Source organism: Nocardia sp. N2S4-5 (assembly GCF_044628355.1).
GTDB classification, from domain to species: domain Bacteria; phylum Actinomycetota; class Actinomycetes; order Mycobacteriales; family Mycobacteriaceae; genus Nocardia; species Nocardia wallacei_B.
The window spans coordinates 6991998-7048739 of record NZ_JBIUPM010000001.1 but is presented as its reverse complement, the minus strand read 5'-3'; the positions used below and the strand labels follow the sequence as shown (position 1 = coordinate 7048739).

The following is a 56742-nucleotide window of genomic DNA, read 5'->3' as shown; positions in this document are numbered from 1 at the left end:
CAGCGCCAGCCGACGGTCGTCCACGCGACCCGCGGGGCTGCGTCGGTTGATCAATGTGGACCAGCGGAAGCGTGTTTCGGCGACGGTGTGGAACACCCGCATCGCCCGATCCGCCCGGCGGCGACCGTACAGATCGGCCGGTGGCTGGTCCGGCGCGGGGCGGTGCGTCGTCACGACGACAGTGCCTGTGCCGCAGGAGATTTCGCCAAGTACGCCACGGCCTGCGCGGTGGACCCGACCGAGGCCGGGGTGTAACCGGGCTGGAACACCGACAGCGCGCTCCACAGCAGCGACGGCACACCCGGCAGCGCGCCGCGCCACATCGCGCCGAAGATCTTCAGCGTCAGCCGCGGATAGCGCATATCGGGCAGCGAGTCATCCTGTTGCACAAGGTATTTCGTGCCACGCAGCAGCAACGAGATGAAGATCGGGAACGTGATGAGCATCAGCGCGCAGCGCCGCAGATAGCCGATATCGAAGTACTCGGCGACCTCGTGCGCGACGAAGCGGTGCTCCACCTCCTCCGCCCCGTGCCAGCGGAACAGGTCCAGCACGTTCGGGTCGGCGCCGAACCGCTCGAGGTCGGCGTTGAGCACCCAGTCGCCGAGGAAGGCGAAGAAGTGTTCGAGGGTGGCGATGAAGCCGAGGCGCTCGACCAGCGCCTGGAATTCCGCGCGGGCGGTCCGGCCGGCGCGGGGGCCGAGGGTCGTGCGAAACAGGAATTCCATCTGGCGCACATACGGTTCGACATCGATCCCGTGCGCCGCGAACACCTCGTCGAGCACGCCGTTGTGGGTTTCGGCGTGCATGGACTCCTGACCGATGAACCCGAGCATCTGCTCACGCAGCTTCTCGTCCTTGACCAGCGGCAGCGCCTCGGAGAACGTCCGGCAGAACATCCGCTCGCCCTCGGGCAGCAGCAGGTTCAGCGCGTTGATCAAATGCGAGCCGATCGGCTCGGCGGGCATCCAGTGCAACGGGGTGTCGCGCCAGTCGAAGTGCACATTCCGGGCCTGCAGAGCCACCTCGCCCGGATCGATCGTCGCGCGACCTGCCCGAAGAGGAAGTAACTTCATCGGTACTCCTGGTGTTCCGGTCACAGCGGCCGGTGTCGGCCGTTGCTTCATGACCGTAGCAACAGTGTACCTATATCCGCTACCGGGAGTTACACCTAGAGTTACGCTCCGCGAACCCGCCGGTCAGCGGCGCGTCATCGGGCTGGTCAGCGTTTTGCCGTTCGGGTCGGTGGTGGTGGCGGTCGTGAAGACGTGCCCCGGTTCGACCAGGTCGGACAGCACGATGTGGACCGGTTCGCTGACGAAGTTTCCGGCCGCGCAGTTGGGATCGCAGGTGTTGAAGTGCTGCACGCCGTCACCCTCGGCCCGGTCCGGGCCCCAGGACTTCCAGTCGATCTGCTCGACCCGCAGTCCGAGATCCGCACACGCCATGATGACATTCGGCGGACGGACGGCGGGCTTGCTGAACGAACAGTCGATCACTTCCGGCACCGAGTTCGCCGCCGGCGACTGACCCGCCGCGGCGCCGGGGTCTTCCCCGCCACAGCCGGCCAGCGCGAGCGCCGCCGACACCGCCGCCGCGACGGCCAGCCGACGACGGTGACCTGCCGGGAAACCGATCTTCCGCACCGTCATCTCCATCCCACTGTGTACCGGCGTGCCGCGCACGCCGCCCCTGACCGGATCATGGCCCATCCGGGCCGCCTTCGCACGCGGCACGCGCAAATTACCGCGCCGCACCCGGGTGGTCGTCGCTCCAGCGCCGCGACCAGTCCCAGAGCGGTTGCAGCGCGACGCCGAGTTCCCGGCCGATCGGGGTGGGCTCGTAGGCCTTGTCCGCGCGCTTCACGACCAGTCCCGCGCTCTGCAGGTGCTGCAGGCGCACCGAGAGCATGCTCGACGAGCAATTGCCCATCCGGCGCCGCAGTTCCAGGAAACCGATCGGACCGGGCTCCAACTCCCACAGCACGCGCAGCATCCAGCGCTGGCCCAGCAATTCCATGGCCGCGTGTATCGGCGCCGGATCGCGCCGTCTTGCACTTCTCATTTCGAACTACCATAGTGATTCTGAAATAGAAGCGATCGAGTGGGAGTGCATGGTGGGTTCGCAGCGAATCGTGGTGGTGACCGGGGCATCGCGCGGCATCGGGGCGCAGACGGCGCGGATCATGGCGGCCCGCGGCGACCACGTGGTGCTCAACTACCGCGAAAAGCGCAAGCGCGCACAGCAACTCGCCGACGAGATCGCGCAGGCCGGCGGGAGCGCGTCGGTCGCCGGGGCGGATCTGTCGGACGAGAGCGCGGCGCGGGCGCTGGTCGAGGAGGTGACCGGCCGGTTCGGTCGCCTGGATATGCTGGTACTCAACGCCTCCGGCGGTCTCGAGCACGGCGCTCCCCCGGACTACGCGATGGTGATCAACCGCGACGCGCAGCTGCGCCTGGTCCGATTCGCGTTGCCGCACATGCCTTCCGGTGGCCGCATCGTGTTCGTCACCAGCCATCAGGCGCACTTCCACGGCCGCAAGCCGGTCCCGGACGCCTATCGGCCGATCGCGGCGAGCAAGCGCGCCGGTGAGGACGCGCTACGGGCGATGATTCCCGAATTCACCGCGCGCGGTATCGGTTTCACGGTGGTGTCGGGTGACATGATCGACGGCACCATCATCGTGCGGCTGCTGCAGCGCCGCGATCCGGCGGCCGTCGCCGCCCGCACCGAGCACGGCGAGTTGCCGACGGTGGCGGAGTTCGCGACCGCGGTCGCCGATGCCGCCGACACCGCGGCCGAACCGGGCCACACCGTGTACGTCGGCGGCGCGGACTATCTGTCACACCACTGACCAGGTTCAGTCCGGCCACACCGGTTCGCGCTTCTCCAGGAACGCGGCCATTCCCTCACGGGCGCCGGGCAATTGGGACGCGGCCGCCATGACTTCCAGGGCGATGGCGTAACCGTCGGCCTCGGGACGATCCAGCTGGGCGTAGAGGGTGCGCTTGCCGAGGGCCTTGCTCGCGCGGCTGCCGCGGGTGGCGCGGGCCATCAGCTCGGCGACCGCGGTGTCCAGGTCGGCGTCGGGGACCACGCGGTTGATCAATCCCCACTCCTCGGCCGTGTGCGCATCGATCGGGTCGCCGGTCAGGGCCAGCTCCATCAGCCGCTTGCGCCCGATCGCGCGGGCCACCGGCACGGCCGGCGTGTGACAGAACCAGCCGCCCTTGCCGCCGGGGAGCGCGAACCCGGCCGAGCGGCCCGCGACGGCCAGGTCGCAGGAGGCCACCAGCTGACATCCGGCGGCGGTCGCCAGCCCGTGCACGCGGGCGATCACCACCTGCGGCACCGATTCGATGGTGGACATGAGCTCGGTGCACAGCGTGAGGAGTTCACGCACCTCGAGCAGGTACCGCGCGGCCACATCGGCGAAATCGTGCCCCGCGGAGAAGACCGGGCCGTTGGCGGCCAGCACGATACCGGTGGCGCTGCTGTCGCCCGCGGCGCGGAAGGCGGCCAGCAGCTCGGTGAGGTGTTCGGCGGACAGGGCATTGCGCCGCTCCGGCCGGTTCATGGTGATCCGGACGGTGCCGCCCTCCCGTGCGACGAGCAGGTGCTGATAGTCCTCTGCGGTCATGGCCTCCACCGTAATGCCGGGACCACCGATGCCCGATCGTCACCGGTAGCTGCGGCCAATCCGCGCCGACGCGGTCATGGCTCACGCTATGGTCCCGGATGTGGCGGATTGGGTGCGGATGCGGTTGCGGGTCGACGAATTCGACGACACCGAGTTCGTACCGTACCTCGAACGCGCGGCCGCCGCCGGGATCTCCTTCACGACACTGGCCGAACTCGGCGAGACCGAGCACAATCGCCACGCGGTGTACGAACTCAACCGGACCTTCGCGGCCGATATCCCCCGGCGCGGTGAGTTCTTCACCTATTCGGAGTATGTCGCACAACGATTCGAGGCGCCGGGATACGACCCCCGCGGAGCGCTCCTGGCGATACGCGCGGGCGAGCCGGTCGGGCTGAGCATGGTGTCGCTGCACCCCGACCGCGGCGTCGCGTTCAGTGAGATGACCGGCGTGCTGAGACCCTTTCGCGGGCACGGACTTTCACTGGCCCTGAAACTGCTGGCGATCAGCTTCGCACGGTCCGCCGGTGCGCGCTGGATGACGACCTTCCACCACCCGGACAACGCCGCCGCCATCGCGATGAACCAGCGCCTCGGCTTTCACACGTATATCGAAGAACAGCAGGCAGATTCGCCCTGATCGGCGCGGCAATACCCGCCGGGGAATTGTCCGGCGCACGCCCGCGGCGAATGCTCGGGGCGTGAACGACATTCGATACGGACTGCTGTTGCCCGCCGGACAGGCTCAACTGTCCGCCGGGGGTTCGGCGCGGGGGCTGCTGGATCTGGTGGTGCGGGCGGAACGCCTGGGCTTCGACTCGGCGTGGGTGGGCGATTCGCTGTTGCGCGCCCGGGTCGAACCGCTGACCCTGCTCGCCGCCGCGGCTTCGGCGACCGAGCGCATCATCCTGGGGACGGCCGCGCTGATACCCGCGTATCGCCATCCCGTGCAGGCGGCATCGACCCTGGCGTCACTGGATCTGCTGTCGGAGGGACGGCTGATCCTCGGTGTCGGAGGCGGGTTCCCGGGTCTCAGCGAACCGGAATTCGAACTGTCCGGGGTGCGGTTCAAGACGCGGTTCTCGCATCTGGACGACACGGTGCGGCTGTGGCGGCAACTGTGGGCGGGTAACTCGGAACCGTTCCACGGCAAGGTGCTTCGATACGACTGGCTGCCCGAGGTGCCGCGCCCGCACCGGCCCGGTGGCCCGCCGATCTGGCTGGCCGGGATCACCCCTGCCGCGCTCGCCCGCACCGGGCGGCTCTACGACGGCTGGCTCCCCTACCCGCCCGACGTCGCCGACTACGCATCGGGCCGGGAGGCGATCGCCGCGGCGAGTGCGGCCGCGGGACGGCCCGAGAACACGGTCACCCCAGCGCTTTTCGCCACCGTTCACATAGACGACGACGCGGAACGCGGCCGGGCCGCGCTGGAGGAGTATTGCCAGGCGACCTACCGCATGTCCCTGGACGCCGTCGGCGCCATCCAGGTGATGATCACCGGTTCGGCGGATCAGGTGGCCGCCGAACTGGATCGTTACGTCCGAGCCGGTGCGCGACACCTGCTGCTCCGCATCGCGGCCGTGTCGCACGAGTCCTTCGAGTCCCAGCTGGCTCGTGTCGTGGCCCTGCTGCCGCGCGCCGCGCTCGCGTAGCCCGATCGTGTGGGAGTGGAGGTAGCTACCGGCTCGCGCCCATCGGCGGCGGCCCCACCGCCTCCGGCGCGACGACGTGGTGGATGGGGCCGTCGGTCGCGGCCAGGGCGCGGCCGGAGCCGCCGCGGCGCACCGCGACGATCTCGGCGGCCACCGCTACGGCGGTCTCCTCCGGCGTGTGCCCACCGAGATCCAAGCCGATGGGCGAATGCAGCTGTGCCAGTGCCGCTTCGGTGAGACCCGCGGCGCGCAGCCGGGCCAGGCGGTCGCGGTGGGTGCGCCGCGAGCCCATGGCGCCCACATAGGCGGCGGGACCGCGCAGCGCCACCTCCAGCACCGGCACATCGAATTTCGCGTCGTGGGTGAGCACGCAGATCACCGTGCGCGCGTCGACCCCGGTGCGGGCCAGGTAGCGGTGCGGCCACTCCACCACCACCTCGTCGGCCTCGGGAAACCGTGCACGGGTGGCGAATACGGGCCGCGCGTCGCAGACGGTCACGTGATAGCCGAGAAACTTCCCGATGCGCGCGACCGCTCCCGCGAAGTCGATGGCACCGAACACGAGCATGCGGGGCGGCGGTACGAACGATTCCACGAAGACGGTGGTCGGGTTCGCCGAATCCCCTGAACCGCAACCGATCACGCGCATGCCCGTACCGCCCAGATCGAGCATCGCCCGGCCCTCGGCAATTACTCGAGGGTCGAATCGAGCGCCATATGCCCAGTCCGGGCCGAGCGCCAGCGCAGCGCCGCTGTCCATATCGCGGACCAAGGCCACCGGGCCGACCCTGGACAACGCCGTCTCGATTACCTGTTGTTCGCGTGGGCCGACCGGATGCACGAACACCTCGAGCGCACCGCCGCAGGTCAATCCGACCGCGAACGCGTCGGAGTCGCTGTAGCCGAACGTCTCCCGCCGGGGCTGCCCGGTGCGCAGCACCTCCCGGCACAGCTCGTAGACCGCGCCTTCCACACACCCGCCGGAGAGGCTGCCGACCACCGTGCCCGCCTCGTCCACGGCCAGCGCCGCGCCCACCGGCCGCGGCGCGCTGCCGGTGACGCCGATGATGCTGGCCACGGCGTACCGGGTACCGGCCGCATGCCATTGCCGCAGTCGCTCGATCAGTTCACGCACGATCATCACCCGCCCAGCAGGACTTCGATACCGGAGATGGCGAAGTAGCCCGCGAACACGACGCTGACCACCCATACCAGCCAGTGGATTTCGCGGAACTTGCCGCGCGCCGCCTTGATCACCGTGTACGCGATCAGGCCCGCGCCGACACCGTTGGTGATCGAGTAGGTGAACGGCATCGCGACGATGGTCAGGAAGGCGGGCACCGCGACCTCCAGATCGCCCCAGTCGATCTTGCGGGCCTGCGTCATCATCAGCGCACCCACCAGCACCAGCGCCGGTGCGGCCGCCTGGATCGGCACCACGCCCGCGATCGGCGTGAAAAAGATTGCCAGGCAGAACAATCCACCGGTCACCACGCTCGCCAAGCCGGTACGGGCGCCCTCACCGACACCCGTCGCCGACTCCACGTAGACCGTGCTGCCCGCGCCACCCGCGGCGCCGCCGATGACCTGAGCGACGCCGTCGGTGGTGAGCACCCGGCCCAGGCCCGGCATGGTGCCGCGCTCGTCCAGCAGTCCGGCCTCGTCACACACCCCGAAGATCGTGCCCATCGCGTCGAAGAAGCCGGTCAGTACCAGCGTGAACAGCACCACGCCGGCGGTCACGGCCCCGGCCCGGGCGAAGCCGCCGAGTGGATCGATATGCAGCGCGAGGCCGAAATCCGGTGCGGCGAACAGTTTGTCGGGCAACTCCGGGACGACCGTGCCCCACGCGCCCGCGTCGATGTCCGCCACCGCGTTGACGAGGATCGCCAGGGCCGTGGCGATCGCGATGCTGATCAGGATGGCGCCCGGCACCTTTCGGATGTAGAGCGCCAGCATCACCAGCAGGCCGACCCCGAACACCAGCACCGGCCAGCCCTGCAGGTGCCCGTCCGGGCCCAGCCCCACCGGCGGCCCGGTCGGCGAACCGTGCCCGACCACCCCCGCCGACACCAGCCCGATCATGGCGATGAACATGCCGATTCCGACCCCGATCGCGTTCTTCAACGCCAGCGGGATGGCGTTGATGATCATCGTCCGCAGGCCGGTCGCCGCCATGATCACGATGATGACGCCCATGAGCGCCACCAGGCCCATGGTCTGCGGCCAGGTCATGTGCGGCGCGGCCTGGAAGGCCACCACCGGCACCACGCCCAGCCCCGCCGCCAGCGCCAGCGGCACATTGCCGACCAGCCCCATCAAGACGGTGGACAGCCCGGCGGAAAACGCTGTGGCGGTGGTGAGCTGGGCGATGTCGAGGTGGCGGCCGTCGATGTCGGTGGCGCCGCCGAGGATCAGCGGGACGAGCAGGATCACGTAGGCCATCGCGACGAAAGTCGTGATGCCGCCGCGGATTTCACGCGAGACGGTGGTGCGCCGCACGCTGAGACGGAACAGCCGGTCGAAGGCGGACCGAGCGGCCGCGGGACTGGTACGGATCTGTACTTGGGTCATTGGCGGATGCCCTCCCAGGGCAGTGCCGACCTGCGGTCCGTGCCGTCTTACGGACCTCGGGTGCGGGCGGTTGGTCAGCAGCTTCGGATGATGTCCTCCGGGCGGACCGGCACCCGGGTCAGGTGGCCGGTGCCGCCGGCGGCCCGGCAGGCCTGGCGAATCGCCGAGACGATGGCCGGGGTGGAGGAGAGCGTCGGGGGCTCGCCGGCGCCGCGCAGCCCGTACGGGGCGTGCGGGTCGGCGTTCTCGAGGATCTCCAGCCGCTGCGACGGAGTGTCGAGAATGGTCGGGATGAGATAGTCCGTGAACGAGGGGTTGCGCACCTTTCCGTCGGTTACCTGAATTTCCTCCATGACCGCCAGGCCGAGTCCCTGCACGGACCCGCCGTGGATCTGACCCTCCAGCGACAGCCGGTTCATGATCTTGCCGACGTCCTGGACCGCGTCCAGGGCGACGACCTTGACCAGCCCCAGCTCGGTGTCGACGTCCACCACGGCGCGGTGCACGCAGACGGCGAGCTGGGTATGGCTGTCACCCTGGCCGGTGACCGGGTCCATGCCGGTGGTCGGCCGATGCTGGTACACGCGGGTCTCTTCGACGACCCCCTCATCGAGCACGTCGACGAGCGCCGCGAGCACCGCACCGTTGCGGGCGATCACCTTGCCGCCCACCAGATTCGCCGCGTCGGCGTGACCCTGCGCGACGGCCAGTTCCAACACCCGGGCCCGGACCGCCTCGCAGGCGGTCTTGACCGCGCCACCGGTCATGTAGGTCTGCCGGGAGGCCGAGGAGGAACCGGCATCCCCGACGCCGTTGTCGGCCGGATGGATCGTCACCCGGTCGACGCCGAGTTCGGTCCGGGCGATCTGCGCCTCGACCGTCACCAGCCCCTGACCCACCTCGGCCGCCGCGGTGTGGACGAGCGCGACCGGTTCGCCCGCAACGACTTCCAGCCGCACCCGGGCCGTGGAGTAGTCGTCGAAGCCCTCGGAGAAGCAGATGTTCTTGATGCCGACGCCGTACCCGATCCCGCGCACCACGCCCTCGCCGTGCGTGGTCTGCGAGGCCCCGCCGGGCAGGTTGCGAATATCGTCGGTGTCCAACGGTTCCGGCAGCGGCATCGTCTCCAGTTGCCCGAGCATCTCGCGCAGCGGGGTCGGCGCGTGCACCACCTGTCCCGTCGCCAGCGTGGAACCCTGTGCGACGACATTGATCTGGCGTATGTGCACGGGGTCGAGGCCGAGCGCGGCGGCCAGCTTGTCCATCATCGACTCGTGGGCGAAGCAGGCCTGCACCGCACCGAAGCCGCGCATCGCACCGCACGGCGGGTTGTTGGTGTAGACGCCGTAGGCGTCGACCTCGAGGTGCGGGAACTCGTAGGGGCCCAGGGCAAGTGACGACGCGTTGCCGGTGACGTTGAGCGTCGCCGAGGTGTAGGCGCCGCCGTCGAGGACGATCTTCACCTTCGCGAAGGTGAGCTTGCCGTCACGGGTGGCGCCGTACTCGTACCACATCTGCGCCGGATGCCGGTGCACGTGACCGAAGAAGGACTCCTCCCGGTTGTACATCATCTTGATCGGCCGGCCGGTGTACATCGCCAGCATGCCCGCGTGGATCTGCATCGACAGGTCCTCGCGGCCTCCGAAGGCGCCGCCGACGCCGGCCAGCGTCATGCGGATCTTCTCGTACGGCAGCCGCAGGCACGGACCGATCTGCGACAGATCGTTGTGCATCCACTGGGTGGCGACGAAGAACTCCAGACCGCCGTCCTCGGTCGGTACGACCAGCCCCGACTCCGGTCCGAGGAACGCCTGGTCCTGGATGCCGACCTCGAACTTCTCCGACACCACGACCTCGGCGAGCGCGCGGCCCACCTCGACGTCACCGACCCGGACCGGCTGGTGGCGGGCGATCCCGCCGCGCTCCTGCACCCGATGTGTCACCGGATCGTCCACCACCGCAACGGGATCGGTGACGGGCTCCAGTACCTCCCACTCGATCTCGATGGCCTGCATGGCGCGCCGGGCGATCTCGGGATGGTCGGCGGCGACCAGCGCGATCGGCTCGCCCTGGTGGCGCACCTCGCCGATGGCCAGCACCGGCTGATCCCAGGTGTGGTCGAGACCGTAGTGCTTGCGGCCGGGCACGTCGTCGCAGGTGAGCACCGCGTGCACGCCGGGCAGCGCCAGCGCCGGAGCGATATCGATCGCGAGGATGCGGGCGCGCGGGTGCGGGCTGCGCAGCGTCGTCCCCCACAGCATGCCGTCCATCCAGAGATCGGAGGAATAGGCGAACTCGCCCTTCACCTTCAGCGTGCCGTCCGGCCGCAGCGGGCTGGCGCCGATCCCGCCCTTGCCGGGCGCGGCGACTCGCTCCGGGAATCGGGTCGAACGTGTCGATGTCATGACTATCGCTCCTCGCGCAGTAAGCGGTGACGAGCCGCGGCTCCCGCGCGGGCGACGGCATCCTGGGAGACGGTGCGCAGTTCGTCGTCCTCCACCACGGTGCGGCCGCCGACGAGCAGTCGCGCCAGGGGCGGGGTGGGACCGAAGACCAGTGCGCAGACCGGATCACCGAGCGCCGCGCGGAAGCCGTCGACGCGCCAGACCGCGAGATCGGCGAGCTTGCCCGGCTCGAGACTGCCGATTTCCCGGTGCCGGCCCAGATTCCGGGCGCCGCCCAGGGTGGCCATCCACAGCGCCTGGCGTGCGGTGAGCGCCTGCGGACCGTGTATCGCCCGCTGGAACAGCAAGGCCTGGCGCATTTCCCCGGCCATCGAGGTCAGCTCGCTGGAGGCGGCGCCGTCCACCCCGAGCCCGACGGGGGCGCCCGCGGCCAGCAGGTCCGAGACCCGGGCGATCCCCGCGCCGAGACGGGCGTTGGAACTGGGGCAGTGCGCGGTGCCGCTGCCGGTGTCGGCGAAACGCTGAATGTCCTTGTCGTGCAGGTGCACCGCGTGGGCGAACCACACGTCGTCGCCGAGCCAGCCGATCTTCTCCATGTATTCCACCGGCGTGCAACCCATGTGCTCGCGGCAGTACTGTTCCTCGTCCAGGGTCTCGGCGAGGTGGGTGTGCAGGCGCACGCCCCTGTCCCGGGCCAGGGCGGCCGATTCGCGCAGCAGGGTCTCGCTCACCGAGAACGGCGAGCACGGCGCGACCGCGACGCGCAGCATCGAGTCGAACGACGGGTCGTGGTACCGGTCGATGGTTTCCACTGTGGCGGTGAGGATTTCGTCGGTCTGCTCGACAACCTCGTCCGGCGGCAGGCCACCGTCGGATTGCCCGCGATCCATCGATCCGCGGCACGGGTGGAAGCGCAATCCCACCTCGGCGGCGGCCCGCACCTCGGCCTCGAACAGGTCGCCGCGCCCCTTCGGGAAGATGTAGTGATGATCGGAGGAGGTGGTGGCGCCGCTCAACGCCAGCCACGACAGGCCCGCCGCGGCGGCGCCGTAGGTGACCTCGGCGTCGATGCGCGACCAGGTGCGATACAGCCCGGTCAGCCATTCGAACAGGGTCGAATCCTGGTAGCGGCCCTGGGTGGCCCACTGGTACAGGTGATGGTGGGTGTTGACCAGACCCGGGGTGACCAGGCAGCCGGTGCCGTCGAGACGTTCGGCGCCCTCGAGGCGCGGCGCCGGGCCCGCGCCGATCCCGGTGATCCGGCCGTTCTCCACGGTGAGGTATCCGCTGGGGATCTCCTCACCGACAACCGGTGCGAGATAGGCATTTTCGATGATCAGCGAATGCGTCATCCGGACACCGCCTTTCGTTCGGCCGCCGCGCGCACCGCGTCCAGGATCTTCTCGTAACCCGTACAGCGACAGAGGTTTCCGGCGAGCGCCTCGCGAATCTCGACGTCCGAGGGCCGCGGGTTGCGCTCGATCAGGTCGTGCGCCTGCACGATCAGGCCGGGGGTGCAGAAACCGCACTGCACGGCTCCGGCCTCCAGGAACGCCTGCTGCACCGGATCCAGCTCGTCGGCCGTCGCGGCCAGGCCCTCCACCGTGCGCACCGAGCGGCCGTGCGCCTGTCCGGCGGACACCAGGCACGAGCAGACCGGAGTGCCGTCCAAATACACTGTGCAGGAGCCGCATTCGCCTTGCTCGCAGGCGTTCTTGGAGCCCGGCAGGCCCATTCGCTCGCGCAGCAGGTAGAGCAGGCTCTCGCCCTCCCACACGTCGTCGACGTCCTCGGTCGAACCGTTGACCTCGCAGCTCACCCGCATCACGCCGCCCTCCGTCGCGCCGTCAGATCGTTCCAGGCCCAGGTCAGCGTGCGGCGCGCCAGCACCGACAGGGCATGCTTGCGGTAGTCGGCGGTGCCGCGCACGTCGTCGATCGGGCGGGCCGCGTCCGCGACCAATGCGCCGAAATCCCGCGCCACCGCGTCGGTCAGCGGTGCCGGGTCGTCCCACGGCAGCGCCTCGGCCAGATACGTCTCGGCCGCGCGCGGACGCAGCGGTACGGGACCGGCCGAACCGATCCCGGCGCCGGCCGCCCGGCGATCCGGATGCAGCGCGACAGCGAACGAACAGACGGCGATCACCATGGCATTCCGGGTGCCGACCTTGGCGAAATACTGCGGCCCGGTCGCCGGCTCCAGCCAGATCGCCCGGATCAATTCGTCGGGCTCCAGCGCATTCTTCTTGACCCACACATAGAAATCATCGATCGGAATCATGCGGGTGCCGCGCGCCGTCGATTCCGCCTCGATCACGGCATCGGTCGCCAGCAATGCCGGATGGGTGTCTCCAGCGGGCGACGCGGCGCCGAGATTTCCGCCCACCGAGCCGCGGTTGCGGATCTGCGGCGACCCCACGGTCCGGGCCGCCTGTGCCAGTGCGGGCAGCTCGCGTCCCAGGTCACGAATGATGTCGACATAAGGCACCCCGGCGCCGATCCGCAGCCGCCCGCCGATCCGCTCGGTGCGCCGCAATTCGCGGCACGGATTCAGGTCCAGCAGCGCGTCGGGGCGGCCCTTGTCGAAATTCAGTTCGACCATGACATCCGTGCCGCCCTGAATCGGAGTGGCTCGCGGGTGCTCGGCCTTCATTTCCAGCGCTTCCGCCCAATTCCCGGGTCGCAGGAATTCCATCGTCACTCCTTCCCGCCTGCCCCGGGCGGATACCCCGGCACCTGCTGCGCCATCTGACCTCCATCGGATTCGATCGGTGTTCCCCGAGTACACCCGCGCGCCGGCCGGTGCGGCCACGACCGGACCGACGAACTGTGCGCCAGTTCACACGGCGGTATTTGTATGTATCTCCAACACTGATGACGGCAATGTTTCCGGTGGCTCGTTCCCGGCCCGCGGGCTGTTAGCGTCGAGTTTCATGCGCCTTCGTTCGCTGCTCACCATGGACCTGGGGCTGGAACTCGTCACCGGGGAAGAGGAGCTGGATCGGTTCGTGCGCTGGGTCGTCACCCAGGACCTGCTCGACCCGGGCCGGTACCTGTCCGGCGGCGAACTGGTGCTCACCGGCATGCAGTGGCGCGGCGAACCGGCGGACAGCGAGACGTTCGTCGCGGCGCTCGCGCGGGCGAAGGTGGCGGCGCTGGCGACCGGCGACGCCCGCTACGGCGCCCCGCCCGACGATGTCGTGGCGGCCTGCCGACGCCACCGGATCCCGCTGTTCCGGGTGCACGAGACGGTGGCGTTCGCGACGGTCACCGAACGCATCACCCGCGACCTGTCGACGGGCCGGGCGGCGGACCTGTCGGCGATTCTGGACCGGCATCGGCAGCTGGTGTCCGGCGCCGGACTGGGCTCGGTGCTGGAGCTGATCGAACGCGATCTGGGCATGCGCTGCTGGGTCATGTCGTCGACGGGGCGTGTCGTGGCCGGACCGCATCAGCGCCCGCCCGCACAGGTCGTCACCGATTTCTTGAGTGCCCGTCGACTGCCCTGCGTGACCACCGTCGGCGGCCGCCCGTACTCGCTGTTCGCCGTCGACGAGCACGGCACCTCCCGCGCCGCCGACTGGCTGCTGGTGTTCGACGGCGACTGGTCGGACTGGACCGAGGAGCGCCGCGCCCTGACCGGCGAGCTGGCCGCGGTCGTCTCGCTGGAACGCGCCCGGCAGGACGACCGGCAGAGCGCCGAAGGACGGCTCGCCGAGGAGCTGGTCCAGCTGATCGTCTCCGATGCCAAACCGGCGGAGATCATTTCGCGGCTGGAGCTGACCGGGCTCGGGGCCGCCGACAGTTACGTCGCGGTGGCCGCGGCCGCCGAGGACGGCTTGCGCCCCAGGGAATTACGCGCGCTGCTGCGCGAAATCCTGTACGGCCGAACGCCGGCCGCCGGTGTCGTCGACGGCGAGGCGATCGCCCTGATCCCGACCGACCAATCCGTGCTCGACCTCATCCACGCCGCACTGGACACCCTGGAGCCGGGACTGGGCGGCAGCCGATTGTCGATCGGGGTGAGCGGCATCGTCGACGGCGAATCGCTGCGCGGTGCGGTCGACGAGGCCCGGCACGCCCGGCGCGTGGCCGCCGACCGCCACCGCCCCGCCTGTGTCGTCGGCCACGATGAACTCGCCACCCACATGATGCTGCTGGCCAGCGTGCCCGACGAGGTGCGGCGCATGTTCCGCCTGCGCCTACTGGACCCGCTGACCAGCTACGACCAGAACAACAGCGCCGATCTCGTGCACACGCTGGAGATCTTCCTGGAGACGTCCGGCTCCTGGGCGCGCAGCGCCGAATCGCTGCATGTGCACGTCAATACGCTGCGCTACCGGATCGCCCGCATCGAGGAACTGACCGGGCGCGACCTGTCCCGGCTGGCCGACCGCGTCGACTTCTTCCTGGCCCTGGCATTGCGCTGAGCCGCGAACACGATGATGCCGCAACGGCATTCACCGCTGCGGCACCTCACACCGCGTGCGACGGCCGGGCGATGAGAATGAACCGGCAGTGAACACCGGACGGCGTAGCGGAGACGAAACACCAACGGGTTCCGGCATTTTCGGAGTTCTCTGTTCACCGTCCCGAGGGCGCTCGTTCATGCCGCCGCGTTAGCGTTCGAGGGGTTGTTTCCGGGGACTGTCGAGCGGCCCCGAGGTTTGCCTGAACCCATGCTCTCCTTTGTGTGCCGAACTTCGGTCCGACGTGCGCAGAAACGAAACAGGTTGTGGCGGTCTATAACTGGAAATCCGATCGGTGGCAGTCGGCCGTATGGCAGCTGCCCGAAGTGATCCGGCGTTGCCGGGGGTGGATAGTCGCGACGCGGCGACGGCGCTGGTCGGCGGGAATCCTGCTCACTATCTTCGTGCTGTTCGTCTGTCCCGGTCTGCTGGGCACGGCGGCCACGGCCGACACGGCCTCCGGCCGCAGCGCGGGATCGTCGGTGGGCAGCGCGCTCGCCTGGACCCACGTCGCCGACTCGTCGGGGGTGGAGGCGTCCAACTATCTGTTCGCCACCGACCACGGCGGTCTGCTGACCCCGGGCAACACCGCCCTGTCCATCGTTCTCGGGATGGAATTCGCGGGCTGGAAGATCATCGTCGTCACCGCGATCTGGCTCATCGGCTACGCCCTCAGCTTCGAGTGGCTGAACCTGCTCGCCAAGCCGCTGCTCGGGGTCGCCCACAGCCTGTCCGGACAGCTCGCGACGCCGATCATGCTGATCACGGCCGCGACGATCGGCGCCTTCTGCGTCGCGTGGTTCGTCGCCCGGGGCTTCTACTCCAAGGCGACCATGCAGGTCGTGACCATGCTGCTGATCGCGGTGCTCGGGCCGATGTTCCTCGCCGAACCGCTGGCCGATGTGCTGTCGCCGCACGGATGGCTCTCGCAGGGCCGGGATCTCGGCATCACGGTGGCGGCGGGCCTGCACGGGGACACCGCCGTCAACCCGGACCACATGGTCTCGACCATGCAGGCCACCCTGACCGACAACACCGCGCGGCGCCCGTTGCAGGTCTGGAACTACGGGCATGTGATCGACACCCGGCCGGGCTGCCGCGCCGCGTGGTCGGCCGCGATCTCCTCCGGCAACGAGGAACGCGTGAAGAAGGCGATCCAGTCCTGCGGCGACAGCGCCGCGAAGGAATTGATCGACAATCCGAACTTCGAACAGATCGCGACCGGGCTGCTGCTGCTCATCTCCGGGGCGATTCTGCTGTTGTTCGGTGCCGTGCTGGCACTCAAGATAATCAAGTCCGCCCTGGACACCATCTACCACGGGATGATGTCGATATTCGGTTTCGCCGCAGGCGGTTTCGTCTACGGTCCGACCCAGACGTTCCTCATCCGCAATATCGTGGACAGCTTCGTGGCCGCTCTGCGCATGACCGTTTACACCGTCTTTCTCGGGGTGTACATGCTGATCCTGGGCGAGTTGTTCGCGCTGGCCGGGGAACAGGTCATGGTGGTCTTCATGATCGGGGCGATCGTGGAGATCGTCGCGATATTCCAGCTGCGGCGGCTCAGCAAGAGTTTGGAAAACGGCAACGAATGGATCGCCAACCGGTTCGCGCTGGCCGCCCAGGGCAATCGTGCGGCCGGCGGCGGTGGCGGTGGCGCCAAGGCGCTGGGCATGGGGACCGCGAGCGTGGGTCATTCGATGAGCGCGGGCCTGCTGCCCGCTCTCGCCGCGGTGAGTACGGTGAGCAATTCGCCGGTGACCGAATGGCTGTTCGGGGCGACCCGCTCACCGCTGCGGCCGAACGCTCGCATGGAGCGGGCTGCGCAGAAGGGGCAGTGGGGTTTCTGGGGTTCGCCGGGTGTCGGCGGTCCCGACGGGACGTACGCGCGGTCGTATATGAAATGGGAGCAATTCGAGGCGGGTGCGCGCGAGGCGGCCGCGCAGAACGGTGGAATCAACACTTTTCGCGGTGCGGCCGCGGCACTCCAGGGTCTGGAGGACCTCGGCGGCAGCGGCAGCGACGCATGGGCCCTCCTCAGGTCCATCGGTTTCAACGACCAGAACGTCATGCACCACTCCATCCGGTCGTGGCAGATCGTCGACTCGAATGCCGATGACGAAACGCTCGCCGACAAACATCTCGGGCACGTCGTCGCCGCGGCCAAACGAGCGCAGGAGTCCGCGAACAACCTCGTGCACGGTCGCGGCAGCGCCGAGGAGGCCGCCGCCGACATGGCGACCTTGCAGGCCGCCGCGTTCCGCTTCCATCGCGCGAATCCCCTGGGCGTGACGCTCGACGGCGGCGCCTACACCGGAGCACAACAGGATTTCATCAACGACTACATGGCCGACCCGACCCAGGCGAAGATCAAGCAGTTGCAGAAACTGGCCGACGGTGACACCGCGCAGGCCACGGGGATGCTCGCGAACGTCGGCGGCAAGGACGGCGCGGGCCGCATGCTGGCGGCCATCGGTAACCGCCACGCCACCCAGGTGCTGGAATCGGTCGACAACGTGATGCGCGATCCCGGCAACTACCAGTTGCTGCGAGACGCCAGGCGCCATATCGCCGCCGCGAGCACCACCGACCAGTGGGCCTCGGGCCGGTCGCGAACTCCGTGGAACTCGCTGGCGACACCGGGCGCCACGCCCGCGACGGCCGCGTGGCAGTCGGCGTGGCGGGGAGCCATGAGCGGGGAGTTCGCACGCATGCTTCGTTGAGGCCGATCCGGCGCGGGCGGTAGCGTGAACCGCCATGGCCGCGCCGCATCCACCCCTGTCGACTCCGGGGACCCGGACGCTGGCGGACGCCTGCCAGGCCGATATCCCGCGACTGACCAGCCGTTTGATCTCGGCGATCTTCACCGACAACCCGGAATGGACCGACTACACCTCGGTGCCGCGGGCGGAACTGCGCGACGGCTGCCGCCGCTACCTGACGCGCATCCTGCAGTTGCTGGGCGGCGAGCCCGGTGATCCCGAGCGCGACGGCGTGGCGGCGTCGATCGGGCGGCACCGCGCCGAACAGGGCGTCCCGCTGGAGGCGATGCTGCGCACGTTCCGGCTCGGCGGCGGCATCGTGTGGGAGGCGCTGCTGGACAAGGCCGAGAACGCGGGGCCGCAGGAGATCCGGGAGGCCGGGACGGCGATGTGGACGGTCATCGATGGACTGTCCTCCGCGCTGGTCACCTCCTACCGCAACACCGAACTCGAGCAGGTGCGCCGCGACGAGCGCCGCCGCCACGCGCTGATCGAGGATCTGCTCGCGGGACGGGCGCACGACGCGGGGTTCGCCGCCCGGGCCGCGCGCGAGTTGAACCTGCCGAGCCACGGGGCGTACCTGGTGGTGGCCGCCCGCGGAGACGACCGTCCATTGCGCGCGGGCGCCGAAACCACGCTGTCCGCCTTGGGTATTCGCTCGGTGTGGCACGACCACATGGACACCACCATCGGCCTGGTGGCGCTGGAGCACCGCGACAGCGACGACGTGCTGCGGCATCTGCGGCCCCTGGTGCGCGGGCGCGCGGGCGCCTCCCCCGCCGTTCCCGGTCTCGCGCAAGTGGATTCGGCGCACGCGTCGGCGCTCACCGCGCTGGAGACGCTGCCCACCGACGCCACGGGATTGGTGGCACTGGACGAGCGCTACCCGGAGGCGCTGCTGACCCGCTCCCCCGACCTGGCCGACCAGTTGGTGGCGCACGTCCTGGGACCGGTGCTGGAGCTACCCGCGAAGGAGCGCGACATTCTGTTGCAGACCCTCGCGACCTGGCTGGCGGAGAACTGCTCGGCCGCCAATGCCGCACCGCGCCTGCACTGCCACCGCAACACGGTGATCAATCGGCTGCAACGGATTTCGACGTTGCTCGGACGGCCGTTGGAGGGCCAGCGCTCCTACGTGGAGCTGTCGCTGGCCCTCGCCGCACTGCAGTTGCCCTGAGAACGCCGCCCCTCACGCGCCCAGCGCGGCGGCCAGGTGCGGCCAGGAGTCGTGCAGATCGGCCTCGAATTGACCCCAGGTGTGCGAGCCCTCCGGCCGGTTCACATGGATCGCGGGGATACCGAGTTGAGCGAGCCGTCCCGCGAAGGCCCCGGTGCAGGCGCTGGCGATCGCCTCGACCGGCGGGAAGGGCAGACCGCCCTCATCGATGGCGCCCGGCGTGCCGGTGGCCGCCGACAGGTAGATGGTCTTACCCGCCAGCGCGCCGGCGCGGGCGAACGCGTCGTGCGCGGGCCAGGCCCCCGTGCCCGGCAAGCCCCACATGTTCCCGGGGTTGGCGCCACCCCGGACGACTTGCGCCGAGACCAGGCCGATTCCGGCGGGATCCGAGGACCACGGGCAACCGCTGTAGGCGGCGACCGCGTTGTAGCGTTCCGGCGCCTGAATCGCCAGGTCGATGGCCGAGGCGGCGCTCATCGACACTCCGGCGACGGCGTTGCGGCCGGTGCTGCCCAGATGCGAATCGAGCGCCGCGGGCAGCTCCTGGGTCAGGAAGGTCTGCCAGCGCCCGCGGCCGACCACGGGATCGTCGGTGACCCAGTCGGTGTACATGCTGTACGCGCCGCCGATCGGCATCACCACGTTGACGTGCTTGTCGGCGAAGAAATCCCGCACATCCGTATCGTCCCACCAGGAGATGCCGTCCAGGCCGCCGCCGATGCCCGTCAGCAGGTAGAGCGTGGGCGCGGAGCCCCCGGCGGCACGGATCACCCGGTTGCTCACCACGCGGTCCATCGCTGGGGAGTAGACGTCCACCTGCGCGACGGAGCCGCCCAAGGGGTGCTCGCCGACCACCCGCGCCTCCCCGGCGGCCGACGCCGTACCACTGGACACGAACCCTATAGCGACGGCGCCCATCAGCACACTCATGAGCGCGGCCGACCACCTCGAAGCCCTCACCATTCCGTTGTACGCGGAAGATCACCCGGGCGCAGCAATCCCGAGAAGATCAGCGCGTCGCGGCCCGCATGTCATCGATCGGCTTGCGGGACAGGCGGATCGCAGCAACCAGCCGCGGCGGCCGGCACCCGGCGGCGAAACACAGGTCCGGCCGTGTGGTGCGCTGGACGCGGCCGGCCTGGCAATCTTCCGGCACCGAACCACGAAGGATCGGCCGTTCGGTGTGTCTCGCAGTGGCGTGTCACGAGCGAACCATTCGGTCGATTGGGCTCGGAGCCCATTTTCGAAGCGTGATTCCTGGGCTTTCGAGTCATTGTTTGTGCACTGCGTGGCGACGAGACTCGTGGGCGATGACCCGTGCCACAACCTGGGCGGGGTCGGAATCGTCGAGACTAGGAGCACCACGAGTGCCGGAATTCGATCTTTTGGTCGTGGGCGGGGGCCCGGGCGGATACGTGGCCGCCATCCGCGCGGCGCAGCGTGGGCTGTCGGTCGGCCTGGTGGAGAAGGAGCGGCCCGGCGGCGTCTGCCTGAACTGGGGCTGCATCCCGACCAAGGCCATGCTGCGCTCCGCCGAGGTCTTCCAGACTGTCAGCGCCGCAGCCGATTTCGGTGTGCTGGCCGACAACGTCCGGTTCGATTTCGGCGCCGTGCGCCAGCGCAAGGACGGCGTCGTCAAGGAACTCACCGACGGCGTCGCGGGCCTGCTGCGGGCCAACGGCGTGACCGTGCTCGAGGGCCACGCCCGGTTCACCGGGCCCACCACCGTCGAGGTGCACGAGGTGGGCCCGTCGCCGATCTTCCCCGGCGGCCCGCGCTACGCCGCCGCCCCGACCACCCCGATCCGCCGCGTCGATGCCCGGGACGTGATCATCGCGACCGGCTCGGTCCCCGCGCGGCTGCCGATCCCAGGGGCCGAACTGCCCGGCGTGGTCACCTCCGACGGCGCATTCGGACTGACCGAGGTGCCCCGGCGACTGGTGGTGGTCGGCGGCAGCGCGGTCGGCGCCGAATGGGCCAGCCTGTTCGCCACCTTCGGCGCCGAGGTCACGATCGTCGAGCTCCAGGATCGCCTGGTTCCCTTGGAGGACAAGGACATCGGGACCGCACTGGGCCGCTCGTTCACCCAGCGCGGCATCACCGTGCTGACGGGCTCGACGGTCGAATCGATCACGGCGGCCGAACCGTTGCGCGTGACCGTCGGCGGGCCGCACGCCCGTGAACTCGACGCCGATGTGGTGCTCGTGGGCGTGGGCCGCCGCCCCAACACCGCGGACCTGGGCCTGGCCGCCACCGGAATCGGCACGGACGCACGGGGTTTCATCGCGGTCGACGACCAATTGCGGACCGGCGTCGAACACGTCTACGCCATCGGCGACGTCACCGGCCGGGCGCTGCTCGCGCACGTCGCCTCGCACCAGGGGCTCACCGCCGCCGACGTGATCGCCGGACACCCCGCGCACATCGACTACACCGTAATCCCCGCGGCGACCTTCACCCACCCCGAGATCGCCTCCGTGGGCCTCACCGAGGAGCAGGCGCGCGCGGCCGGTCACCAGGTGCTGACCGCGAAGTTTCCGTTCGCGGCGCTGGGCCGGCCGCGGACCTTCGGCGACACCGAGGGCTTCATGAAGATCGTTGCCGGGCAACATCATCAGGAAGTGCTCGGCGTGCACATCATCGGCCCGTCGGCCAGCGACCTGATCACCGAGGGCGCCCTCGCCATCACGCTGGAGGCGACCCTCGACGAACTCGCCGATACCATCCACGCCCACCCCACCCTCGGCGAGATCGGCATGGAGGCGGCCCTGACCGGGCTCGGCCTGCCGGTACACATCGCGCCGCGCAAGCGTTGAGGAGTCCCACCCGTGACCACGACCACCGCCCCGCGCAAGAGCGCACGCAAGGCCGCCCCCAAGCCGGAAGCCAAGGCGGACAACAGGTTCGCCGACGAGGACCCGCAGACACTACGCGGGCTCTACCGCGACATGCTGTTCGTGCGCCGGTTCGAGGAGCGCACCGCGCAGAGCTACCAGCAGGCCAAGATCGGCGGCTACTGCCACCTCAATCTCGGTGAGGAGGCCACCGTCGTCGGCCTGGCGGCGGCCATGCGGCCCACCGACTATCTGTTCACGAACTACCGCGAACACGGCTACGCCCTGGCCAAGGGCATCGAGCCCGGCCGCGTGATGGCCGAGCTGTACGGCCGCACCACCGGCACCTCCAAGGGCTGGGGCGGGTCGATGCACATGTACGACACCGCGACCCGGCTGCTGGGCGGCTACGCCATCGTGGGCGGTCAGGTTCCGCTGGCCGTCGGCGCCGCGCTGGCCATCGACTACCGCGGCGGCGACGATGTCGTGGTGTGCCAGATGGGCGACGGCACAACGAATATCGGCGCCTTCCACGAGTCGCTGAACATCGCGGCGCTGTGGCGGCTGCCGGTGCTGTTCCTGGTGATCAACAACCGGACCGGCATGGGCACCACGGTCGAGCGGTCGTCGGCCGAACCCGACCTGTACAAGCGGGCCGAGTCCTACCGGATGCGCGGCGAGCGGGTGGACGGCACCGACGTGCTGGCGGTCCGCGATGTCGCCGCCGAACTGCTGGAAGGCGCTCGGCGCGAAGGCAAACCGGCGCTGCTGGAGGCGGTCAGCCACCGCCTCAAGGGGCATTCGGTGGTCGACCCGGCGAAATACCGTTCCGCCGAGGACGTCTCGGCCGCCCGCGAGCACGATCCGATCGTCCGGTTCGCGGCCGAACTGGTCGCGGCCGGGGTGCTGTCGGAACAGGACACCGCCGACCTCGAGGCCGAGGTGCGCGAGGGTGTCGAGGCGGCGGTGGCATTCGCCGATGCCAGCCCGCACCCGGAGCCGGACAGCCTGTTCGACTACAACTACGCCACCCCGGTGCCCGGCGATTCCCGCCGCCTGCCCGCCGACCCGCTCTTCACAGCCTGAGGACTGCCACCGTGCCTGTCATGACCTATCGCGAGGCCCTGCGCGACACCCTGCGCCAGGAGATGCGCCGCGACGACGACATCCTGCTCATCGGCGAGGAGATCGGCGTCTTCGAGGGTTCCTACAAGATCACCGCCGGTCTGCTCGCCGAGTTCGGCGAGAAGCGGGTGCGCGACACACCGATCGCCGAGGAGGGTTTCGTCGGTGCCGCCATCGGCGCGGCCATGCTCGGGCTGCGCCCCGTCGTGGAGATCATGACGATCAACTTCTCGTTGCTCGCGCTGGATCAGATCGTCAACCACGCCGCCAAGATCTACGGCATGTTCGGCGGCCAGACCAGTGTGCCGATGGTGATCCGCACTCCCGGCGGCGGCGGACAGCAACTCGGCGCGACGCATTCGCAGAACATCGAGCTGTACTACGCCTTCGTGCCCGGCCTGAAGGTGGTCGCGCCGAGTACGCCCGCCGATGCCCGCGCGCTGCTGCAGGCGGCGATCACCGACGACGATCCGGTGCTGTTCCTGGAGAATCTGTCGCTCTACAACACCAAAGGCGAAGTGCCCGACAACCTTCCGCCGATACAGATCGGCAAGGCCGCGGTCACGCGGCCGGGCACGGACATCACGCTGATCGGCTACTCGCGGATGGCCACGGTCGCCACGCAGGTGGCCGAACGGCTGGCCGCGGAGGGGATCTCGGCCGAGGTGATCGATCTGCGCAGCCTGCGGCCGCTGGACCGCGACACCCTGGTGGCATCGGTGCGCAAGACGGGCTGCGCGGTGATCGGCGAGGACGACTGGCTCACCTACGGTATCGGCGCCGAGGTCGCCGCCTCGATCTCCGACGGGGCCTTCGACTATCTGGACGCGCCCGTGCGCCGGGTGGCGATGGCCGAGGTGCCGCTGCCCTACGCCAAGCCGCTGGAGCGGCTCGCGCTCCCCTCCGCCGATTCGCTGTACACCGCCGCGGTGGAAACCCTTGCGGCCGTGGGCCGCCGCCGGTGAGCGCCGCCCGCACGCCCACTCCGAAGGACACCCACATTGCCTGAAATCACCATGCCCCGCCTGTCCGACACCATGGAGGACGGGGTCATCGCGTCCTGGCTCAAGCAGGTCGGCGACCAGGTCACCCGCGGCGAGGTGCTCGCCGAGATCGAAACCGACAAGGCCCTCATGGAATTGGAGGCCTACGACGACGGCGTACTCGAGCAGATCCTCGCCGACGCGGGCGCCCGGGTCCCGATCGGCGAGCCGATCGCCATTGTCGGGGACGGGACCGCGCCCTCGCCTTCCGCAGGCGCGCAGGGCGTTTCGGCCGCTTCGAGTCCGGCAACCGGCGGCACCCCGGACGAGGACCCTGGTGCGCGTGGTTCTGTTCATGACGGAGTAGCTGCGGACACCGGCGCACAGTCGGTCCCGGCTGCCGATTCGCCGGGCGGTGCGACGAGCGGTGAACGGCGGCCCAAATCGTCTCCGCTGGCTCGCAAGATCGCTCGCGAGCTGGGCGTAGACCTTGCGGCGGTCACGGGCACCGGCCCCGGCGGCCGGATCACGCGCCAGGATGTCGAATCCGCCCGTGCCGCAGGCGGTTCCGCACAGCGACCCGGCACCGAAGCCGCGGGCGACTCCCGCCCGGACGGCCGATCCGCGAGCCCGGCGCACAACGAACCAGCCGAGGGCGCCATCGGCGGATCCGGGAGTTCCGCACCGACATCCGGCGCGTACGACGACGTGCCGCTGACCACGATCCAGCAGGTGTCGGCCAAGCGGCTGGCCGAGAGCATGCAGCAGGCGCCCCACATCTATCTGACCAGCGCGATCGACGTCACCGAACTGCTGGCGTTCCGCGGCGAGATCAACGCCACGCTGGCGGCGGCGGGCAAGGGCAAGGTCAGCGTGAACGACCTGCTGGTGAAAGCCGTGGCCGCGACGCTGCGCGCGGAACCGGCCGTGAACGTCTCCTTCGCCGGTGACAAACTGTTGCGCCACCACGGGATTCACCTCGGCGTCGCGGTGGCGACACCGGCCGGGTTGCTGGTGCCGGTGATCCGCGATGCCGACCGCAAGAGCGTCTCCGAGATCGCGGCCGAGACCCGGGATCTGGCCGGGCGGGCACGCGACCGCAAGCTGCGCGCGAACGAGATGTCCGGCGGCACGTTCACCATCTCGAACCTGGGCATGTTCGGCATCGAGCAGTTCACCGCCGTGATCAACCCGCCGGAGTCGGCGATCCTCGCCGTGGGCGCCGCCCAGGAGGAACTGCGCCTCGCGGACGGCGAGGTGGTCGCCCGCAAGATCCTGCGGGTGACCCTGTCCGCCGACCACCGCGCGATCGATGGCGCCGTCGGGGCCCAATTCCTGCGGCACCTGAAGGAACTGCTGGAACACCCGCTGCGCATCGTCACCTAGCCCGGCGCGCACAGCTTCCCGACCACCGGCATACCCGCCGACCCCGGCGCCAATGCCCGCTTCCCGACAGCGGACGCCGGGGTTCCCGCCGGAGCGCCACAAGTGCACGAGGGACCCGATCCCCACCCCGGGCGGCGGGAGTACCGCCGGGGTGACGGGCCAGGCCACCAGCCACCCGTCACCCCGGCCTGAGCATCCACTCGCGGCGAACTCGCGGCAGAATCTGCCACGTCGCTCGGAATAGTGACCGCACAGGCCGGGTTCGATGTGAGGTGGACGCGGGTTTCCAGCTCTTCGGCGAGCACATCCTCTGGACCGACCTGATCGGGAACATGCTGTCGCTGACCGTGGTCTGGCTGGCCATGCGCAAGACGATGTGGACCTGGCCGGTGCAGTTGGCGGGCGCGTTGCTGCTGCTCGCCGCCTCGATGGACGCGCACGTGCCCGGAAACGCGCTCAAGCAGATCCTGTTCTGCGCGCTGGCCGGATACGGCTGGATCTCCTGGACCCGCGGCCGGCGCGACCACGGCGGCCTGCTGGTCCGCCCGGCGACCGCGCGCGAACGCGCCGTCCTGCTCACCGTGCTCGCCCTGGGCACCGTGCTGGTGGCCGAGCTGTTCATCCACCTGACCTGGCTGCATATCGCGTGGTCCCCGTGGGCGAACGCGTACATCTTCGTCGGCAGCGCGATCGCGACCTTCGCGCAGAGCCGCGCCCTGGTCGACTTCTGGATCATCTGGATGCTCGTCGACCTGGTCGGTGTGCCGCTGGCCTTCAACTCCGGCCTGTACGTCTCCGGCGCGGTCTACGGCCTGTTCTTCGTCATGGTCATGATCGGCTTCGCCCGCTGGCGTCGCGAATACCGGGCCCGGCAGCGCCTGCTCGGGCGGCCGGACCCGATAACCACGTGAACGGCCTAGCGGGCAGCACCCCCGCACGGCCCGTTCACAGCAGCCCGCGCAGGCGCAGATCGTCCGCGTACTTCTCGATCAGCGCCGCAGTCAGGTGCGGGATGTCCGCGGCCGCGCCGATCCGTTCCTGCTGCACGGCCGCCTGAAACTTCTTGGCGGGCAATACCGCTCCCGGCATCGGCACGTCCGGCTCGCGGTAGGCGTGCAACAGCGGGAGCACCGAGTGGCGGCGTTGTGTCTCCGGCAGCGCACGCAACGCCGTCTCGAACCGGGACAGCCACCGCCCGTAGTCATCGATGCGCTCGATCGGATGACCGGCGGCGACGAGCCAGTCCACGAACACGTCCAGCGACAGGCCGTCGTCGTGCGGGTTGAGCACGTCGAAGCTCTCGAAGCCGGTGTCGACCCGGGCCCCGAGGGTGGTGATCGCCGCCGCGGTGAAATCGGCGGGCAGGCCGTCGTAGTGCGCGCGCTGCCGATGGCCGCCGGAATCGGTCCGGTAGAACGACTTCGGCGCCACCCCGGTCGCCAGCACGCTCAACAGCAGCCGCGTGAACATGTCGGGCAGGTTGAACTGACCGGCGTACCGGCTGTGCGCCAGGATCATGTCCGAGCGGAACACCGCCACCGGTAGGCCGCACAGGTCGTGCGCCTCCCGCAGCAGCACCTCACCGGCCCATTTGCTGTTGCCGTAACCGTTGGCGTAACTGTCGTCGAGCGAGCGGCGCGCGCTGATCTCGCGGATGTCGCCGTCCTCGGTGAACCGCTGCGGGTCCACCTGCGCGGCCACGCCGACCGTCGACAGGTAGGTCACGGGCTTCAACTGCCCGGTCAACGCCAGCCGGATCACCTCCGCGGTACCGACGACGTTGGGTCCGAACAGCTGGTCGTAGGGCAGCACGTGATTCACCAGCGCCGCCGGATGCACGATCAGGTCGACCGTGTCGGCCAGCCGCCGCCAGTCCGCCTCGCCCACACCGAGATTCGGCTCACCGATATCGCCCGCGAGCACCTCCAGGGCGCCGTCGGCCAGCTCGCGGTAGCGCCGCAGCAGCTCCGGATCGCCACTGTCGAAGACGTCGTCCAGCCGTGCCCGCGCCGCCGCGGCGTCCCGGCCGCGGACCACGCAGATCAGCGTGCCGCCCGAATCGTGCAGCCGCTCCAGCCATTCCAGGCACAGGAACCGGCCCAGATAGCCGTTCGCGCCCGTCAGCAGCACCGTCCGCGGCGGGCGTGGAGCACGGGGCAGGCGCGGCGCGTCCGCGAGTGTCGCCGCGTCGACGAACTTGTCCAGCGTCAGGTCCGCGGCCCGGATCTCGGCGCCGCTGCCGTGCACCGACTCCGCCGTGGGCCGGGTGCCGCCCGTGCGGCGCTCGGTCTCGATGTACTCTGCCAGCGCCCGCAGATCCGTTGCCGGACCGACGATTACGCTCACCGGCACCTCGACGCCGAAGATCTCGCGCAGCAGATTCGACAGCGACAGCGCCGACAGCGAGTCCCCGCCGAGGTCGGCGAAATGCGCGTCGGGCGTCAGATCGGTTCCGGCACAGCCCAGCAGCGCCTTGGCGGCGCGCCCGACCGTATCCAGCACGGGCAGTTCGGCGGCGGCCGAGCGCAGCGCGGACAGCTCGTCCTCCTGTGCGCGCGCCAGTTCCTCGTACCGCTGCTCCAGCCGCGGCCCGTAGCGTTCCTTCAGCTTGGGCCGCAACAGCTTCGCGATGCCCGACAGCAGCCCGTTGGCCATGCTGAACGGCTCGGTCTCCAGCAGGAAGTCGCGCGGAATCTCGTAGGACTCGAGTCCGGCGTCCTTGGCCACCCGCTGCAGTGACTCCCCGATCGCCGCCTTCAGGTCGGCGACCTCCGGATACGCGGACACCGCCGCGGCGGTCGGCACGATCACGGCCAGCAGGAACGCGCGCTCACTGGAGCCGTACACGAAGATCTGCCGGACCAGCGGACTACCGGCGTAGACGGCCTCCAGCTTCGACACCGCCACGAACTCGCCCTGGGACAGCTTCAGCACGTTGTTGCGCCGATCGACGTACACCAGCTGGTCGGGTCCGATCTCGGCCATGACGTCGCCGGTGCGGTAGAAGCCGTCGACATCGAAGATCTCGGCGTTCAGTTCCGGCCGCTTGTAGTAGCCCGACACCACCGTCTCGGCCTTGATCAGCAACTCGCCCCGCGGATACGGCTTGTCGGTGCCGAAATACCCCAGTTCCGGGACGTCCACCAGCTTGTAGTCTTGCACCGGCGGACGCTGCAACCGATTGTTGAGCAGCACCCCGCCGCCGGTCTCGGTGGCGCCGTAGCCGTCGAACATCCCGATCTCGAGCACCGACTCCATGAACGCCCGCATGTCCCGCGACACCGGCGCGCTGCCGATCAGCGCCAGCAGCAGCCTTCCGCCCAGGAAGTGCTCGCGCAGTTCGGTTTTCACTTCCCGCTCGACGTCCGCCGGGTCGCCGCCGGCCGCCACCTTGCGGTCCACCTCGCTGCGGAAACGCTGAAACACCATGTCGCACACGCGCGGCACGAAGAACACCAGCGTCGGCCGGGCCAGCGAGAGGTCCTCGAACAGCGTCGACATATCGCTGCGGGCCGCGAAGTACACGGTGCCGCCGACCGCCAGGCAGCCGATCAGCGACGCCCGGCCGGCGACATGGCTCATCGGCATGTAGCTGAAACCGACAGTGGGCAGCGGATGGTCGCCGCCGCTGCGCCACATCCGGGCCAGCATTCGCTCGGAATACATTGCGCCCTTGGGGGTTCCGGTGCTGCCGGAGGTGTAGATCAGCAGCGCGAGATCGTCCCCGTCCGCGCCGGCGCGCAGCGGCGCGGGTGGCAGCGCGCGGCCACGGTCCAGCGCCTCGTCGAGCGTCTCGACGCGCACCGGGCGACTCGACAGCCGGGCGCGAGCGGCCGCGAGCGCGGCGCGGTGGTCGTCGTCACCGGCGTGGTAGTCGAAGACGACCAGCGAGCGCACGGGCGCGGCATCGAGCGCCAGATCGACTGCGGCGCCGAGCTGTTCGACGTCGGTGGCGAGCACGCGCGGCTCGGTTTCCGCGACGATCGGGGCCAGCTGCGCGAGCGACCCGCCCGCCTGTAGCGGCACCCCGACCGTCCCGAGGTAGGTGCAGGCGAGGTCGACGATGGTGTAGTCGACACTGGTGAATCCGAGAACGGCGACGAAATCGCCTGCCCGCGTGGGCTGTTCGGGATCATGATGCCAGGCGGCGGCCAGCGCCCGCACGCGTTCCCACAACTGTCCGTAGGTGAGGGTGTCGAAGCGGGGCAGCAGCCGCGCGCGGTGGCGTCCGCTGTCGTCGGCGACATACTCGACGGCGCGCTCACCGACCGCCACCCGATCGGCATATCCCTCCATGAGAGCGGCCACCACCTGCGCCGATCCCAGTCCGGGCGCCTGCACGGCCTTGCTCACGGCATCGTCCGGGAGCGCGGCGCGAATCTGCTCGTCGCGCCCGATCAGCTCCGTCGCCCGCCGTACCAGTCGTTCCTGCTCCTGCGTGATATCCATCCCCAAGACGTCCATCCCGACCTCTCCGAGTTGTCCGGCAACCTGTTCGACAGTCGATGCGCGCGGGGCAAGCACATCCCGCGGCAATTAATTTACCCACGCTAACTATCCCTACGGTCGCGCCGCCCGCGACACACTGTCAAGAGGGTCGCCGGGCGCCGCGGCATCGCCCGAGCTAGGCGCGATTGAGGCGTGCGTCACGCTGGACGTTTTGTACTTTTCGAGGCATTTCCCGAGGGCGTGGCCGCGTCATCTCGGCCATCGAAACAGCCGGACGCCGCTACGATCCGAGGAGGTGGTGCGCCGCGGCGGGCGGTGTCAGTGAGGAGAGGTCCATGTCCCAGAAGGTTCGCGGCGTCGTTGCCCGCAGTGCCGGAGCACCGGTCGAGATCGTCGACATCGTCGTCCCGGATCCGGGGCCGCGCGACGTGATGGTGCGGGTGCTGGCGTGCGGCGTGTGCCACACCGACCTCACCTATCGCGAGGGCGGCATCAACGACGAGTTCCCGTTCCTGCTCGGACACGAGGCCGCGGGCGTCGTGGAGACCGTGGGCGATTCCGTCACCCATGTGCGGCCCGGCGACCGGGTGCTGCTGAACTGGCGTGCGGTATGCGGCGCCTGCCGGGCGTGCAAGCGCGGCAAGCCCTGGTACTGCTTCGACACGCACAACGCGAGCCGCCCGATGACGCTGTCCGACGGCACCGCCCTCACTCCCGCGCTGGGTATCGGCGCGTTCGCCGACAAGACCCTGGTGCACGAGGGCCAGTGCACCGTCATCGACGCGGACACCGATCCGGCGGTGGCCGGGCTGCTCGGCTGCGGTGTGATGGCCGGGCTCGGCGCGGCCATCAATACCGGCAACGTGCGCTACGGCGACTCGGTGGCGGTGATCGGCTGCGGTGGCGTCGGCGACGCCGCCGTCGCCGGGGCCCGGCTGGCCGGGGCGACCACGATCATCGCCATCGACCGCGATCCCCGGAAACTGGAGTGGGCCACCGAACTCGGGGCCACGCACACCCTGCGTGCCGGTGACGATGTGGTCGAGCGGGTGCAGGAGCTGACCGGCGGATTCGGCGCGGACGTCGTGATCGACGCCGTGGGCCGCCCGGAGACCTGGAAGCAGGCGTTCTACGCCCGCGACCTGGCGGGCACCGTGGTGCTGGTCGGCGTACCCACACCGGACATGCGCCTGGACATGCCGTTGATCGACTTCTTCTCCCGTGGTGGCGCGTTGAAGTCCTCCTGGTACGGCGACTGCCTGCCCGAACGCGATTTCCCGATGCTGCTGGAGCTGTACCGCCAGGGCCGCCTGCCACTGGAACGCTTTGTCACCGAACGCATCCCGATCGACGGGGTGGAACAGGCGTTCACCACCATGCACCGCGGTGAAGTGCTGCGCTCGGTGGTGGTGCTGTGAACATCGAACGCGTGGTCACCTCCGGCACCTTCGAATTGGACGGCGGCTGCTGGGATGTCGACAACAACGTCTGGGTGGTCGGCACCGACACGGAGGCGGTGATCATCGACGCCGCCCACGACCCGGCGCCCGTGCTCGCCGCGGTAGGCGACCGCCGGGTCACGGCCGTGCTCTGCACCCACGCCCACAACGACCACATCAACGTCGCACCGCAGCTGGCCGCGGCGACCGGAGCGCCGATCCTGCTGCACCCCGCCGACGACATGCTCTGGCGCGCTGTGCATCCCGAGGTCGACTACCAGCCGCTGGCACACGGTCAGCGAATTCCGGTCGGCGACACGGCGATTCAGGTGCTGCACACGCCGGGCCACTCGCCCGGAGGCTGCAGCCTGTACCTGGCCGAGCAGCAGGCCGTGTTCACCGGCGACACGCTGTTTTCGGGCGGCCCGGGCGCGACCGGACGGTCGTATTCCCATTTCCCCACCATCATCGAGTCCATCCGGACCCGGCTGCTGGCACTGCCGGGGGACACGATCGTGCACACCGGGCACGGCGACTCCACCACCATCGGCGCCGAGGCGCCACACCTCAGCGAGTGGATTCACCGGGGACACTGACCGATACGCCGGTCCTGTTGAATTTCGCACATCAACTGCCAAGCAATCGCTTGGGTTGGTAACCTCGGCAACACAGGAGGACGGTGACCGGCATCGGTCGTGCAGACGATGCGCAAGCACCGTGCCGGTCCGCGCACGCGCGACCATCAGGGAATATCAATGGGGATGTGACCAGGGGCAATTCGGTTCCGTCCGGTACCACGCGGCGCCGGACCGGTCGTGGCGTGCCGCCGTCCGTCGGCGACTCGACAGACAGGAACGCTACCCATGACCACCCGGAAGATTCCGGATCCGAACCACCCGCTGCTCCCCCTGGCGCGGGCCTACACCAACTACTTCACGCCGACGGTCACCGGCGCGCAGCACGTGCCGGAATCCGGTCCGGCGCTGATCATCGGCAACCACTCGTCGATCTACTGGGCGCCCGAAGTGTGGATCACGCTGCTGACGATGATGGACCGCCGGCCGATCGAACCCAGTTTCGGTCTGGCGCACGAAATCCTGTTGCGCACACCGGTTCTCGGTGACAGCCTGCGCGATCTGGGCGCGTTGCCCGCCTCGCGGGAGGCCGCGACGACGGGATTGAAGGACGGCGGCGCCGTGCTGGTGTACCCCGGCGGCGACTGGGAGGCCTGCCGCCCGTGGACCGACCGTGGCCGCATCGACTTCGCCGACCGGAAGGGATTCATCCGTCTCGCACTGGAACTCGGCGTCCCGGTGATCCCAGCCGTCGCCACCGGCGGTCACGACTCCATCTTCATCGTCAGCCGCGGCGAGCGCACGGCGCGGCTACTGCGCCTCGATAAACTGCTGCGCGCCAAGGTATTTCCCTACACCGTCGGCGTGCCGTTCGGTTTCGCGCCGATCGTTCCGCAGGTTCCGCTGCCCGCTACCGTGCAACTGAGCTTCCTGCCACCGCTGGACTGGTCCACCGAACCCGGCGATCCCGAGAACGCGGCGGAGGTGGACGCCTGCTACCGCGAGACCGTGGACACCATGCAGCGCGAACTCGATCGGTTGCGCGCCGAGATCCCCAATCCCGTTGCGACAGGCATCAAACGGCACCTCGCCGACCTGCCGGGGCCGCTGTCGGGGCTAGCCGGAATCGTGTGAGGGCGGTCAGGACGACATCACCGCCTCGATCGAGGCCACCAGCCGGGACGCGTGCTCGCCGAGATAGAAGTGGCCGCCCTCGTAGGTGGTGAGTTCGAAACCGCCGGTGGTGTGGTCGCGCCACGCGCGCACCTCCGCGAGGGTCACCTTCGGATCGTGCAGGCCGATGTGGGCGTGGATCGGCGCGGAGACGGTGGCGCCGTCCGTGCCGCGGTAGGTCTCGGCGGCCTTGTAGTCGGCTCGGAGGGCGGGCAGGATCGCGCGCAGCATCTCATCGTCGTCGAGGACCCGGGCGTCGGAGCCGTCGAGCCGCCGCATCTCCGCCAGCACACCGGCGTCGTCGAGCCGGTGCACGGTCTCGACGCGTACCTGCGACGGCGCCCGGCGGCCGGAGACGAACAGCGCGGCCGGACCGGTACCGCGCGCCTCCAGCAGCCGCGCCACCTCGAACGCCACCGAGGCGCCCATGCTGTGCCCGAACAGGTACAGCGGCCGATCGAGCCACGGAACCAGCTCCGCCGCAACGATTTCCGCCAACTCCGGCACGCTCTCGACACAGGGCTCGTGGCGGCGGTCCTGCCGTCCGGGGTACTGGACGGCCAGCACCTCGTGCGCGGGCGCGACCATCCGGGAGACCGGGTGGAAGTACGTCGCCGAGCCCCCGGCGTGCGCCAGGCAGACCAGCCGCGCGGCCGGATCGGCGCGCGGGTGGAACCGCCGCACCCAAGCCCCGGCTGTTCGTTGTCCGTCGGTCATCGAAACCCCCTCGTGCGGTGTGTCATCCGACATTGTCGCGGGGTTCGGTCTCTCCGGCCACCGGACGTCCCGGCCGAACGGCGCGAAAACCCCGCGGCCAGGCGGGACTCCGTCGAGTAGGGGCGCACCGGTGTCCGGTTACGGCGTGGAATAACCGATCAGCGCGCCGATGCCGGCCCCGATCGGCACTGTCACCAGCGCGCCGACGCCACCGAGAAAGAACCCGATGACCGCGCCGATGCCGGCGCCGATGAGCGCGCCGACCACCGCGTTGTGCTGTTTGCGCGCCTCGGTCTCGGCCTCGTCGATGTTCTGCGCCGCGGCGGAATTCGCCGTCAGCGTCAGGGTGCGGCCGGCGGGGTCGATGCGCGGTGTCAGGCCGACGGTTCCGCCCGCGCCCTGCACGGCCAGCGGTACCGTAACGACCTCGCGGCCCGCGACGTCGGTGAGCGTGACCGCCCGGCCGTCCTGGGCGAGCGCGAAACTGCCGGTGGCGACGGTGGTCGTCACTCCGGTGTGGTCCGCGGTGGGCGCGGACACGTAGGCGATGCCGTGGTCGACACCGCTGATACCCGGCTCGGCCGCCGGTGCGGGCGCCGCCCCGACGACTCCCGCGGTGACGCCGGTGGCCCCGATCGCGAGCAGGGCGGTAGCAGCGATTCGCTTGGCTCTCATTGCCTTCCCCTAATTCCATCGGCCCGGTAACAGCCGATATTCCCCAGGCCGGATCTCGGCCGCATTCATTCTCCCGCGAAAAACCCTGCGCAGCGGTCGGTTTCCGAAATCTCGTGGTTACCTCACGACAATGCCCGGGTATCGTTCCCCTCGGATCGAAGGCAGTCAGTGGATACCCATCGCTCGGCCGAACGCTAGGAGCCACCACATGGTCACGATCATCGGCGGCGGTATCGCCGGCACCGTCCTCGCCGGAGCGCTGGCGCGGCACGGTCGCCCGGCCACCGTGTACGAGCGGCAGGCGCTTCCGCGCAATGGGCAGTTCCTCGTCCTCGACGGGCGCGCGCACGCGGCGCTGCACAGCCTCGGCGTGCCGATCGACCCGCTGCACAAGGTCTCGCACCCGCTCACCGCGATCCGCATCGCCTACACGGAGAACGAGCGCACACGGCCCAGCGACGGTCACCGCCTGTACTTCCGCGACGACCTCATGCGCGTCCTGGACGAGTTCGCCGCGTCCGCGGGCGCGCGGCGGCACGACGGGATCGCGATCACCGACCTCGATCCCGCCACCGGCACCCTGGTCAGCGGCGCCACGTCCGTCGCCACCGACGATCTGATCATCGGCGCGGACGGCACCGATTCGCTCGCCCGCGCCCGGCTCGAACCCGCCCGGTCGGCCGAATACGCCGGGCAGACGGTCGTCTACGGCACCACCCGCGTCCCCGTGCGGCCGGACAGCGCGCCCTCGGTCCTGCACTTTCAAGGCCGGGTGGGCACGGGGACCCTCCCCGCGAGCACCTTCGGCCACTTCTGGAACGACGATGTGGCCGTGTGGTTCTGCCGCATCACCCAGCCCGAACTGCCGCCCGAGGAGATCGGGACGCATCCGGTGCGGGACTGGGCCGAGGCCGTGCGGCTGTCCGCCCCTGCCATCGCGCCCATTGTCGACGCCATGGTGAACGAGACCGACACGGTACGAGTCATCAACGCCCGCAATGTGCCGCTCGCCGACGCGGCGACGCCGCGTGCCCCCGTCCTCCTCTGTGGTGACGCCGACCATGCCCTCACCCCCGCCGCCGGTGTGGGCGCCCGCGACGCCATCGAGGACGCGGCCGCCCTCGTGGCCGCGCTGACCACCGGTGCGGACCCCGCCGCGGCGATGGCGGAACGTCGTCGGCAGTTGGTCGAGGAGCGGGACCGCATCGCCCGGTTGTACGAGCGGCCGCGGAAGTAGTCGCGGCCTATCTCGGGCCGATTCGTTTGCGCCACACCGGCCTAACGCCGGGCAAACGGGTCCGCTGGTGGACTGGGCGCCGGAGCTACCGGTTCCGGTGGCCGGACAGCCGAGTGAAAGGACCGAGATGTCGGCGAGGAGATTCATGCGGGGCGCGCTGCTGATGACGGCCGCGTGCGCCGGAGTGGTGGCAGTGGCGGAGACGGCGTCGGCACAGCCGGGCGAGCGGCATCCGCTGGCGGACACGACGTGTTCGGCGGCGCAGGTCGAGGCGGCCATGCGCGACCACGCCCCGCAGTTCGCGACCTATCTCGACGAGCACCCCGATCACCGCGCGAAGTTCGAGCGCATGTTCTCCGTGCCGCCGGAGCAGCGCAAGATGATCATCCGTGAGCGCGGCGACGGCGGCCCGCGGCCCGAGGAGGGCCGTGGCCGGATCATCCTGCGCGACGATCCGCGATTCGCCGGACTGCCGCAGCAGATGCGGGTGGTCGCCGACACCTGCCACGGATACTGACCGATTGTGCCCGAGCGCATCGGGGGTGCGCTCGGGCCTGAGTCAAAGCTGCTGTGCCCCGGCATCTTCCGGCATCCCGGTGGGACCGGGCACGGGCGTGGCGGCCGGCGGGAGGTCGACGGTGATCCGCAGTCCTCCTCCGGCGCGGGCGGCGGCGGTCACCGTGCCGCCGTGTGCGCGGGCGACCGATCGCACGATCGACAATCCCAGTCCCGCACCGCGTGAGGTGGCGGCGTCGGATCGGCGGGTGGTGGAGGTCAGTCGGCGGAAGGGCTCGAACAGGCCGTCGAGGTCGTACTCCGGGACCTCCGGGCCGGTGTTCTCGACGACGAGCCGACAGCCGCTGTCGTGTATTCCGGTGCGCGCGGCGACCCACCCGCCCTCCCGGTTGTATCGGATGGCGTTGTCGAACAGGTTGTGCGCCAAGCGTTCCAGCAACAGCGGGTCACCGATGACCGGAGCCGATTCCGGCTCGGTACGCAACTCCACACCGGCCGCGCTCGCCTGTTCCGCGGCGATGGCGGCGACGTGGCGAACGACATCGGCGAGGTCGGCCGGGCGGTGCTCGGTCAGCCGCTGCTCGCTCCCGGCCAGCACCAGCAGTCCGTCGATGAGTCGTTCGTGGCGCCGGTTCACCTCCAGCAGCGTTATTCCCAACTGCCGCAACGGTTCCGGGGCGTCGGGCCGGTCCAGCGCCACCTCGAGGAGGGTGCGGTTGATGGTCAGTGGTGTACGCAGTTCGTGCGAGGCGTTGGCGACGAAGCGGCGCTGGCTGTCGAAGGAACGGTCCAGCCGCTCCAGCATGGCGTCGAAAGTGTCTGCGAGATCGGTGATTTCGTCGCGCGGGCCGTCGAGTGCGATGCGCTCGTGCAGGCTGTGGTCGGCCACTCGGCGGGCGGTGGCGCTGATCTGCTGCAGCGGCGCCAGCACCCGCCCGGCCAGCAGCCACCCGAGCCCGGTCGCCGCGACTCCGACCGCTCCCAGCGCCGCCAGCGACCAGCCCAGCATGGCGTGCATGGTGGCGCTCCGTTCCGTCTCGGCCTGGGCGGCGACCGCGGAGGCCAACTCGTCCACCGCGCCCATCCGGACCCGGAACTGCGGCGCGCCCAGATACTCGCGCACGATCAGCTGCGCACCACCGTTCGGCCGCCGCCCCAGCCACTGCTCGAGCGAGAAGTACATGACCGCGATCAGTACGGCGCCGGCCAGGAAGAACGCTCCCGCGTACAGCAGGGTCAGCCGGAACCGGATGGTCGGGCGCAGCCGCCGCGTCACCGGACGCGGTAGCCCACGCCGGGCTCGGTCGCGATCGGATCGGGATCGCCCAGCTTCCGCCGCAGCATCATGATCGTGTACCGCACCACTCCGGTGAACGGATCGATGTTCTCGTCCCATGCCTTCTCCAGCAGTTGCTCGGCCGACACCACTCCCCCATCCGCCCGCAGCAACTCGGCCAGGACGGCGAACTCCTTGCGCGACAACGCGACCGGCGTCCCGTCGCGGGTAACGGAGCACCGGTGCAGATCCAGCCGCACCCCGGAACGCTCCAGCACGGGCGGCGTCGCCGGGCGCGACCGGCGCCCGAGCGCCTGCACCCGCGCCACCAGTTCAGCGAACGCGAACGGCTTGGTCAGGTAGTCGTCGGCGCCCAGCCCCAGCCCCGCCACCCGGTCCGGCACCGCCGTGGCCGCCGTCAACATCAGGACCCGCGCCACACCCCCCGTCTCGACCACCCGCTCGCAGACCTCGTCCCCGCACACCACCGGCAGATCCCGGTCCAGCACCACCACGTCGTAATCGTTCACCCCCACCCGCTCCAACGCCGCACCCCCGTCGTACACCACATCCACCGCCATCGCATACCGCCGCAACCCCACCCCGATCGCATCGGCCAGCAACCGCTCGTCCTCCACCACAAGAACCCGCACCCGCCAATCCTCCCCCGCCCCCCTGTCAGGTCCCTGTGAGGACTCCGCCCCACCTCGAAGAACCCCAGCTAGAGCCCCGATTTGGGCCCCCGACAACCCATACGCTAAAGTTTCTCCTCGGCCCGCCCAACACAACGAGCCACCACAGTCCCCTATAGCTCAATTGGCAGAGCAGCCGACTGTTAATCGGCAGGTTACTGGTTCGAGTCCAGTTGGGGGAGCCACCCACTTCAACGTGCTGTTTCAATCAGTAACCAGCACATCGTAACCGGGAATCAGCGCGCCCGGTACCCCGACGTCGCGCCAGGGACAATATCGCCGGGCCGGGTGGTCGCGGCATGACCGATCCCGACCTGACCGGCCTTCCGCGCGATCTGCTCGCGGCCGTCTATCACGCCTCGGCCGTCATCACCATCGGCCCGCACCCGGACCAGCCCGGCACAGGCATAGCTCACACGTGGCGCACCAACGACGCCCCAGGTGGTCCCATCCCGGCCGCCATCGTCGCAGCCAAGCTCCGCGCGGCGGCCGACGACATCGAGCGGGCCGAGTCATGATCCGGGCGCACATTGCCGCCGCCCTGCTGACCACGTGCGCTGTGTGGACGCTGGGTGCCGCCTATTGGGCGGTGATGCGATGACGCCTCCCGAGGACGTGCTGACCGGCCCGCCGAGCGACGCCGGGGACGGCGCTCGTATGGGAGTGCTCGATATGAGCCGCTGTGCGCTGTTCGTCTACGTCGATCTCGACGGCCGGGCCGTGGCTCAGGCCGAAGGTGTCGCCAAGCCCGAAGCGGCGAAGATCTTGCGCCAGATCGCCGAACTCTGGGACGGCCAGCGGTGAGTGCCCCCGCTCGCGTCGCCGTGCCCCGGCCTCGGTGCCCGAAGTGTCACAGACCGTTCCATCCGAAGTCTCGCGTACCGCGTCTGCCGTCCGGGCAAGTGTGGCTGTGCGCGGACTGTCGTAATGATCCCAGCTCTGAGCCGCTGCCGTGGGACACGGGGCCGCGTATCTGGGCGACGACTCGACGGGGTGATGCCTCCCCCGAATAGACGCGTGACGGCGCTATGGCGGGTCCGCCGTTAACCGACTGCTCCGGTAGGTGCTCACTCGACTAATTCCGTGCGAACCGGCGTACGGCTCACCCAAGCGGACTGATCCCCTGCGCGGGTGGGACATACCGAAAGCCTTGCAGCCCAATGGCCGCGAGGCTATCGGCGTTGGGGTAGCAGACGGTGAGCGGAAAAACTGGGAGGCGAGCGCTGGGAGGCTACCCAGCAAGGCCAATTCTCTACCTCCACACCGAAACATCTACACCCCAACAGATTTGGATCATCTCGGTAGCTATCGCACAGGGAGGACCCACCAGTGTTGGAAACCGAAACATCCTGCCGTCACTGTGGTGGTGAGCTGGCGTACCGGTTCTCAGGTACCGAGTTCCGCTTGGTCGCTCTGGACGTGGAGCCGACCGAGACCGGGACGGTGGAGGTGCTGAACTACCAGGACTGCCACGTGCTCAGCGTGCCAGCGCTGGGCATCGCGCGCCAGGAGCGCCGACCGCTCTACGACCGGCACGCGTGCCCGGACGTGTGGCCCGACGGCCGTGGCTAGATGGGGCGGCCGTCGCGCCGCGCGCTACACCGCTGCCGTGCTCGCCGAATACGGCACCGTGTGCCACCTCCAGCTCGACGGCTGCACGAATGTGGCGACGACGGCCGATCACATCGTGCCGCGTTCGCTCGGTGGCGACCCGTGGGCCCTCGAGAACGGGCGGCCCGCCTGTCGTCCGTGCAACAGCAAACGCGGCAACGGCATCGGTGCCGCGACGCCCGGCGTTCGGGTGGTGGTGGTGACCGGGCCGCCCGCCGGTGGCAAGTCGACCTATGTCCGCGAGCACGCGGCACCGGATGACGTGGTGATCGATCTGGACGTGATCGCGGCGGCCCTACGCGGGCCGAACGCCGATCCCCTCCACCTCTACCCGGCGCATGTGCGGCACGTGGCGATCGCGGCCCGGCAAGCCGCGATCCGCCGCGCGACGCGCCTGGCCGAACAGGTGACGGTGTGGCTGGTGCACTCGATCCCCTCACCTGCCCAGGAGTCTGAATACCATTCGCGCGGTTGGGAACTCGTGCGCGTGGACCCCGGCGCGGCGGCCGTGATCGAGCGTGCCCGCGCCGAACGTCCCCCCGACGTGCTGCCCCACATCGATCGCTACTACGTCGGGCGCAACGACACCAGCGTGCCACCGTCCAGGCAGTGGTGATGCCATGTCCAACCCATCCGCCACAGTGAATAATATGCACCGCGGCACCGGCCTCGATCTACGCACGGGCATGCATAATATGCACTCCATTGCGGCGCTCGTATGTATCAATACATGTATCACATCGCGGTTTTTGACCACGCCCACCCCCGGAAGCCCCTGCCCAACTCCCCATTTTTTCGAGGTGAGCACCAGGTACAAGGGTTGGTACATACGCCCGCTAGTGAGGCGACCGCCGACAACACCCGAATAGTCACGTATTTTATGCATGGCTTTATGCATGGCGTGATTGCATATTATGCGATTGCGGTGCATGGTTTTATGCATGCCGAGACCAGACCCGCGCGCCCCGCAGGATGGGCAAGCCGCGATGTTCGACGCGGAGGTGTTGCCGTCGGTGGTGCCGGGACGCGTCACGCGCGGGCGTCACTCCGAAGCGATCGACCGCGCGTTCGTCGCCGCGTCCGACGCCGATCTACTGCGCCCCGAACACGAAGCGCTCCAGACCGTCGTGCGTTCGGTGGGGTGGGCGCTGGATTGCTTCGAACAGCAGAACAAGCCCTACGGGCCCGCGAAGTTGGTGCCCGCTGCCGTCGAGGCGCTGCGCGAATTGTGCCTTACCCCTGCCGCTCAGGCCGATGCCACCGACGACGATCTGAGGACGCTGCTCGATGAGATCGCCCGCCCCACCACCGGCGACGCCGACGCCCCGCTACCACACACCTCGGACACCGAACCGGCCTAGCTACGGTCACGCGATCGCGCGCACCTCGGCGGGGCTGGGTCGCACTCTCATGCCTTGGCAGCGTCGAGCGGTCGACGTGTCGACTGAAATCGACACCAGTACAGGACGTTTCGCGTATCCACTGGTGATCATCTCGGTTCCGCGCCAGTCCGGGAAAACCGCGCTCACCCTGGCCACGGCGTTCCATCGCGGGTTGCTGCTGCCGAACTCGCGCGTGTGGTTCACCGCGCAAACCGGGATGCACGCCAGAGACAGCTTTCTGGAGATGGCGCGCCCGGCGAAGCTCACCCCGTTCGGGCGGTTGTTCGACCTGAAACGCGGGGCCGGTGACACACGAATCGAGTTCGCGCACAACATGTCCCAGCTACGACCACACCCGCCTACGGAGGACTCTCTACACGGCAAACAATCCGATCTGAACCTGATAGATGAGGGATGGGTGTTCGGTGAGGAGGAAGCCGCCGCGCTGATGGCGGCGATCACCCCGACCCAAGCCACACGCCCGATGCGCCAAACCGTGGTGCTGTCCACGCGCGGCACGGCGGTGTCGACGTGGTTTCACGGGCTGATCGAGGAAGCACACGAACATCCGCGTATCTGTCTGGTGGACTACGGGATTGGGCCCGACGACGATCCGAGCGATTTGGCGGTGATCGCCGCCGCGCACCCCGCCTACGGTCACACCGTGGACATGGCCGCCCTCGAGTCCGCACAGGCCCAGCTCACCCCCGGCGAGTTCGCGCGTGCCTACGGCAATCGCGAGACCGGCGCGGCGGAGTCGGTGTTTCCGCCGCACGCGTGGGCGGCGTGCCAAACCGTGGACCGGTTGCCCGATCTGCCGGTGTGCTTCGCCGCAGCGGTGTCGATCGACCGCACCGAAACCGCGATCGCTGCCGCCGTCCTGCTCGACGGGGTGCCGTGGTGTGAGGTGATCGAGTGCCGTCCCGGCACCGACGGCGCGGCGGCCCGCGTCGCGGAGCTGACCACCCACCACGCGCACGCCGGGGTGTGGATCGATCGCCACGGCCCCAGCGGCACCGTGGCCGACGAACTGGACCGGCTATCGGTGCCACTGACCGAAGCCGGTGGCGGCATGGTCGCCGCAGCGGCGGCCGACATGTTCGACCGCGTGAACCGGGGCGCGATCCGCTGCCGCCTCCATCCGACGCTCACGGCGGCGGTGTCGGTGGCGGCGTGGCGCTCACTCGGTGACGGGGCCCGCGCGTTCGGCCGCCGCGCGTCGTCGGGCTCCATCGCCGCACTCGAGGCTGTGTCGCTGGCCGCCTACGGTGCCGCGTCCCACATTCCGATGCCACTTCCACAGATATGGACAGCCGATGCCTGAAACACGTTTGGACGCAACACCTTACAGCGTCGTCGTCACCTGCGACGCGTGTGATTGGCGGGCCGTCGTCGGCACCCGCGCCGGTGCCTGGAAAGCTGCCGCGCTGCACCTGCGCGGCGCGCACGGTGAGATACAGGCCGCGCGACGCGCCGTGAAGGCGTCCATTGCGGCGCTGCATCGGGAACGTAGACACCGCCTCGAGACTGGGTCGCGTGGGACTCAGAGACACACTTCGGGCGCTGGCCGACGCGCCCGCGCGGATCGCGGCGGCGAATAACGCGCTGTCGGGTCCGGCGTCGCCGTGGGCGCAGTGGCCGAACCATCTGGCCTACATCGACCTACCGGAATGGGCGGCGGGCCATGACTGGCCGCTGACGCGTACCGAGGCGCTGCGCGTGCCCGCGATCGCGCGTGCGCGGCGGTTGTTGTGCGGCACGATCGGACGGCTACCGATGCGGGTATGCGGTCCCGACGGCGCACCGGTAGACCCGCAACCGCGTTGGCTGGACCGCTCCGACCGAACGCTGTCGGCGTTCAAACGCACATCGCTGGTCGTGGACGACTTGATGTTCTACGGGTGGGCCCTGCTGGCTGTCGAGCGCGACGGCGCGAACGCGGTGGCAGCCCTGGACTATGTGCCGTGGACGCGGTGGGAGTTCGACCCGGACGGGCACGTGCTGATCGACGGGCAACGCGCGAACCCCGGCGCGGTCGCCCTGGTGCCCGGCGTGGACGAAGGCTTGCTCGCCTACGGGTCGCGCGCGATCCGGCACGCGGACGCGTTGACCGCGATCGCCGAACGCGCGGCGGCCACACCGGTACCCAATATCGAGTTGCACGACATTTCCGATCGACCGATGAGCGGACCCGATATCAAGGCGCTGGTGTCCTCGTGGGCCGCCGCACGCCGGGGCGAGCACGGCGGCGTCGCCTACACCAACAAGTCGATCGAAGTAAAGCCGCACGGCCAACAGAACGCGGATTTGTTGATCGAGGCCCGTAACGCGGCGGTGGTGGATATTGCTCGCGCCGTGGGGATTCCGGCCGCGATGCTCGACGCCACGGCCGCACAAGCCGCGCTCACCTACGAGACCAGCGCCGGGCGTAACGCCGAATTCGTCGACTACGGGCTGTCGCCATTCATGGCCGCGCTGTGCGCGCGGCTGGGCATGGATGACATCACCGCCCCCGGTGAACACGTCGAAATCGATCTGACCGGGTTCACCTCGCTGCGCCCGCCGGATGCTGCCGCCCCAGACGACGGCGCGGACCCGCAACCGCCCGCCCCCGAACGATTGGCGCGCCCATGAGTTTCCGCACCGTCTACGGCAACACGCACTCCGAAAACGGTTGGCGCATGGTCGATCGCGACGAATGCGTGGTGGCCAACCCGCTGCCGTGGACCGACACCGCACCCATTCGCGCCGGGTTGCCCGCGACGATTCTCAACGCGTGGTTGCTCTGGTATCACCGCAACGTCGAGGCGATCGCATCCCCGGTGTGGGGATGGTCTCCGACCAACGACGTACCCGACAGCAACCACCTGTCCGGCACCGCCGTGGACATCAACGCACCCCGCTACCCGTGGGGGCAGCGCACCATGCCGCAGGATCGAATTGCCAAAGTGCGCAAGGGTTTAGAGCGTTTCGGTGGGTGCGTGTTCTGGGGTGCGGACTGGTCGCGCGCGGACGAAATGCACTACCAGATCGCCTACGCCGACGGTAACCCGCGCCTGATCACCCTGGCCGAACGGCTCGACGCCGGATATCTCGGCATCTACCCCACCACACCGACCAGTGAGGACGACATGACCGACGAGGAACGCACGATGCTGCGCGATGTCCACCGTGAACTCACCCAGGTCTACCCGTCGCGGTCGAAATACCGCACCGATGACAGTGGCGTGGACACCCTGGCCGGAATGGTCTTGAACGTGGACGCACGCGTTCACGAACTGTCGGTGGAGCGTGCCGCATTGCTCGGTGTCCCCGACGCGGTGGCAGTGGTGCGCCGGTTGGCCGATGCCGGGGACGCGGGCGCGCGTGCCGTGCTCGCGCAGATCGAGGGGCACTAGTGATGTGGTTCCTGGTCCTGACATTCGCGATCGCCACGGGCGCGCTGGTGGTGTCCTCCGGGGTGCTGTTACTGCTGATGGCGGTCGTGAATGCGGTCACCGCGGAACGACCCCGCCCGGCGCACGCACGCACGGGAACACGTCGACCGTGACCGGGCCCCGGCCGCTGCGCCCGCAGTCACCGCAGCCGACACAGTGCACGCACCCGACGCGCACCACCGTGCGCTCGACGGCCGCGACGCTGGTCGGTCTCGGACCGTTGGTGCCGCTGCTGGTGACCCACCTCGGGCAGACGCGCGCCGCGCTCGTGCTGGCCGCCGCGCTGGCCGGAAACGCCATCATCACCAGGGTTCTGGCGATACCGGAGGTAGAGCAGTGGCTACGGGCCGTCGCCCCGCTGCTGGCCGCCGCGACGAAACCGAAGGGGCCACGATGACAACCACCGTCACGACCGGGCACGCGGTATTCAGCGATCGCGGACGCCGCGAAATCACCGGTGTCGCGGTCACGTTCGGGGTGCTCGGCAACGGGTCGGTCGGGCCGACGAGGTTCGCCCCCGGATCGATTGTCGTTCCCTCAGACCTCAAGCGCGTCAAGCTGTTTCGTGATCACCGCGACCGGTACGGCATCGGTACGCCGGTGGGTTGGCTGACGCACGTCGAGAACCGCCCCGATGGGCTGTATTGCACGTTCGCCATCGGTGAGGGCCCCGACGGGGACCAGGCGCTCACCGACGCGCAAGGGGTGCGTGACGGGCTGTCGATCGAGATCGACGGCCGATTGGATCGCGGCCCGGACGGCACGGTGCGCCGCGCCCAGCTCGCCGCCGTCGCCTTGGTACCGACTCCCGCGTTCGCCGACGCCCGCGTGTTGACCGTCACCTATTCCGACCACCCCCAGGAGATGACAGTGACCGAGCAGACCACCACCCCCGACGAGCAGACCACCACCGAGGACGAGCAGACCACGACCGTGGTCACCCCCGACCCCGGCAACGGTGTGCCGCGCACGGAGCCGACTCCGGCACCGGCCCCGACCGAAGTCGCGCCGATCGCGTTCGCCGCGTCCGCGCGCCGTCCGGTCGGTGTGCAGGTCATCGAGCGGGCCCCGACGTTCGGACAGGTAGCCGACTACCTGCAAAACGTGATGCGTGGCGAAGCCCCCACCGCGTCGTTCGCGCTGGCCGACATCACCTCTACCGCGTTCACCCCGACCGTGACGCAACCGGCCTGGCTGGGTGAGTTGTGGAGCGGCGCGGCGTATCAGCGCACGATCATCCCGCTACTGACCAACCGGGCATTGACCAACTGGAAGATGGTCGGGTGGCGGTGGGTCACCCGGCCCGCCGTCGCGAAGTACACCGGTAACAAGACCGAGATTCCGACGAACACCCCGACCACCGAACCCGTGGACGTGGAGGCCGGTCGGTGGGCTGCCGGGTGGGACTTCGACCGAAAGTTCTTGGATTTCAACGACTCTGAGTTCATGGCGTCGTTCCTGCGCGCGGCTGTGGAGGATTACGCCTACCAGACCGACGCCGACGCGGCAGCATTCGTAGTCGCGAACGCAACCCAGATCGCAGGCACCGCACCGGATTTGCTGCGCGCGGTGGCACGCGGCAACCAAGCGGTGTTGCGTGGCACACGGGGCCGCGCATCGTTCGCCCTGGTCAACGATGCGGACATGGAATCGCTGTTGGACTTCGCGCAGCTCGACGCCCCGGCGTTCCTGGCGCAGCTCGGTATCCGGCCGGAAGCGTTCGTGCCGTCGGAGCTGGTGCCCGCCGGAACGGTGATCGTGGGCGCGAAACCAGCCGTGACGTTCTACGAACTGCCAGGATCACCGATCCGCGTCGACGCGATCGACCTGGCGCGCGGCGGTATCGATCGCGCGGTATTCGGCTACACCGCACATCTGCTCACCAGGGCCGCCGGACTGGTAAAAGTCAGTTGGGCGAAGCCTGCTGAGCCGGGCGTGTAATGACCGAACCGCTGACCACACCGGAACTCGTGCGCGCCTATCTGGCGTTGGACGAGGACGGCGCGGCCGTCGATACCGCCTACCTCGAGGCGACAGCCAACGCTGTCGCCTCGAGGGTGGCGACATGGTTGGACGCACCCGCCGACGGCGCACCGTGGGCCGCCCACCTGCGCCACGGCGCGACGATGCTGGCCGCGCGGATGTGGCGACGGCGCGGCACCCCGTCGGGAGTGGAGTCGGCCGGGGAGTTCGGCGCGTTCTACGTGATGCGCAACGATCCCGATATCGCGGCCATGATCGGACTCGGCAACCACTTGCCCCCGAAGGTCGGATGATGCCCGACGTATCCGAGACCATGACCGAAATAGTGGATACCCTTCGGGCACAAGGGATTCGCGCGAACCTCGATCCGGCGAAACTGAATCCGCCGTGTGCGTGGGTGCAGCCGACCCAGATCGAACACACCTTGCTCGGGGGCGGTGTCGTGCTGACGGTCGCGGTGTGGCTGATCGCGACCGACCGGCCACCCGACATCACGCACGCCGCGCTGTCGGCGTTGCTGAGTCGCGCCCTGGTGGTGCTCGAGCCCACCGAACCGACGGTGATCAATGAGGCGATCACCCTCACTCAATCGGGGCAACCGTTGCCCGCGTACCGGATCACCACCACCCGCGAAATCTGTTAGGAGACAACAACTATGCCTGTCAAGTCCTACAAGGTCGGCCCCGGAACGCTCAAGCTCGGCGAGACCGGCACCGAAACCGATTTCTCGTGCCAGTTCTCCGACATCGCACTTGTGCCGGGCAAGGACAGCGAAGACGCCTTGAAGGTGTTGTGCGGTGACACGATCCCCGGGGATGTGACCTACACGTGGACGCTCACCGGCACGTTGGTCCAAGACATCACCGACGCCGGTATCACCCTCTACACGCTGAGCAACGCGGGCAAGACGGTCCCGTTCCAGTACTCGCCGAAGTCGGACACCAACGGTTTCAGCGGATCACTGGTCATCGATCCGACCAAGATCGGCGGCGAAGTCGGCAAAACCGCCACGGCCGATTTCGAGTGGGATGTGGTCGGGTTGCCGCAACTGGTGCCACCGGCGACACCGTAATGCCCGGCCGGTTGGACGGGCACGCCCGCTTCACTCGCACCACGGCCACCGCACAGCGCGGAATGCGGTCGACCGAACCGAGCAAACGCGCGGCGCGGATCGCCGCGCGCGCGGCCCGTGCCGCCGCACCTCGGGCGAGCGGACGGTTACGCCGCTCGATCCGCGCCGACGGGCCGACCGTCGTCACACATTCCGTGTACGCGGCCGTACAGAACTTTGGGTGGCCCGCCCGCAACATCCGTGCGCAACCGTTCTTCTACGACCACATGCGCGCCGTAGAACCGTTGTGGCTCAACGAATTCGAACGAAACCGTGATATCGCGCTCGGGCGCGTGAGAGGAGTGTGACCCCGTGGGCAAGCTGCAACGCATCACCGTGGATGTGCTGATGGTCGACGGCACCGAGCACACCGGAATCGAGATCATCGGCGCGGACCGGCAACGCTGGTCGGAAGTCGCGCCCCGCCACAAATGGCCCACCCAGCAAGACGACCCGGACCTGTGGTTGCGGTTCCTGTGCTGGGCGGCGCTGTATCGACTTCGGCTGTACCCACAGGGCTACGACTCGTTCTGTGGCGACGTGAGCGTGTACGAGCTGGACGAGTCCGCCGGTGAGGTGGACCCTACCCCGCCGACGACTACGGCCGCCTAGTCGTCGGACTGGCGATCGCCACCGGAACCGACCCGGATGTGTGGTGGCGACAGCCCCCGGCCGCGATCGCGACGGCACTGGAAATTCTGGAAACCCAAGCGGCGGAGGTGAAACGTGGCGCGAGGTAGTACCGCAGTACTCGCAGTGCGCATAGTCAGCAGACTCACGGGTTCTGGTTTCCGCCGCGCCCAGGCCGAAGCTGATCGGTTGGCCCGCAGCGCGGTAGCGGCTGGACGCGCAATCGACCGCATCGGGCGCGCGACGACCAAGGCCGCCGCGCTGACCGGTGCGCTCGCCGCTGCCGCCGGTGCGGTCGGGTCGGTGGGTATCGGGTTGCTCGCGCTCGGTGCGCTCGCCGCCCCGGCGATCGCGGCCGTAGCGCTGGGACTCGACGGCATCAAACAGGCCGCACAAGCCGCCGCGCCCGCGTTCGGTCGTCTGAAACAAGCTGTATCACAAACCTTTTCAACGGAACTGGCAGGGACGTTCACCCAAGTCGGTGACATTCTGGACCGCATCACCCCGGCCATGCAACGCGTTGCCTCGTCGGTGGCATCGGTGGCATCGGCCGTCGTCGGGCAACTCGCCGGGCCCGGCGCGGCGGCCCTGGACCAATTGCTGGACGGGGCACAGAAATTCATTGCCGCGCTCGGGCCCGGTCTGGCTCAGCTCACCCAAGGAATCTTGTCGATCGGTGCGGCGGCGGCCCCCGTCGCGGACAAGCTCGGGGCCGCGTTCGGTGGGGCGCTCGGGGCGATCGGTGCCGCGTTCGAACGACTGGCCGCCGACGGCACACTCACGCGGTTGGTCGACGGGTTCGCCGACGCGTTGACCGGACTCGGGTCGCTGCTGGGCCCGGTGGTCGAACTGCTCGGGCGTCTCGGCGCGGTGATAGGGCCCGTGCTCGGGCGGTTGTTCACCGCACTGGGAACCGCGATCGAGGGAATGACACCCGCACTCGAACAGATGGCAGGCATCATCGGTACCGCCCTGGTGCAGGTGTTCGACGCCCTGGCCCCCGTGCTGCCCGTCGTCGCGCAAGCGTTCGCGCAGCTGCTCGCCGCGCTGGCCCCACTGATTCCGCCGCTGGCGCAGCTGGCCGCTATCCTAGTGACCGGTCTGGCACAGTTCGTGTCCGCGCTTGCGCCCGCGTTTCAGCAAGTGGCACAAGCACTTTCAGCCGCACTGCTGCCGCTGCTGCCGGTGATAGCGTCGCTGTTCACCCAACTAGCGCCGGTCATGGCGCAAGTCGCCGCCCAGGTGGGTGGGGCCCTGGTGCAGGCGATCAACACCGTGGCCCCGATACTGCCGCAACTGGTCTCGGCGTTCGTTGATCTGCTGGTGGCGGTGGTGCCGTTGCTGCCGACGTTCACTGTGCTGGTGGCGTCGCTGCTACCGCCGTTGGCGGATCTGCTGGTGCAGCTCTCGCCGCTGATCCTCACTCTCGTGGGTGCCGCAACCGCGCTCGCTCAGGTGATGGCGGGCGCGGTGTCCGCGAGCATGGGCGCGGTGTCGGCCGCGATCGGTGGTGTCATCTCCGCGATTTCCAGCCTGATCGGTTGGATAGGGCGAATCAAATGGCCGTCGCCGCCGTCCTGGCTGCACTTCGCCGCGACCCCCGGCGCGAGCTTCGCCGCCCCGCCACCGGTGCCGACCTTCGCCGCCGGTGGTTTGGCCACGGCGTTCGCTCCCACCGGCGGGGCCCCGGTCGGGCCCACGGTGATGCAGACGGTGAACATCACCGTCGAAGGGGCGATAGACCCGCAAGGGGTTGCCCGCACCATTCGGGGCGTGCTCACCGACGACGCGCGGCTACGCGGCATGACCGGTTCCCGCAACATCGCGACAGTGAGCGGCTGATGCCCAGGATCATGCCGCAACCCTGGATCGTGCTCGACGGTGCCGCGCTGCCACGCAACGGCGGGCGTGGCACCGCCACCAACGTCGCCATTGACGAACTCGTGTTGACGTGGGGCCGCCTCGCCGAAGACGAATCGGTGGCCGCCGCGACAGCTACGGCCCGCATCTGGGTGCCGCTCGGTGATCTGAATTTCACCCGCACACTCGTCGGCCGACCGATGCTGTTGCAATGGGATCACCAGAGCACCACGTTTCAATTCTTCACCGGCCGCGTTTCCTCGTACCGCATCGCAGTCGGCCCGCACCCCGGCGTTCCGGCAGAACTCTCACGCGGATTCATAGTCACCCTCACCGGAAGCGATAAAATCGCCGATCTGGTCAATATCGAATTCGGACCGAACACTCTGTCACACAACGACAACATGCTCATCCGGGCGAACCTCATCAAAGACAACGCCAATACGGGCGGTGTCTCCCTCGAGGGCGTCTATTTCGAACCACAAACCACCGAATGGCCGTGCGGAATATACGACACCCAAGGAACTAATCTGCGCCAATGGATGGACGCTTTCTACATGGCGTTGGGTAACTGGTGGACCTACTGCCATGATCAGAACACGATCCGAGGAGTTCGCCGGTGGGTCGATCCACAGACGCGATACTGGTACGCCTACACCGATGCCGACGCGCGCCACCGCGCGGTTGTCACCTACCGGCCGGATAACAATGTGTACGACGGAATAACCTATGAATCCAGTTTCATGCCGGGGCGAGAATGCTATTTCGACAATGGCTCCGCGGAACTGGATTCGACCACTTCATCCGCTATAAACACGATCGCCGCGGACTACAAGACGCCCAGTGATGCCGATGCAATTCTCATCGTGGACGGGTCCGACGGTGGGCGGCGGCGCACCATGCGATATACCTCCTGGTTGTCGGCCCCGAACATTATCGAACAGGTCGGCAACGATTTATATTCGATGTACTCCGGTAATATGCACCCGCCGAAACTTCCGCCGATCACATGGAATACCGGAATAAACGGCGGATTCCTGTCATTGGAAAACGCAAAATGCATGACACGCGCCTACGAGAATCCCGGCGAAATCGTCATAGGCGGTTCCGCATTGACGGCCGGACTGAATTTGAACAACCAAATACAGGCGTGCGGAGGCCGTATCACCTGGCGGCAAGATCATTGGGAAATCACCATCAACCCGAAATGGTGCGGAGACTACTCAAAGCACACACCGATCACATGGGCTAATTCACCCAGCGTGCCATTCGACGGACCGACCGTGTATTTAGACCCCGGTCTCACCGCATCCGATATGTACGACGTACCCGACCGAGTTGTTTACGTAGGTGAGGACTGATAACAATGGCCGGACAGACGCCCAATTACCAATTGCCCTACGCCACCGGAGACGACCCGGTGGCCAGCTACCCCACCCAGATCAGGGCGAGCATGGAAAAAGTCGACACCGTGCTCACTCAGATCAGCAAAGCGCCGGGCCCTGAGGGCCCCATCGGTCCGCAGGGCCCACAGGGCCCGATCGGACCCACCGGCCCCGTTGGCGCGCAAGGTCCCGAAGGGGCGCAGGGCCCCGCCGGACCGAAAGGCGACACCGGCGACGGCATCGCGTTGCGCGGGCACGTTGCCACGGCCGACCAGCTGCCCACATTGACCGCAGACGACGCGGGCGCGGCGTACACCACCGACGACGGGCACCTACATGTATGGGACGGGGCCGCTTGGCACGACCTCGGGGCCGTCGAGGGCCCGGAAGGGCCCACCGGACCGCAAGGGCCACAGGGCCCTACCGGTGCCACGGGCGCGGCCGGTGCCACCGGACCCACCGGACCGCAGGGCCCCGACGGGCCACAGGGGCCCGCCGGTACACCCGCCCTGGTCCCGTCGAGCGCATCGGCAATCCGCACGTCGGCACTCAACGTCAACAACGCACAGGACACAATCGTCACGTGGCAATCCGCAGAATGGGACTACCGTCCCGACGGCGCGGCGGCCCAGTACTCGAGCACCGGGCTCACGTGCCGCGTCGCCGGGCTCTACCTCATCGAAGCTGTATGGACATGGGCAGGCAACGACATCGGCCGCCGCGCAGTCAAGATCACCAAGAACAACACCGCCGCATCCGGGGCGATCCTGGCGAGCGCCGAGAACGCCAACGCATGGGACAACATCGTGCAGTGCTCCGGCGTCCGCCGTCTTGCAGCCAATGACGTTGTGCGCCTACTGGTTACACAAGACAGCGGCGGGGTTCTGTCGGGCGGTCAACAGATGTTCGCCGACGTACGCGGACGGCTCACCATGACCTACGTCAGGTCCTAATCCTGCCCACACTCGAGTTCGACCGGTGCGCCGTCTTCGCGGTCGCGCACCGAGAGCGGTTCGACATCAATAACGCGAGGATCGTTCAACTCGACCAGCCCGAAGGCGACGCCCGCACCGAGTTCGGCCATGTCGACCGGCGTCGCGAAGCCGTACTCGTCAACGACCGACCATCCGTCGGCGTCGTGAAGCAATGCCCTATACCCGGAGTCCTCCGGGTCGGAACTCATCGCGTACGCCCCGAATCGGGCACGAGTTTGCGCGCGTCCGCCAAGAATTGGAACGCTGCTGTCTTCGCTGCGCACTCACCGACGTTGCACTCCCGATGTACCTGCATCGCGTTATGCGCAGCCGTGATGCTGGAACGGGGCCAGTCGCGATTGCGGCAATCAACCCTGGCTATGAGCGCTTCATCCCATCTCATCCCACACCCCATCGGTTCGTTGGTGAATCCCGGTGCCGGGGGACTCGACACCCGGCACCGGGACGATTCGGGCGCGGTCGCCCACTTACGGACGGCATCGGCGAACTGCTCGACCGTCTCCGCTGGTGCGCCGGAGTACGCAACCGACGGACCGACGAACGGAATCCGTTGCGGTAGTGCTTGATGTTCGTTAGCTATGCCGGGCTTCATACCCACCAGCGTGCGTTGTGCGTCTGCATGGCTCCCCTGTTTGCTGGTTGTCGTCTGGTTAGCACCCGCCACCGGAGACCGACACCCGGTGGCGGGGCTGAAAGACACGCTATGCGTGCGTAATCGGGGTGAATACGGATATGGTGTTGACATGTGTTTGCTGTCGGCCGACGCGGGAGGGACCCATGGAACCTGGCTCGCTGCTCCGCACTGCCCGTGAGGCGGCGGGTGTGGGACTACGCGAAATTGCCCGGCGGACCCACTACTCTGCGGCGTATCTATCCCTGATTGAGTCCGGCAAGCGTGCGGTGCCTGCCGCTGTGCTCGCGGCATACGAAAAAGCGTTGGATTCGACCTTGGAACGGCTCACGGCCGTGGCTAAGTCACCCGCCAGCGTGGACACTGCTGCACTGGAAGACGTGGCGGTGATGTTGGCGGCTACTCGCCGTATCGAAGACGCAACCGGGGCTGTCGCGGTGCTCCCTGCGGTGCGAGGTATGTCGGACATGGCCGAGACCTTCGCCCGTGAGGCGCGTACGGCACAGGCTACGGCGGCGGGTCTCGCATCGGAGATCGACCAGTACCGAGGATGGTTGGAGCACGCGACCGGGGGTGGCAGCGCCGCCCGGCGCAGCCTCCGCAACGCCGTGAACCTGGCTCAGCAATCCGGCGACCCGGACCGGCTTGCACACGGACTGTTCTTCACTACATACGTGACCATGGAGCGCGGTGACTACGGCGCCGCCGCCGCCTTGTCGGACGCCGCGCTGGCGGTACGAGGCGTGCATCCGGTTCTCGGTGTGTACGGCCGGTACCAGCGCGCCGAACTTCTTGCCCTGCAAGGTGAGTCACGGCAGGTGGGCAAGGCGCTGGCCCTGGCAGACAGGGGGGCGGAGTCGGCGGACAGCATCGAGCCGCCCGCGTCCGCCTACTGGTACGGGGCAGGGTTCTGGTCTGTGCATCGAGGCGTCGTGCTGGCACTGCTAGGGCGCAATGCCGACGCTGTGCGTGAGGCTGCGCAAGGGGTGGCGGCGATGCCCACCGAGCATCGTCGGACCGAATGGCTGGCCCTGATGCTGCGCCAAGTCGACCCGGAGATGCGCGCGCAGGATGCGTAAGGCCCCGATCCGAAGGGGACGGACCGGGGCCATTCAAAGATGCTAGTCGTACGAGGCCGTTTGGACCGTGGTGCGTCCCCGGGTTCAGTCGTACTGGGCTGCCTCGACGGTTGACCGCAAGTCTTCATGTCGTGTCTTCACGTACCGCCGTGTCGTGACAGGGCTCGCGTGCCCTAGCAAAGCCTGTACCACGAACAGATCCCGCTTGACGCGGTAGGTCCGGGTGCCGAACATGTGACGGAGTTGGTGCATGGTGTGGTCGTCGAATAGTCGGCCTATCAAAAAGCCGACGTGTCCGGGGGTCAAATGCCCGGCCCCGTGTCGGCCCGGAAAGAAATATCCGGTTCCGAGTACGCACAGTTCGCTTGCCAAATCATCCAGGAGCGGCACTGTGCGGTCTCTGCCTCCTTTGCCGTGTACGCGAATCCACCAGCCGTCGTCATCTTCTATGAGGTCCGACGAATGTGCTTGCGCGACTTCCCCTCTGCGCATCCCTGCCTCTGCTGATAGACGCAGCATCAACCGTTCGCGCGGTTCCGCCAGCATCAAAGAGTGGCGGTATACCCGGTACGGCGTCGGTCTCGCGTCGGGGGTCGTCATATGCACAACCGGCAGGTCAGCGGCAACGTTGTTGATAGCGTGTCCTTCCCGGACAGCGACGGCCCAAAAGGCGCGGAACGTCTGGTAGTAACTCCGGCGTGTTTCGGTCTGCCAGGTCTGCGCGCCTGCCCATTTGAACAGTTCGTCTCTGGTGACATCGGCTGGCGTCGGCAGGCCGGTGGCCCGGGCCAACCGCTGCATATGGCGCGCGCGCAATCGCACAGTATCAGCGCGCGCACCCCCGACTAGCAAACGAGTAGTGAACGAGTCGATGGCCGCTAACCAACCCGGGGGAGTTGCCCAAGGTGCTGGTCCAGGCTTATGTGACGAGCGATCCTGCCGTGTACCTCCCATGTAACCAAGGCTATTTGAAGGTTTAACAACAGCACGGCTACTAACGGAATTGTCGGTCATCGCGACGCCGCCGCCTGCCAGCGCTGCCGCGCTGCCTGCCGTGTCACGCCGAGTTCTCGCGCGATGTCCGTCCATGAGTACCCGGCTGCCCGAAGTCCGGCCACGACCTTACCCATTGCCTCATCGACCGAGTTCTGTAGCGCTACAAGCTCGGCGAGCGCTGCCGGATCGGCCGCGCCGACACGCCGCGCGTACGCCCGGATGATTCGCCGTGACAACGCGGCGAACTCCAGATTCTCAACGACGCTGCGACGGTTCGTTGTTGGCCCGTTTGCTGACGATGCGGAGTTGTCATCGGTGGTTTGTGCGTCCGCGTCGTTGCTAGCGACCGATTTCGGTATGAACTCGTGGTCGGTCGGAAGCTCGTCATGTAGCCAGTCGGAATGGTCGCAGACCGCACACAACCGGGGTGCCGGTGAGTCTTCGGCGGCATCCGACGACTTGTGGTTGCTGGCGTGTCGCTGATCTTGGTCGGTTACCCGACCGGTTACGGTGCGATCTACCCGAGTGTTGTTGTCGAACGGACAGACGGTGATGGACATGCGAACCCCATTTCAATCTCAGACCGAAATGGGTGGCTGTAACCGCAATAACTACGAACCGGCAGGTTTCTGGTTCGAGTCCAGATGGGGGAGCATAAAACGCCAGGTCAAGCGCTGACAGCCGAAAGCCCAGTCCGGTCGGACTGGGCTTTCACCAAGAACACGCCAAGAATTCAGCGCCGGGGTTTCGTCAGCTGGTCATTCCCAGCCCCAACCCAAGTTCCAGCACCGCCGACGAATCCGGTGCCTGCTCGGGCGACACGATGTAGTGCCGCTCGGTGACACTCTCACGCGAATGCCCCAGCTGCTTGGCGGCCGTCTTCGAATCCGATGCTTCGGCGATCAGCGTAGCGACGGTCTTCCGGAACGTGTACTGGGTAACGTCCTTGTACAGGGTGCCGCGTGCGTCCCGCCATGTCCGGTTGAAGTTGTGCGGATCGCGGAGCACTCGGCCCCTGCCGGGGAACACCAGCGGGACGTGATCCTCCACTTCCGTTACGGTGCCACCCACTTCGCGGAGCGCTTTCACCGCGCACATCCGCGCATGCTCCGGGTCGGCGTGCAACCGCTTCAGCATGCGGGTCGTGAACTCGGGAAGAGCGATGACTCGGTGTCCCGCGTCGGATTTGGTCCACTCCTGCCGAAACAATCCTTTGCCAGCGATCCTGACAACCGTCGCAGAGACGGTGAACGTCGCCGGTTCCGTCTCGAGATCGAACTGCGACCAGGAAGCCGCGAGCGCTTCTCCCGGCCGGACGCCAGAGCCGAGAATCAGGTCGGCAACATCCACGACGACCCGGCTCCGGCGGGGACCGTGCGTGTATGGGGGCGTTCCCGGGATCTCGTTGCCTGCCAGCCATTCCCGAAGCTGGGCGCGCAATCCCTCCAGACGTTCCCGCTCGATGGCGTGCGGTCTGGTCTTACGTCTGCGCATGCGCGAGGTGTCGCGCACGGGATTCTCCGGCAGGACGCCGTACCGGACCGCTGTCCCCATGACGCCGGTCAGGATGACTTTGTGCAATCGCGCCTTCGACTTCAGCCCGGCGGCGACGAGCGACTGGATGTGTTCATCGAGTCGGCCCGTGTCGGCTTCCCAGACACGGAGGTTGCCGAGAGCAGGCCGTAGTTTGACTGTGTGCGTGGCGGCGCGCTTGTCGTCGCTCGCGTCTATCTCGCGCTTGTACAGGTCATACGACTGCTGGCTTACACCTTCGTCTCGTTTCATCTCGTCGAGCCACATGTCCATCAGAACCGTAAGCCGGGCATCCCGGGTGACCTTGCCGCGCGTGCGGCCCTTGTACTGTCGCTGACGGGCTGAGAGTTT

At 68.5% G+C, this 56742-nt stretch carries 56 protein-coding genes, 1 tRNA gene and 1 pseudogene (2 of these 58 running past the window's edge); 37 read left to right on the top strand and 21 right to left on the bottom strand.

The annotated features are described in order from the left end of the window. From ACFMRZ_RS32650 to ACFMRZ_RS32635, 4 genes are all read right to left on the bottom strand, one after another. On the bottom strand, positions 1 to 174 hold the 5' portion of the coding sequence (locus ACFMRZ_RS32650; RefSeq protein ID WP_400182078.1) for a PDR/VanB family oxidoreductase. 936 nt of this gene lie to the left of the window's left edge; 174 of the gene's 1110 nt are visible here — the first part of the coding sequence; it begins with the start codon at positions 172 to 174; its stop codon lies beyond the left edge, outside the window. Continuing rightward, positions 171 to 1076 (bottom strand): metal-dependent hydrolase, encoded by a 906-nt coding sequence (locus ACFMRZ_RS32645; protein ID WP_280271917.1) that lies wholly within the window; start codon positions 1074 to 1076, stop codon positions 171 to 173. Before ACFMRZ_RS32645 ends, ACFMRZ_RS32650 begins: the two co-directional genes overlap by 4 nt. Positions 1077 to 1199: 123 nt before the next feature. Next, positions 1200 to 1646, bottom strand: coding sequence for a hypothetical protein (locus ACFMRZ_RS32640; RefSeq protein ID WP_280271918.1), 447 nt, complete (start codon positions 1644 to 1646; stop codon positions 1200 to 1202). A gap of 97 nt (positions 1647 to 1743) precedes the next feature. Beyond that, positions 1744 to 2064: a winged helix-turn-helix transcriptional regulator gene (locus ACFMRZ_RS32635; RefSeq protein WP_400182077.1), complete on the bottom strand. Its 321-nt coding sequence runs from the start codon at positions 2062 to 2064 to the stop codon at positions 1744 to 1746. Positions 2065 to 2116: 52 nt separating this feature from the next. Between ACFMRZ_RS32635 and ACFMRZ_RS32630 the strand changes: the two genes are divergently transcribed. After that, entirely contained in the window at positions 2117 to 2854 is a 738-nt protein-coding gene (locus ACFMRZ_RS32630) for an SDR family oxidoreductase (RefSeq protein ID WP_400182076.1), read from the top strand. Positions 2855 to 2860: 6 nt separating this feature from the next. Here ACFMRZ_RS32630 and ACFMRZ_RS32625 read toward each other — a convergent pair whose 3' ends face one another. After that, positions 2861 to 3640 carry an enoyl-CoA hydratase-related protein gene (locus ACFMRZ_RS32625; RefSeq protein WP_400182075.1) on the bottom strand — a complete coding sequence of 260 codons (780 nt, stop codon included), beginning with the start codon at positions 3638 to 3640 and terminating at the stop codon, positions 2861 to 2863. Positions 3641 to 3740: 100 nt separating this feature from the next. On the opposite strand from ACFMRZ_RS32625, the gene ACFMRZ_RS32620 reads away from it, so the two are divergent. Both ACFMRZ_RS32620 and ACFMRZ_RS32615 read left to right on the top strand, forming a co-directional pair. Continuing rightward, positions 3741 to 4280: a GNAT family N-acetyltransferase gene (locus tag ACFMRZ_RS32620; protein WP_400182074.1), complete on the top strand. Its 540-nt coding sequence runs from the start codon at positions 3741 to 3743 to the stop codon at positions 4278 to 4280. 61 nt (positions 4281 to 4341) lie between these two features. Beyond that, on the top strand, positions 4342 to 5295 hold the full coding sequence (locus tag ACFMRZ_RS32615; RefSeq protein ID WP_400182073.1) for an LLM class flavin-dependent oxidoreductase: 954 nt from the start codon (positions 4342 to 4344) through the stop codon (positions 5293 to 5295). A 25-nt stretch (positions 5296 to 5320) separates the two neighbouring features. On the opposite strand, the gene ACFMRZ_RS32610 is transcribed toward ACFMRZ_RS32615, so the two are convergent. The 6 genes from ACFMRZ_RS32610 to ACFMRZ_RS32585 form a co-directional block, all read right to left on the bottom strand. Beyond that, entirely contained in the window at positions 5321 to 6430 is a 1110-nt protein-coding gene (locus tag ACFMRZ_RS32610; RefSeq protein WP_400182072.1) for an XdhC family protein, read from the bottom strand. A gap of 5 nt (positions 6431 to 6435) precedes the next feature. Beyond that, the gene (locus ACFMRZ_RS32605) at positions 6436 to 7869 is read right to left on the bottom strand and encodes an NCS2 family permease (RefSeq protein ID WP_400182071.1); all 1434 of its coding nucleotides are present in this window, start codon (positions 7867 to 7869) and stop codon (positions 6436 to 6438) included. A 74-nt stretch (positions 7870 to 7943) separates the two neighbouring features. Continuing rightward, positions 7944 to 10274 carry a xanthine dehydrogenase family protein molybdopterin-binding subunit gene (locus tag ACFMRZ_RS32600; protein WP_400182070.1) on the bottom strand — a complete coding sequence of 777 codons (2331 nt, stop codon included), beginning with the start codon at positions 10272 to 10274 and terminating at the stop codon, positions 7944 to 7946. Between the two features lie 2 nt (positions 10275 to 10276). Further along, positions 10277 to 11626, bottom strand: a complete 1350-nt coding sequence (locus tag ACFMRZ_RS32595; protein WP_400182069.1) for an 8-oxoguanine deaminase — start codon at positions 11624 to 11626, stop codon at positions 10277 to 10279. Continuing rightward, complete coding sequence (locus ACFMRZ_RS32590) at positions 11623 to 12099, bottom strand: (2Fe-2S)-binding protein (protein ID WP_280367278.1); 477 nt, start codon at positions 12097 to 12099, stop codon at positions 11623 to 11625. Before ACFMRZ_RS32590 ends, ACFMRZ_RS32595 begins: the two co-directional genes overlap by 4 nt. Then, on the bottom strand, positions 12099 to 12968 hold the full coding sequence (locus ACFMRZ_RS32585) for an FAD binding domain-containing protein (RefSeq protein ID WP_400182068.1): 870 nt from the start codon (positions 12966 to 12968) through the stop codon (positions 12099 to 12101). Before ACFMRZ_RS32585 ends, ACFMRZ_RS32590 begins: the two co-directional genes overlap by 1 nt. Positions 12969 to 13206: 238 nt before the next feature. Here ACFMRZ_RS32585 and ACFMRZ_RS32580 point away from each other — a divergent pair, with 238 nt between their 5' ends. The 3 genes from ACFMRZ_RS32580 (at position 13207) to ACFMRZ_RS32570 (ending at position 18681) form a co-directional block, all read left to right on the top strand. Then, positions 13207 to 14703 (top strand): PucR family transcriptional regulator, encoded by a 1497-nt coding sequence (locus ACFMRZ_RS32580; protein ID WP_400182066.1) that lies wholly within the window; start codon positions 13207 to 13209, stop codon positions 14701 to 14703. Positions 14704 to 15008: 305 nt separating this feature from the next. After that, entirely contained in the window at positions 15009 to 17465 is a 2457-nt protein-coding gene (locus ACFMRZ_RS32575; RefSeq protein WP_400182065.1) for a hypothetical protein, read from the top strand. Positions 17466 to 17499: 34 nt separating this feature from the next. Then, positions 17500 to 18681: a CdaR family transcriptional regulator gene (locus ACFMRZ_RS32570; RefSeq protein ID WP_280271931.1), complete on the top strand. Its 1182-nt coding sequence runs from the start codon at positions 17500 to 17502 to the stop codon at positions 18679 to 18681. 12 nt (positions 18682 to 18693) lie between these two features. Here ACFMRZ_RS32570 and ACFMRZ_RS32565 read toward each other — a convergent pair whose 3' ends face one another. Beyond that, on the bottom strand, positions 18694 to 19611 hold the full coding sequence (locus ACFMRZ_RS32565) for an alpha/beta hydrolase (protein ID WP_400182064.1): 918 nt from the start codon (positions 19609 to 19611) through the stop codon (positions 18694 to 18696). A gap of 437 nt (positions 19612 to 20048) precedes the next feature. On the opposite strand from ACFMRZ_RS32565, the gene lpdA reads away from it, so the two are divergent. The 5 genes from lpdA to ACFMRZ_RS32540 all read left to right on the top strand — a co-directional run bounded on the left by lpdA (position 20049) and on the right by ACFMRZ_RS32540 (position 25920). Beyond that, complete coding sequence (gene lpdA, locus ACFMRZ_RS32560; protein WP_400182063.1) at positions 20049 to 21497, top strand: dihydrolipoyl dehydrogenase; 1449 nt, start codon at positions 20049 to 20051, stop codon at positions 21495 to 21497. A 12-nt stretch (positions 21498 to 21509) separates the two neighbouring features. Beyond that, positions 21510 to 22601, top strand: coding sequence for a pyruvate dehydrogenase (acetyl-transferring) E1 component subunit alpha (gene pdhA / locus ACFMRZ_RS32555; RefSeq protein WP_400182061.1), 1092 nt, complete (start codon positions 21510 to 21512; stop codon positions 22599 to 22601). A 20-nt stretch (positions 22602 to 22621) separates the two neighbouring features. Next, a complete protein-coding gene (locus tag ACFMRZ_RS32550) occupies positions 22622 to 23605 on the top strand; it encodes an alpha-ketoacid dehydrogenase subunit beta (RefSeq protein ID WP_400182060.1) in 984 nt (327 codons plus the stop codon). A gap of 36 nt (positions 23606 to 23641) precedes the next feature. Beyond that, positions 23642 to 25009, top strand: a complete 1368-nt coding sequence (locus ACFMRZ_RS32545) for a dihydrolipoamide acetyltransferase family protein (protein WP_400182059.1) — start codon at positions 23642 to 23644, stop codon at positions 25007 to 25009. 272 nt (positions 25010 to 25281) lie between these two features. Next, positions 25282 to 25920, top strand: coding sequence for a nicotinamide riboside transporter PnuC (locus ACFMRZ_RS32540; RefSeq protein ID WP_400182058.1), 639 nt, complete (start codon positions 25282 to 25284; stop codon positions 25918 to 25920). A 34-nt stretch (positions 25921 to 25954) separates the two neighbouring features. Here ACFMRZ_RS32540 and car read toward each other — a convergent pair whose 3' ends face one another. Beyond that, positions 25955 to 29458, bottom strand: coding sequence for a carboxylic acid reductase (gene car / locus ACFMRZ_RS32535; protein WP_400182056.1), 3504 nt, complete (start codon positions 29456 to 29458; stop codon positions 25955 to 25957). 335 nt (positions 29459 to 29793) lie between these two features. Here car and ACFMRZ_RS32530 point away from each other — a divergent pair, with 335 nt between their 5' ends. The 3 genes from ACFMRZ_RS32530 to ACFMRZ_RS32520 all read left to right on the top strand — a co-directional run bounded on the left by ACFMRZ_RS32530 (position 29794) and on the right by ACFMRZ_RS32520 (position 32606). Further along, positions 29794 to 30876, top strand: coding sequence for an S-(hydroxymethyl)mycothiol dehydrogenase (locus tag ACFMRZ_RS32530; protein WP_400182055.1), 1083 nt, complete (start codon positions 29794 to 29796; stop codon positions 30874 to 30876). Next, positions 30873 to 31493, top strand: coding sequence for an MBL fold metallo-hydrolase (locus ACFMRZ_RS32525; RefSeq protein WP_280271940.1), 621 nt, complete (start codon positions 30873 to 30875; stop codon positions 31491 to 31493). Before ACFMRZ_RS32530 ends, ACFMRZ_RS32525 begins: the two co-directional genes overlap by 4 nt. A gap of 267 nt (positions 31494 to 31760) precedes the next feature. Next, on the top strand, positions 31761 to 32606 hold the full coding sequence (locus tag ACFMRZ_RS32520) for a 1-acyl-sn-glycerol-3-phosphate acyltransferase (RefSeq protein ID WP_280271941.1): 846 nt from the start codon (positions 31761 to 31763) through the stop codon (positions 32604 to 32606). Positions 32607 to 32612: 6 nt separating this feature from the next. Here the strand turns inward: ACFMRZ_RS32520 and ACFMRZ_RS32515 are convergent, their stop codons facing one another. Both ACFMRZ_RS32515 and ACFMRZ_RS32510 read right to left on the bottom strand, forming a co-directional pair. Beyond that, the gene (locus ACFMRZ_RS32515; RefSeq protein WP_400182054.1) at positions 32613 to 33362 is read right to left on the bottom strand and encodes a thioesterase II family protein; all 750 of its coding nucleotides are present in this window, start codon (positions 33360 to 33362) and stop codon (positions 32613 to 32615) included. 138 nt (positions 33363 to 33500) lie between these two features. Further along, the gene (locus ACFMRZ_RS32510; protein ID WP_400182053.1) at positions 33501 to 34037 is read right to left on the bottom strand and encodes a hypothetical protein; all 537 of its coding nucleotides are present in this window, start codon (positions 34035 to 34037) and stop codon (positions 33501 to 33503) included. A 208-nt stretch (positions 34038 to 34245) separates the two neighbouring features. On the opposite strand from ACFMRZ_RS32510, the gene ACFMRZ_RS32505 reads away from it, so the two are divergent. Both ACFMRZ_RS32505 and ACFMRZ_RS32500 read left to right on the top strand, forming a co-directional pair. After that, positions 34246 to 35274, top strand: coding sequence for an FAD-dependent oxidoreductase (locus ACFMRZ_RS32505; RefSeq protein ID WP_400182052.1), 1029 nt, complete (start codon positions 34246 to 34248; stop codon positions 35272 to 35274). A 127-nt stretch (positions 35275 to 35401) separates the two neighbouring features. Continuing rightward, positions 35402 to 35791, top strand: a complete 390-nt coding sequence (locus ACFMRZ_RS32500) for a hemophore-related protein (protein ID WP_400182051.1) — start codon at positions 35402 to 35404, stop codon at positions 35789 to 35791. 42 nt (positions 35792 to 35833) lie between these two features. On the opposite strand, the gene ACFMRZ_RS32495 is transcribed toward ACFMRZ_RS32500, so the two are convergent. Next, on the bottom strand, positions 35834 to 37066 hold the full coding sequence (locus ACFMRZ_RS32495; protein ID WP_400182050.1) for a sensor histidine kinase: 1233 nt from the start codon (positions 37064 to 37066) through the stop codon (positions 35834 to 35836). Next, the gene (locus ACFMRZ_RS32490; RefSeq protein ID WP_280271947.1) at positions 37063 to 37719 is read right to left on the bottom strand and encodes a response regulator transcription factor; all 657 of its coding nucleotides are present in this window, start codon (positions 37717 to 37719) and stop codon (positions 37063 to 37065) included. Before ACFMRZ_RS32490 ends, ACFMRZ_RS32495 begins: the two co-directional genes overlap by 4 nt. Before the next feature lie 148 nt (positions 37720 to 37867). Here ACFMRZ_RS32490 and ACFMRZ_RS32485 point away from each other — a divergent pair. The 20 genes and pseudogenes from ACFMRZ_RS32485 to ACFMRZ_RS32390 all read left to right on the top strand — a co-directional run bounded on the left by ACFMRZ_RS32485 (position 37868) and on the right by ACFMRZ_RS32390 (position 52110). Further along, positions 37868 to 37943, top strand: a tRNA-Asn gene (locus ACFMRZ_RS32485). A 114-nt stretch (positions 37944 to 38057) separates the two neighbouring features. Beyond that, a complete protein-coding gene (locus tag ACFMRZ_RS32480) occupies positions 38058 to 38276 on the top strand; it encodes a hypothetical protein (protein ID WP_400182049.1) in 219 nt (72 codons plus the stop codon). A 79-nt stretch (positions 38277 to 38355) separates the two neighbouring features. After that, positions 38356 to 38562 carry a hypothetical protein gene (locus ACFMRZ_RS32475; protein ID WP_400182048.1) on the top strand — a complete coding sequence of 69 codons (207 nt, stop codon included), beginning with the start codon at positions 38356 to 38358 and terminating at the stop codon, positions 38560 to 38562. Positions 38563 to 39162: 600 nt separating this feature from the next. Next, complete coding sequence (locus ACFMRZ_RS32470; protein WP_400182047.1) at positions 39163 to 39330, top strand: hypothetical protein; 168 nt, start codon at positions 39163 to 39165, stop codon at positions 39328 to 39330. After that, positions 39323 to 39985: an AAA family ATPase gene (locus ACFMRZ_RS32465; RefSeq protein WP_400182046.1), complete on the top strand. Its 663-nt coding sequence runs from the start codon at positions 39323 to 39325 to the stop codon at positions 39983 to 39985. The genes ACFMRZ_RS32470 and ACFMRZ_RS32465 overlap by 8 nt, the downstream gene beginning before the upstream one ends. 325 nt (positions 39986 to 40310) lie before the next feature. Then, on the top strand, positions 40311 to 40730 hold the full coding sequence (locus ACFMRZ_RS32460; protein ID WP_400182045.1) for a hypothetical protein: 420 nt from the start codon (positions 40311 to 40313) through the stop codon (positions 40728 to 40730). 76 nt (positions 40731 to 40806) lie between these two features. After that, positions 40807 to 42075: a terminase gene (locus tag ACFMRZ_RS32455; RefSeq protein WP_400182044.1), complete on the top strand. Its 1269-nt coding sequence runs from the start codon at positions 40807 to 40809 to the stop codon at positions 42073 to 42075. A gap of 212 nt (positions 42076 to 42287) precedes the next feature. Beyond that, complete coding sequence (locus tag ACFMRZ_RS32450) at positions 42288 to 43385, top strand: phage portal protein (RefSeq protein WP_400182043.1); 1098 nt, start codon at positions 42288 to 42290, stop codon at positions 43383 to 43385. Then, positions 43382 to 43951 (top strand): annotated as a pseudogene (locus ACFMRZ_RS32445) (M15 family metallopeptidase); the annotation flags it as partial. The gene ACFMRZ_RS32450 and the pseudogene ACFMRZ_RS32445, both read left to right, overlap by 4 nt. 200 nt (positions 43952 to 44151) lie before the next feature. Then, positions 44152 to 44301: a hypothetical protein gene (locus tag ACFMRZ_RS32440; RefSeq protein WP_400182042.1), complete on the top strand. Its 150-nt coding sequence runs from the start codon at positions 44152 to 44154 to the stop codon at positions 44299 to 44301. After that, entirely contained in the window at positions 44298 to 44585 is a 288-nt protein-coding gene (locus ACFMRZ_RS32435; RefSeq protein WP_400182041.1) for a hypothetical protein, read from the top strand. The genes ACFMRZ_RS32440 and ACFMRZ_RS32435 overlap by 4 nt, the downstream gene beginning before the upstream one ends. Next, positions 44582 to 46129 (top strand): hypothetical protein, encoded by a 1548-nt coding sequence (locus ACFMRZ_RS32430; RefSeq protein WP_400182040.1) that lies wholly within the window; start codon positions 44582 to 44584, stop codon positions 46127 to 46129. The genes ACFMRZ_RS32435 and ACFMRZ_RS32430 overlap by 4 nt, the downstream gene beginning before the upstream one ends. After that, on the top strand, positions 46129 to 46464 hold the full coding sequence (locus tag ACFMRZ_RS32425; RefSeq protein ID WP_400182039.1) for a hypothetical protein: 336 nt from the start codon (positions 46129 to 46131) through the stop codon (positions 46462 to 46464). The genes ACFMRZ_RS32430 and ACFMRZ_RS32425 overlap by 1 nt, the downstream gene beginning before the upstream one ends. Continuing rightward, on the top strand, positions 46464 to 46814 hold the full coding sequence (locus tag ACFMRZ_RS32420) for a hypothetical protein (protein ID WP_400182038.1): 351 nt from the start codon (positions 46464 to 46466) through the stop codon (positions 46812 to 46814). Before ACFMRZ_RS32425 ends, ACFMRZ_RS32420 begins: the two co-directional genes overlap by 1 nt. A 12-nt stretch (positions 46815 to 46826) precedes the next feature. After that, positions 46827 to 47243, top strand: a complete 417-nt coding sequence (locus ACFMRZ_RS32415; protein WP_400182037.1) for a hypothetical protein — start codon at positions 46827 to 46829, stop codon at positions 47241 to 47243. Continuing rightward, positions 47243 to 47590, top strand: coding sequence for a hypothetical protein (locus ACFMRZ_RS32410; RefSeq protein WP_400182036.1), 348 nt, complete (start codon positions 47243 to 47245; stop codon positions 47588 to 47590). Before ACFMRZ_RS32415 ends, ACFMRZ_RS32410 begins: the two co-directional genes overlap by 1 nt. Before the next feature lie 4 nt (positions 47591 to 47594). After that, positions 47595 to 47894 (top strand): hypothetical protein, encoded by a 300-nt coding sequence (locus ACFMRZ_RS32405; RefSeq protein ID WP_400182035.1) that lies wholly within the window; start codon positions 47595 to 47597, stop codon positions 47892 to 47894. 207 nt (positions 47895 to 48101) lie between these two features. After that, a complete protein-coding gene (locus ACFMRZ_RS32400; RefSeq protein ID WP_400182034.1) occupies positions 48102 to 49754 on the top strand; it encodes a hypothetical protein in 1653 nt (550 codons plus the stop codon). Further along, on the top strand, positions 49754 to 51133 hold the full coding sequence (locus tag ACFMRZ_RS32395; protein WP_400182033.1) for a hypothetical protein: 1380 nt from the start codon (positions 49754 to 49756) through the stop codon (positions 51131 to 51133). The genes ACFMRZ_RS32400 and ACFMRZ_RS32395 overlap by 1 nt, the downstream gene beginning before the upstream one ends. A gap of 5 nt (positions 51134 to 51138) precedes the next feature. After that, positions 51139 to 52110: a hypothetical protein gene (locus tag ACFMRZ_RS32390; protein WP_400182032.1), complete on the top strand. Its 972-nt coding sequence runs from the start codon at positions 51139 to 51141 to the stop codon at positions 52108 to 52110. On the opposite strand, the gene ACFMRZ_RS32385 is transcribed toward ACFMRZ_RS32390, so the two are convergent. Then, on the bottom strand, positions 52107 to 52415 hold the full coding sequence (locus tag ACFMRZ_RS32385) for a hypothetical protein (RefSeq protein ID WP_400182031.1): 309 nt from the start codon (positions 52413 to 52415) through the stop codon (positions 52107 to 52109). The two genes, ACFMRZ_RS32390 and ACFMRZ_RS32385, sit on opposite strands and share 4 nt — an antisense overlap. A 469-nt stretch (positions 52416 to 52884) precedes the next feature. Between ACFMRZ_RS32385 and ACFMRZ_RS32380 the strand changes: the two genes are divergently transcribed. Then, a complete protein-coding gene (locus ACFMRZ_RS32380) occupies positions 52885 to 53862 on the top strand; it encodes a helix-turn-helix domain-containing protein (protein ID WP_400183022.1) in 978 nt (325 codons plus the stop codon). 84 nt (positions 53863 to 53946) lie between these two features. Here the strand turns inward: ACFMRZ_RS32380 and ACFMRZ_RS32375 are convergent, their stop codons facing one another. From ACFMRZ_RS32375 to ACFMRZ_RS32365, 3 genes are all read right to left on the bottom strand, one after another. Further along, on the bottom strand, positions 53947 to 54678 hold the full coding sequence (locus ACFMRZ_RS32375) for a tyrosine-type recombinase/integrase (protein WP_400182030.1): 732 nt from the start codon (positions 54676 to 54678) through the stop codon (positions 53947 to 53949). Between the two features lie 194 nt (positions 54679 to 54872). After that, positions 54873 to 55418 (bottom strand): hypothetical protein, encoded by a 546-nt coding sequence (locus ACFMRZ_RS32370; RefSeq protein WP_400182029.1) that lies wholly within the window; start codon positions 55416 to 55418, stop codon positions 54873 to 54875. Positions 55419 to 55608: 190 nt separating this feature from the next. Further along, positions 55609 to 56742 carry the 3' portion of a tyrosine-type recombinase/integrase gene (locus ACFMRZ_RS32365; protein WP_400182028.1) on the bottom strand. The gene runs 168 nt beyond the window's last position, so the window shows 1134 of its 1302 coding nt (coding positions 169–1302); its start codon lies off the right edge, out of view; the stop codon is at positions 55609 to 55611.

Bases quoted from the DNA above. Each gene is read 5' to 3' on its own strand.
- ACFMRZ_RS32645 (WP_280271917.1), bottom strand. From the start codon at position 1,076: ATGAAGTTACTTCCTCTTCGGGCAGGTCGCGCGACGATCGATCCGGGC.
- ACFMRZ_RS32635 (WP_400182077.1), bottom strand. From the start codon at position 2,064: ATGAGAAGTGCAAGACGGCGCGATCCGGCGCCGATACACGCGGCCATG.
- ACFMRZ_RS32625 (WP_400182075.1), bottom strand. From the start codon at position 3,640: ATGACCGCAGAGGACTATCAGCACCTGCTCGTCGCACGGGAGGGCGGC.
- ACFMRZ_RS32605 (WP_400182071.1), bottom strand. From the start codon at position 7,869: ATGACCCAAGTACAGATCCGTACCAGTCCCGCGGCCGCTCGGTCCGCC.
- ACFMRZ_RS32600 (WP_400182070.1), bottom strand. From the start codon at position 10,274: ATGACATCGACACGTTCGACCCGATTCCCGGAGCGAGTCGCCGCGCCC.
- ACFMRZ_RS32595 (WP_400182069.1), bottom strand. From the start codon at position 11,626: ATGACGCATTCGCTGATCATCGAAAATGCCTATCTCGCACCGGTTGTC.
- ACFMRZ_RS32590 (WP_280367278.1), bottom strand. From the start codon at position 12,099: ATGCGGGTGAGCTGCGAGGTCAACGGTTCGACCGAGGACGTCGACGAC.
- ACFMRZ_RS32585 (WP_400182068.1), bottom strand. From the start codon at position 12,968: ATGGAATTCCTGCGACCCGGGAATTGGGCGGAAGCGCTGGAAATGAAG.
- ACFMRZ_RS32580 (WP_400182066.1), top strand. From the start codon at position 13,207: ATGCGCCTTCGTTCGCTGCTCACCATGGACCTGGGGCTGGAACTCGTC.
- ACFMRZ_RS32570 (WP_280271931.1), top strand. From the start codon at position 17,500: ATGGCCGCGCCGCATCCACCCCTGTCGACTCCGGGGACCCGGACGCTG.
- ACFMRZ_RS32565 (WP_400182064.1), bottom strand. From the start codon at position 19,611: ATGAGTGTGCTGATGGGCGCCGTCGCTATAGGGTTCGTGTCCAGTGGT.
- ACFMRZ_RS32550 (WP_400182060.1), top strand. From the start codon at position 22,622: ATGACCTATCGCGAGGCCCTGCGCGACACCCTGCGCCAGGAGATGCGC.
- car (WP_400182056.1), bottom strand. From the start codon at position 29,458: ATGGATATCACGCAGGAGCAGGAACGACTGGTACGGCGGGCGACGGAG.
- ACFMRZ_RS32530 (WP_400182055.1), top strand. From the start codon at position 29,794: ATGTCCCAGAAGGTTCGCGGCGTCGTTGCCCGCAGTGCCGGAGCACCG.
- ACFMRZ_RS32520 (WP_280271941.1), top strand. From the start codon at position 31,761: ATGACCACCCGGAAGATTCCGGATCCGAACCACCCGCTGCTCCCCCTG.
- ACFMRZ_RS32515 (WP_400182054.1), bottom strand. From the start codon at position 33,362: ATGACCGACGGACAACGAACAGCCGGGGCTTGGGTGCGGCGGTTCCAC.
- ACFMRZ_RS32510 (WP_400182053.1), bottom strand. From the start codon at position 34,037: ATGAGAGCCAAGCGAATCGCTGCTACCGCCCTGCTCGCGATCGGGGCC.
- ACFMRZ_RS32505 (WP_400182052.1), top strand. From the start codon at position 34,246: ATGGTCACGATCATCGGCGGCGGTATCGCCGGCACCGTCCTCGCCGGA.
- ACFMRZ_RS32500 (WP_400182051.1), top strand. From the start codon at position 35,402: ATGTCGGCGAGGAGATTCATGCGGGGCGCGCTGCTGATGACGGCCGCG.
- ACFMRZ_RS32480 (WP_400182049.1), top strand. From the start codon at position 38,058: ATGACCGATCCCGACCTGACCGGCCTTCCGCGCGATCTGCTCGCGGCC.
- ACFMRZ_RS32475 (WP_400182048.1), top strand. From the start codon at position 38,356: ATGACGCCTCCCGAGGACGTGCTGACCGGCCCGCCGAGCGACGCCGGG.
- ACFMRZ_RS32460 (WP_400182045.1), top strand. From the start codon at position 40,311: ATGCCGAGACCAGACCCGCGCGCCCCGCAGGATGGGCAAGCCGCGATG.
- ACFMRZ_RS32440 (WP_400182042.1), top strand. From the start codon at position 44,152: ATGTGGTTCCTGGTCCTGACATTCGCGATCGCCACGGGCGCGCTGGTG.
- ACFMRZ_RS32430 (WP_400182040.1), top strand. From the start codon at position 44,582: ATGACAACCACCGTCACGACCGGGCACGCGGTATTCAGCGATCGCGGA.
- ACFMRZ_RS32425 (WP_400182039.1), top strand. From the start codon at position 46,129: ATGACCGAACCGCTGACCACACCGGAACTCGTGCGCGCCTATCTGGCG.
- ACFMRZ_RS32420 (WP_400182038.1), top strand. From the start codon at position 46,464: ATGCCCGACGTATCCGAGACCATGACCGAAATAGTGGATACCCTTCGG.
- ACFMRZ_RS32415 (WP_400182037.1), top strand. From the start codon at position 46,827: ATGCCTGTCAAGTCCTACAAGGTCGGCCCCGGAACGCTCAAGCTCGGC.
- ACFMRZ_RS32410 (WP_400182036.1), top strand. From the start codon at position 47,243: ATGCCCGGCCGGTTGGACGGGCACGCCCGCTTCACTCGCACCACGGCC.
- ACFMRZ_RS32395 (WP_400182033.1), top strand. From the start codon at position 49,754: ATGCCCAGGATCATGCCGCAACCCTGGATCGTGCTCGACGGTGCCGCG.
- ACFMRZ_RS32390 (WP_400182032.1), top strand. From the start codon at position 51,139: ATGGCCGGACAGACGCCCAATTACCAATTGCCCTACGCCACCGGAGAC.
- ACFMRZ_RS32380 (WP_400183022.1), top strand. From the start codon at position 52,885: ATGGTGTTGACATGTGTTTGCTGTCGGCCGACGCGGGAGGGACCCATG.
- ACFMRZ_RS32370 (WP_400182029.1), bottom strand. From the start codon at position 55,418: ATGTCCATCACCGTCTGTCCGTTCGACAACAACACTCGGGTAGATCGC.